This is a genomic window from Altererythrobacter sp. Z27, from assembly GCF_052683155.1.
Window position 1 is genome coordinate 2,571,564 of record NZ_JBQYMC010000001.1, and the last position, 57,671, is coordinate 2,629,234.

Consider the following 57,671-nt stretch of genomic DNA (forward strand, 5'->3'; position numbering starts at 1 on the left):
CTTGTCTGGCAGACAGACGGCGGGTGCTAAGGTCCGTCGTCAAAAGGGAAACAGCCCTAACCTACAGCTAAGGTCCCCAAGTCATCACTAAGTGGGAAAGCATGTGGGAATCCCAAAACAACCAGGAGGTTGGCTTAGAAGCAGCCATCCTTTAAAGAAAGCGTAACAGCTCACTGGTCTAAATAAGGGTTCCTGCGGCGAAGATGTATCGGGGCTAAAGTGATGCACCGAAGCTTAGGGTTCAGTCTTATGACTGAGCGGTAGCGGAGCGTTCCGTAGGTGGTTGAAGCCGAAGGGTAACCGACGGTGGACATATCGGAAGTGCGAATGCTGACATGAGTAGCGACAAAGAGGGTGAGATGCCCTCTCGCCGAAAGACCAAGGGTTCCTGCGCAACGCTAATCGGCGCAGGGTGAGCCGGCCCCTAAGACGAGCCCGAAGGGGGTAGTCGATGGGAACCACGTTAATATTCGTGGGCCTGGAGATGTGTGACGGATCGCGGAAGTTGTGTGTCCTTATTGGATTGGACATGCAGCCAAGTGGTTCCAGGAAATAGCCTCTCCGTATAGACCGTACCCGAAACCGACACAGGTGGTCAGGTAGAGTATACCAAGGCGCTTGAGAGAAGTATCCTGAAGGAACTCGGCAAATTGCCTCCGTACCTTCGGAAGAAGGAGGCCCCATCTTAAGGCAACTTTTGGTGGGGGGCACAGGCCAGGGGGTAGCGACTGTTTAGCAAAAACACAGGACTCTGCTAAGTCGGCTTCAAGACGACGTATAGGGTCTGACGCCTGCCCGGTGCTGGAAGGTTAAGAGGAGGAGTGCAAGCTCCGAATTGAAGCCCCAGTAAACGGCGGCCGTAACTATAACGGTCCTAAGGTAGCGAAATTCCTTGTCGGGTAAGTTCCGACCTGCACGAATGGCGTAACGACTTCCCCACTGTCTCCAGGATATGCTCAGCGAAATTGAATTCTCCGTGAAGATGCGGAGTACCCGCGGTTAGACGGAAAGACCCCGTGCACCTTTACTGCAGCTTCAGAGTGGCATTAGGAAAGAGTTGTGTAGCATAGGTGGGAGGCTTTGAAGCGACGGCGCCAGCTGTCGTGGAGCCATAGGTGAAATACCACCCTGCTGTTTTCTGATGTCTAACCAGCTACCGTTATCCGGTAGTGGGACCCTCTGTGGCGGGTAGTTTGACTGGGGCGGTCGCCTCCTAAAGAGTAACGGAGGCGCGCGATGGTAGGCTCAGGCCGGTTGGAAACCGGCTGTTAGAGTGCAATGGCATAAGCCTGCCTGACTGCGAGACTGACGAGTCGAGCAGAGACGAAAGTCGGTCATAGTGATCCGGTGGTCCCTCGTGGAAGGGCCATCGCTCAACGGATAAAAGGTACGCCGGGGATAACAGGCTGATGATTCCCAAGAGCTCATATCGACGGAATCGTTTGGCACCTCGATGTCGGCTCATCACATCCTGGGGCTGGAGCAGGTCCCAAGGGTTTGGCTGTTCGCCAATTAAAGTGGTACGTGAGCTGGGTTCAGAACGTCGCGAGACAGTTTGGTCCCTATCTGCCGTGGGCGTCGATACTTGAAAGGAGTTGCCCCTAGTACGAGAGGACCGGGGTGAACATGCCTCTGGTGTACCTGTCATCCTGCCAAGGGTGCCGCAGGGTAGCTATGCATGGACGGGATAACCGCTGAAAGCATCTAAGCGGGAAGCCTCCCTTAAGATAAGGTATCTTCGAACCGTCGTAGACCACGACGTTGATAGGCTGGGTGTGGAAGCGCAGTAATGCGTGGAGCTAACCAGTCCTAATAGTTCTGATCGCGCTTGATGAATCCCGCCATCAATGACAGCCCTGCAACGCAGGCTGGCATTGTGAGGAGGAACCTCAAAGCCAGATACGCCCAGAACACCCTTGAAAAAGGGGCATCGATTTAACCCGCATCCGCCTGCTTCATTGCTTGGTGGCCATAGCGCCTGTGACCCACCCGATCCCATCTCGAACTCGGCCGTGAAACCAGGTAGCGCCGATGGTACTAACGCTTAAGCGTTGGAAGAGTAGGTCGTCGCCAGGCATTGTAGCCGGCGGGTGCGCGGAAAGACCCATTCACAAGTCGAAGGGCTGACCCCACAAGGGCGGCCCTTTTGGCGTCTCTACAGACGTTGATCTTAACGGTGCCGCGGGGTGGAGCAGTCCGGTAGCTCGTCAGGCTCATAACCTGAAGGTCGTTGGTTCAAATCCAACCCCCGCAACCAATACGGACATACCAGCGCCGCCTTCCTTCATGGAGGCGGCGTTTGTCGTTTTGGTGCGTCGGGCCGTTGGATGCGTTAGCGCCAAGAGATGGCCTGCGGCGTGCCCGGTTCATCGGATCGGTCTGTACGGTATCATCTCCGTCGATGCGCCAACGGTTTGTGCTCCATGAGACGTCCCAGTCCAGCCCTCTTTCGGGGCTTCCTTAGCTCTCGACCATATTGTGGTGCACCAAACGAGCATTCCTGGTCAGGCTGCTGCTGCGCACAAGCTCTGACCGGTGGCCCACGCAATAGCACGTTCTTGCACCAGCATACGAAAAAGGGGCCGCAATAAATGCGGCCCCTACAAGCTTCCAAAAGCTAGCTGATGGTGTTGGACTGCGTGCCTCGCAGCTCGCTTCAGGATTAAGCCGTGCGGACCTTGGAGAGGAATTCGTGAACCTGCTTGCGCAGGGTCGAAGCCTGTTCCTCGAGGTCGGTAGCCGAGGAGAGGACTTGCGAGGCAGCTGCGCCGGTCGAAAGCGAGAGTTCACGCACATCGTCGATATGGCTCGAGACCGCGTCGGTGGCACGTGCCGCCATGTCGATGCTGCGCGCCAGATCCTGGCCGGCCACAGACTGCTGGTCGACCGCCGATGCGATCGAAACCGCTGTGGCTTCGAGCTGCCCGACCTGGCTCGCAATGTTGCGAAGCGCCTTGACGCTCGCGCCAGTGGTGTCCTGCATCGCTCGGATCTGCTCGGCGACCTGCTCGGTCGCGCGACTGGTCTGCGTTGCCAGTTCCTTGACTTCGGATGCAACCACCGCAAAGCCCCGGCCCGCTTCGCCGCCTCGGGCGGCCTCAATCGAAGCGTTGAGCGCCAGCAGGTTGGTCCGCTGGGCGATCGTTTTGATCAGCTCGACCACTTCACCCACTTCTTCCGCAGATTCCGACAGAGCCGAAATGGTCGCGTCCGCCTCGCTTGCCGATGTGCTCGCTTCGCGTGCCAACTCGGCCGACGAGGCTGCCTGGCGGCTGATTTCGCCGATAGACATGGCGAACTCGTCACTCGCGGCAGCCGCAGCGGTCGCGCCAGCGTTTGCTTCTTCCATCGACTTCGAAACGATTGCGGTCTGCCGCGTCGATTCCTCGGCCGAGTTGGCCATCGCCGAAGCTGTCGTCTGCAGCTGGCTCGAAGCCGCCGCCACGCCGCCCACGACATCGCCCACCGTCCGTTCGAACTGGTCCGCGAACTCGCGCAGGACTTGAGCCTTTTCTTCGCGTGCCGCTTCCTGTTCTTCCAACTCTTCCTTGGCGCGATCGGCGCGTTCCTTTGCCCAGCGCTCCAGCTTGATATTGGCACGTTTGAACAGCGCGATGGCGCGTAGCATTTCGCCGATTTCGTCCTTGCGATCGATCCCGACGATTTCGAAATGGCGGTTGCCGCCCGCAAGCATGGTCATGCCGCCGGTGATTTCTGCGACCTTCGATGCGAAATCGCGCGAAAGATAGCGCAGGCCGGCCACCATTACTGCGGCGCCGAGAGCAATAACCAGCGCGACGATCGCCATCATGCGGTAGAAATAGCTCAATCCGGCATCTTCTATCGCACGCGAGGCCACAGTCATGTCCGTTTCGAAGGCGGCTGCCTGATCGAAAAGGGCATCGCCCTGCGCCGAAAGTTCATAAGCCAGCTTCACCGAAGCCGGGCTTTGGCCTTCGCGGACCAGATTGGCGCGCAGTTCTTCGAACTTGGCGTCATAGGCAGTGAAGCCGGTTCCGATCGCATCGACTTTGGCAGTGAAAGAGGGCAGGTGCTCGTCGATCACGCCGCGCACTTCGGTGAGCCGCTGCTGCGCGCTGGCGTAGCTCTGGCGTTGACGTTCTAGCGCTGCGTCCTCGCGACCAAAGATGAAACGCACCGCATTGTAGCGGAATTCACCTGTGGTGCTGCGCATGTCGGCCGATGCCAGCACCGCATTCTGCACCTCCGAATGCGTTTTGTAGCGACCATAGAGGTCGGCAATGCCGAGGCCCAGCACAAGCGACATGACGATGATTGCGCCAAGGAAGGAACGGAAGAGGACCTGGATCTTCCCGGCCAGCGGCAAGTCGTGGAACCATGCCTTCAGGCGGAACCGCGAAGCGGGCGCTCCGTCTGCCACGGGGCCAAAGTCCTGTTCAACCTCTGCCCGCAACTGTTTGGCAACGTCATCGATAGCGCTCATGCGACACCCTTATGCGAAAAAATTGCGCCCGAACTGCGATCGGCGCGGACGCGGTCTAGTAGCTGGCTGATTTGATCCGACGGCATGGCCTTGTAGAAAAGCCAGCCCTGGATCTGGTCGCAGCCTGCGGTGCGAACCATGTCGGCTTGTTCCTTGGTTTCGACGCCTTCTGCGGTGACGCCCATCTTGAGCGCACGCGCAACGGTGATGCTGGATAGCATCATCGCGCGCGAGCCTTCGTCGGTTCCGGCATCGACCACCAGCGAGCGGTCGAGCTTGAGCTTTTCGAAGCGGAACTGGCGCAGGAACCCGATCGAGGCATAGCCCGTACCGAAATCGTCGAGCGAAACGTTGACGCCGAAACCGCGAATGACCGCAAGGTTGCGCTCGGCCACCACCGGATCCATCACCAGGCAGGTCTCGGTGATTTCGAGCTCGAGCCGTTCGGCGGGAAAGCCGGTTTCCTCGAGGATATGGCCCAACTGTACCGGGAACTCGGGGTTGCGCAATTGCGCCGCCGAGATGTTCACCGACAGCATGATATCGTCCCATGCCCGCGCATCGGTGCAGGCGCGACGCAGTACCCACAACCCGATCGCATTGATGAAGCCGGACTCTTCCGCGACGGGGATGAAGATGTGCGGGCCGACTTGCTGGCCGTCCGGCCGATTCCAGCGGATCAGCGCCTCGACTGCCACGATCTCGTGGGTCTCAGAATCTACCAGAGGTTGGTAATGCAGCGCGAATTCTTCGTTGGTTAGGGCGTGGCGCAGTTCAGTGTCCATCTCACGCTGGGCCTCGCGGTTTCGGTCGAGGTCTTGCGTGAACCAGGTACAGCGCATCTTCCCCGCGCGCTTGGATGCATACATCGCCACGTCGCAGCGGCGCAGCAGTTCAGATGAACTCAGCCCGTCCTTGCCAGTCGAACGCGTCAGTCCGATGCTGGCGCCAACTACGACTTCACGACCATTGACCGAGATCGGCTTGCCGAGTTCGGTGATGATCTTTCGGCAGATTCCCTCAAGAATATTGCCGGCGACGGGGCCTGCCATGGTGATTGCGAATTCGTCACCACCCAGCCGATAGCACCGCGCTTCCTCGCCGCAGGTTTCGCGAATGATCGCGGCACACGTGCGGATCAGCTGATCGCCCACGAAATGGCCGTAATGTTCATTAACCTGCTTAAAGCTGTCGAGATCGATCAGGGCCATGGCGACTTCTTCGCCGCTGATCTGGTCGTGTTCGACATCGCCATGTAGCGCGCGACGATTGGGAAGCTGGCTCAGATTATCCGTATCGTCGTCATGACCGATCGTGCCCGGCTGTACGGAGGCGATCTTGCCGAGATAGTAGATTGCGGCCGCGTAGAGCAGCACACCAGCGACCAGCAGCGATGCAGTGGTGGCGGAGGAAGCCTTGCTGCCCGCGCCGGTAGTGGACATGGCCATGCCCACCAGCAACGCCAGGGGTACCAGCGGCGCCGCCAGCAAAGGCAACCGTGTGGCTGCAATCCGGTGCATGTCCAGCTTCAATTCGGCCCCCTTCCGGCGCGATTATTGCGAGTCACCGCATAGCCTTAGCCATGATTTCGCTAAGGAAGCGTAAACCGCGCATTTACCTTGATTTGCGCTCGCCAGCGTCGCAGCTTTCCCTGGCTTCAATCCGCCATCGCATGCGCCATCGGCGCATTGGCGTGGACCGGCGAATAAATGCTGGCAAGGCCGCTGGCCGGAGTGAAAATATCCGTCTGCCCGACCACGGTTTCGCCCGCACCCAGCATCAGGAAGCCGTCCGGGGCAAGCGCCTGGCGCAGCCGTTCAAAGGCGGCGCCGCGCGTTTCCGGGTCGAAATAGAGCAATACGTTCCGGCACAGGATCAGGTCGAAGGGTTGGCGACTTGGCGGCGGGCCGAGCACGTTGTGGCGCTCGAAGCGCACTACCGAACGCTTGTCGGCATGCATCTGCCAACCAGATGCGGTCTCGTCGAAATGCGACAGCATTTGCTGCACGCTGAGGCCGCGCTGCACTTCGAACTGGCTGTAATGTCCGGTCCTGGCGGTCTGGATGACTTGCGCAGAGATATCGGTGCCGAGGATGTCGATCGACCAGCCTTCCCATCGCCGCGCCTGCTCGGCAAACTGGATGGCGAGCGAATGCACTTCCTGCCCGGTCGAGCATCCCGCGCACCAGATCTGCAGCCTGCGTCGATCGACGCGGCGTTCCGCAAGCATCGGGAAGATGCGCGAAGGAAGCTGGTCGAACGTGGGCTTGTCGCGGAAGAAATAGGTTTCGTTGTTGAGCAGGGCCTCGATCACGTCCTGCACCAGCCCGGGATCGGGCGGGCCGGCAAGAAGACAAGCGAGTTGGTCGACATTGGAAATGCCGCGCTCGCGGAAAACTCGCGAAAGCGCCGTGGCAACCCGCCAGCGGCGGCATTCCGTGAGCTGCTGGCCGGTATGCTCGGCCAGCAAGTCGGAAATCACCTGGAGCGAGGCGCTGCTTACTTCCATGCCGCCACCCCTGCGCAATCGAGAATTTCCTTCAGCAAGGCTTCGGGCGGGAGCGCCACTGTCGCGATCCCCTGGCTGACGACAGCGCCGGGCATGCCCCACACGGCCGAGCTTGCCTGGTCCTGCGCCAGCACCCGGCCACCGGCGGCGACAAGTTCTGCAGCGCCTTCCACTCCGTCGCGGCCCATCCCCGAAAGGATCACTGCGAGCGCATGGCCTGCCGTTGTTTCAGCAAGGCTGGCCAGCATCGGATCGACCGAGGGAAGGCAGCCGCTGCGCGCTGGAACAGCCGAAATGCGGGCCACCAGCCGGTCGCGTTCGCGCTTCACGACCATGTGGCCGTGACCGGTTGCGATGGCGATCTCGCCGCGCCGGATTTCGGTGCCGTCTTCGGCGATCCGGGTCGGCCGCGCCGCGACCATTTCCACCTGGCGCGCAAACACCGGAATGAAATTGGCGGGCAGGTGCTGGGTAATCAGGATCGGGAGGTCGAAACTGCGCGGCAGGTCGCGCAGCAGGATGTTGAGCGCATGGATCGCCCCAGTCGATCCGCCGATCGCGATCACCTCGGGCTGTTTGTGGCGTTGCCGTGCCACAGCCGCTGTCTCACGAAGATCTGCCGAGCGGGTTTGCGACCGGGCCTGCGCCTCTTCACGGTCGAGCCCGCCAAGCGCGTGGATCTTGTCCAGCAGCGTGGCGCGATAGGCATTGTCGAAGCCGCCCGGGCGCGGCTTGAGCATTGTGTCGGCTGCGCCCATCGACAGGGCGGCCACAGTGTGTTCGGCGCCGTCTTCAGTCAGCGAAGAAACGACCAATACCTGTGCGCCGTCGGCGGTCTCCAGGATCTTGGGCAAAGCCTCGAGCCCGCCCATTCCGGGCATTTCGAGATCGAGCAAGATCACGTCGACCGGCTTTTCGCGGAGGATCGCGATCGCGCGCTCGGCATTGCTGGCGGTCGTGGCGAGCTGCAGCGCAGGATCGTTTTCGATCATGCGCGAGAATACCGTGCGCACCGTCAGCGAATCGTCGACCACCATCACTCGCACTGGCGAACGACCGGCGGCGCGTTGCGGAGCGTTACGCAGGGGTTTTGGGGAAGGGAGCGGCTCCACCGAACCTGCCCTCAGTTGAAGCCGACCAGTTGGAGTTTTATCTGCAGCGTCTCGTGGTCGAACGGCTTCATCACATATTCGTCCGCTCCCGCGCTGATCGCCTCGCGGATATGCGCGACGTCGTTCTCGGTAGTGCAGAACACAACTTTCGGTTTGTCGCCGCCCGGGCGCTTGCGCAGCTGGACGATGAACTCGATCCCGCTCATCACGGGCATGTTCCAATCGAGCAGGACAACGTCGGGCATGGATTCGGAGCAGCGGTCGAGACCTTCGAGGCCGTTCTCAGCTTCGCTGACGGTAAAGCCGAGAGTTTCGAGGATATGCCTCGAAACCCGGCGGATTACCCGCGAATCATCGACGATCAGACACGTTTTCATGCGAACCCCTATTCCCTGTTTCGCGTTTTCTTAAGCGTGAGCCGTAACTATTACCTTAAGCCGCCGCCCGGGCCTCTGGAGGCCCTGCGATCAGCTCTGCGACGTTAAGCAGCAAGGCCGGCCCGCGATCGGTTTCGACCATGCCATAGCCAACCCGGTTCCAGCCTGCGCCGAACCCGCCGGGTACAGCGCCCGGTTCGCTCAATGCCGAAGCGATATCGTCGACCATATCGACCCTGAGCGCGTAGGAATGCCCGTCGACGCGGACCACTGCCGCGCGGCTGTCGGTGGCGAGACCTGCATTGTCCTGGCCGATGGCGCGACGGCAATCGATCACGGTCAGCACCTGGCTACGCAGCGCGGCGAGGCCCACTACGAAATCCGGCGACCGGGGCACCGGGGTAACTTCGCCAATGTCGATCACCGATTGCACGTCGGCGGCACGAAAGGCGCAGCTGCGCCCGGCCACTTCGGCCAATACCAGCAGTTCGCTCATGCGGCTGCTCCCTTGCCTGCCGCGCGCAGTGCCTTGAGCACAGCTTCGCGGTCGTAACGATAGATCGAGCTGCCGATTTCCTCGGGCGATGCCTGGTTGTCCGGCAGGCTGCGCAGGCGGATGACTTCGCCGCTCCCGGTCGAGGTAATCTGCTCGTCGAGCAGGATCGAAATGTCTGCCTTGTCCGCGCGTTTGGCCAGTTCGTATCCGGCGGCCTTGACCAGCGGCGCAAGGATGGTGCGCGCCCAGTCGCTGTCTGGCAGGTGGCACGCCAGCCCGGCGATGCGTTGCGGCACGGCGCCATGGCGCGCAAACAATGCGTGGCCATCGATCAGCGCAACGGTTTCGCCGCCGATCAGGGTCACAGCTTCGAGCAGCGGATCCTCTTCTGCCGGCACGAGTTCGCTGTCGAGCGCGACCGCATCCTCGATCGCCGCGATCGCGTGGAGCAATTCGCAGCTGCCGTCGGAAAGGCGGAGCATGCGCAGCTGGGCCGGCACTTCCTGGCCCGGCGTAATTCCCACCAGCGGCAGGATTTCGCCATCAACGACTGCGCGCACTGTACTGCTGCTGCGGTCGACCGCTTCGCCGGGAACGGTTTCGATCCGCTGGACCAGCTCAAGCCGCACCGCGCGCCGCGAACCGTCAAAGCCCCGGAACAGCATGGCCTGCGCCAATACTTCGCTTGCGGCCTTCTGTTCGAAATCGAGGTCGGAGCGGGCGAAACGCTCGCTCGCATCGGCCATTAGCTCATGTTGCGCAGCGATATTGGGAATGTCGAGCATCAGGATGGGGCGGCCGTCGTCGAGCAAGGTCGAGCCCGCGAAAATGCGGCTCCCCATGATCGCCGGGGCGAGCGGCTTGACCACCAAATCGCCGTGATTGTGGATCGCGTCGACCGCCAGCGCGAACAGATTGCCGCGCGCAAGCTTGAGCAGAACCATCACCTTGCGCGCCGGTGCATCATCCCGATCGATGCCAAGCACTTCCGAAAGCGCGAGGCACGGTGTGCGTTGGCCACGGAAAGTGACCAGTGCGGTTTCGCCGATCTGCGCAGGTTCGAGCTCGGCGGTGGCGCCGTGTACGATTTCCTCGACGAAGCCCTGCGGGATCGCAAAATGCTGCCCACTGGCCTCGACCGTGATCCCGGCAATAATGCTGAGCGTGAGCGGGATCTGCAGCGTGAATATTGTGCCGTGGCCGGGAGTGCTGGAAACCTGGATGGTCCCGCCGACCTTTTCGAGATTGGCGCGGACAACGTCCAGTCCGACACCGCGGCCCGAAACCGAGCTGACCTGTTCTGCGGTCGAAAGCCCGGGTGCAAAGACCAGCTGGACGATCTCGTTACGCGACATCTGTTTGAGCTCAGCTGCGCTGACGATGCCATTGGCTACGGCCTTGGCGGCGATGCGAGCCTCATCGAGACCCTTGCCGTCATCGCTGACGACGATCGAGATCGTGTTGCCGGACTGGCGCGCGGCGATCGACAACAGGCCGATTTCGCGCTTGCCCGCCTTCAGGCGATCGGCCGGGCTTTCGAAGCCATGGTCAATCGCATTGCGCAGGATATGCGTCATCGGATCGCGGATCATTTCGATCATCTCGCGGTCGAGTTCTACATCGCCCCCATCGAGGTCGATCATCACCTGCTTGCCAAGTTCGTTTGACAGGTCACGCACCAACCGCGGGAAAGCGCCGAAGAGATGGTCGATCCGCTGCATGCGCATACGGGTAACCGCGTCGCGCACGTCTGCGAGAATGGTGGTGAGGCGCTCGAACGGCCCGTCGATGGTCGGCTGGGTGCCTGCCTCGCGCAAGCGGTGCGCCAGGTCGTTGCGTGCCAGCACCATGTCCGAGACGCCGCTCATGACGCGGTCGAGCAGTTCGACCGGCAAGCGAATGGAGCGTTGCGTTGCGATGCCGCCAGAGCTGGCGGGTGCGGTCGTCGCATCTGACTGTTCGTTCTGCTGTCCGCCAGTGGCGGCAACGGGAAAGCTGTCGCAGAAATCCTCGTCGAGCGCGGCGATCAGGCCCTCGTCGCCTCCCTCAGCGAATTCCTCGCCCGCTTCGAGCGCGTCGACCATTTCCGCGATGCGATCGATGATCGCGAGCACTGCCGTGACCAGCGCGGCATCGGGTTCGCGGCGACCGTTGCGAACATCGGAGAGTGCATCTTCGGCCGCGTGGCTCAGCTGTTCGAGCCGGGGCAGGTCGAAGAAACCGCAATTGCCTTTGACGGTGTGGACGAAGCGGAAAATGGTATCGAGCCGCGCCCGGTCACCCGGATCGGCTTCCCAGGCGATTATTTCGCCTTCGCTCGCTTCGAGCAATTCGCGGGTTTCTTCAATGAAATCCGCCAGCAAGTCGTCCATCACTTCAGCCCTCGGCTCCGGCCCAATCTCCGAACTCTATGAGGGAAGATGGTTAACGAAGCGTCACCGGGCCAATTGCGATGTCGGGTGACGATGCCGGTCCGCGTCGGCAGCGCGGCTTGTGCGGCGCCGTGCCGCATGCGATAGGCGCCGCTCAGACAATGTGCGCAAAGGAGCCCGCACGTTCATGCCGCGCATGACCGTCAACGATCGTCCGCTCGAATTCGACATGGATCCGCAGACCCCGCTGCTTTGGGCACTGCGCGATGCGGCCAATCTCACCGGCACCAAATATGGCTGCGGCAATGGCGATTGCGGCGCTTGCATGGTGCTGGTCGATGGCGCGGCGCTGCGTTCCTGCCTTGTGACGATTGCCGAGGCCGAGGGGCGCTTCGTCACCACGATCGAAGGCTTGTCGCGCGACCGTTCGCATCCGGTCCAGCAGGCACTGGTGGCGGAACAGGCGATCCAGTGCGGCTTCTGCACCCCCGGTATCGCCATCGCCGCAGCGGCCCTGCTTCGTAGCAACGCCAATCCCAGCGAAGCGGAGATCAAGGCCGCGATCCCCAATCTCTGCCGATGCGGGGTCTATCCGCGGCTGGTGCGGGCGATCCAGCGCGCCGGGCGCGTGGCGCGGCGGCTGGAAACGATAAGTGCTGCACCGCCTCCAGGGATCAGCACCGAGGATGCGGCGCGCGAAGTGCCGGCTCTGCGTCCGGCACAAGTGCCCGAGGGCGAGTAATCCCCTAGAGCTTCACCCGCACGCCCAGCCTGCCGCTCAGCGGTTTGCCCGGCTGGATGTTGTTGTCGCCATGCGCGCTGGGGAAATAGCTCGCATCGAACAGGTTCTCGACGTTGAGTTGCAGCGAAAGCCGCTCACTCACAGTGTAATAGGCCGCGGCATCGACGCGGACATAGTCAGGCAAAGTCACGGCATTGCTGAAGCTGGCGAATTGCTCGTCCTGGTAGATCACGCCAAGGCCAAGCCCGAACTGCTCCGAGAAATCGTAGCGCGTCCAGGCGCTGAACTGGTGCTTTGGCAGTTGCTGCAGCCGCAAGCCTTCCGCACCGAAACTGCTGGTGCTGGTGATCTCGCCGTCGAGATAAGTATAGCCGATATTGGCTTGCCATGCCGGAGTGATTTCGCCGACGAGGTTGAACTCGAGCCCACGGGTGCGGCTTTCGCCGACCAGCGCGACAAGCGTTGGGTCCTGCGGATCGGGGCCCTTGGTGTTGGTCCGTTCGAGCTGGAACAGGGCTGCGGTCACGAACAGCTTGTCGCTGGGCGCCCATTTCGCGCCGATTTCGTAATTGGTGAACTTCTCGGGCGCGAAGGCTGTATCGCCCGGTGAGAGCAGGAAGAACTGATCGCCCGCCTGCGGCAGGAAGCTCGTGGCATAGCTGGCGTAAAGCGAAAGCTGGCCGCTGGGCTTGTAGATCAGGCCAACGCGCGGAGTGACTTTCTCATCCACACGGTCGCCGCGAACGCTGGTCAGCAGTTCGATCGTCCTGAGGTCGAAACGGTCCCAGCGCAGCCCGGCGATCAGCTGGAAATGATCGCCGATGTCGATCTGGTCTTGGACATAGCCCGAAAGGACTTCGAGCTCGCTGTGCCGGTCGCGCAGCGGGGCGGTGAGCGTGATCGCGGGGAAGGTGAAAATGTCAGCCAACGGCGTGGTGAAGCGGCTGGTCGTGCCGCCCGCGCCGTCATCGAATAATGCGTTTGCGCGGCCGTTGTTCGAATCCTGCCAGCTCGCTTCGAACCCGGCGAGGATCATGTGGTCGAGTGCGCCAGTAGAGACTTCCCAAACCAGGTTTGCTTGCGCGATCCAGTTCTGCCGGGCCTGCGTGTCGCGATAGCCGGAGAATTCCACATCGGCCCCGCCATTGCGCAGCCCGCTGGGCACCACGTTCTGGTAAGCCTTGTCATAATCGGCGAATTGCAGTGTGGCATTGGCCGAGAGATTGCTCGAGAATTCGTGATCGAGCCGTGCGCGGGCGATGTGGACCTGCGAATGGGTGTGGTTGAAATCACCATCGCCGAACAGCGTGTCGCGATAGCCCCGTTGAGGCCCGGAACCATCGGAAGGGTTGCCGCGATCCACAATCCGTTCGTCTTCCTCATAGGAATAGGAAGCGGTCAGCTTGGTAGCCGCGCCCAGTTCCACCGTAACCGTGGGCGAGACGCCGATGAAATGGCCAGTGTAGAAATCGCGGTTGCTGTCGAATTCCTCATAGGTGGCGTTGATGCGCATCGCCGAAGCTTCGGACAGCGTCGAGTTGACGTCACCCGCCAGCGCGAATGCGCCGAATGTGTCGGCCGACGCATCGAATTGAGCCTCGAAGCCATTGATCCGCGCAGCCTTGCTCACGCGGTTGACCACCCCGCCGCCGCCGCCGCGCCCGAAGATCAGGGCATTGGCGCCCTTCAGCACTTCGATCCGTTCGACATTGTAGAGCGAGCGGTAATATTGCGCGTCGTCGCGCAGCCCATCGAGGTAGAAGTCGGCAGTGGACTTCTGGCCGCGGATGAAGATCTCGTCGCGGTGGCCTTCGCCAGTCTCGATGCTGACGCCGGGCACATAACGCAGTGCATCGCCCAACTGGCGGATCGACTGGTCCTCAAGCTGGTCCTCGGTAATGAAAGTGATCGTTTGCGGCACGTCGATCACAGGGGTGGGCGTCTTGGTCCCGCTCGAGCCGTCATCTTCAGCATAGCCTTCGCGCTGGCCGGTCACGATGATGCCATCGGGCAAATATTGCCGGTCCTGCTCGGCCGCATCTGCGCCTGCTGCGGCGAATGCGGGGCTTGCCTGGGCCACGAAAAATGCGGCGCCGGCGAGCAGCCAGCCCTTGCTGATGGATGTCATCCCTGGTCCTATCTTTCGACTCAATTGCTGTTGGAGCGATCGCTATTGCGAATTATTCGCAAAAGCAACAGGCAAAGTGAACTTGCCGCAATTTTCTTGAATCGCTAGGGCGCGCAGGCATGAAATCGCCCGCTCGAAGAAGCCGGGCCGAACACGAGGATCTGCGCATGAAGGCAACAATCTGGCACAATCCCAATTGCGGCACGTCGCGCAAGACGCTGGCGATCCTCGAGGAAGCCGGAGTTGACCTGAGCGTGGTCGAATACCTCAAGAAGCCGCCCACGGCTGGCAAACTGGCGCAGCTCTATCGCGATGCCGGGATTACCCCGCAGCAGGGCTTGCGTCTTCGTGGAACCGATGCCGCCGAGCGCGGATTGCCCGACGCCGACGATGAAACCGTGCTGGCGGCGATGGCGGCCGAGCCGATCCTGATCGAACGCCCGCTGGTCGAAACGGAGAAGGGCGTACGCCTGTGCCGCCCGCAAGACGTGGTCGGCGAAATCCTCTGACGCGGAACTTAGTGCCGGTCGATGATCAGGTCGGCATCGCTGGTTAGCTTGCGCCAACCAAGCACATAGACCGCAGCGCAAAGCGTGCAGATCGCGGCAAAGCCGATCACGGGGTGGTGGCCATAGAGCCAGACCCCGATCGCCGGGGCGAAAATATATGCAGCGCCGTTCACCGAGGCGACCATGCCACTAACCTGGCCTTGTTCGCGCCGGGTCACGGCCAGCGATGCGCCAGAAGTGAAGCCCGGGCGATAGAGCCCGAAGCCGAGTGAGGCGATGGCAAAGCCCAAGGCGATCGAGTGAAGATCGCTGGAGACGGCGAAAGTGACGGTGCCGAGCGCGGCCAGCGCCATGCCCCACATGGTCGATCCGCGTGGCCCGAGCTTCAGCATCGGGATGAGGCCCCATTGCGCTAGCAAGGTTGCAATCGCGCCGGACATCAAGACCAGCCCGATCGGCCCGGCACCTGCGCCTGGGTCGCCGCGCAGGCCCAGCCGGTCGAGGATGAAGAAGCCGATGATACCCAGGGTCGCGGCCTGCGCATGGCCGCCCAAGAGCCCCGCAATCAGCCAGGGGCGCAGCCTTTCATCCTTCCACTTCAGGTGCGGAATATCGTCAGGCTCCGGCAGCGCGGCGCCACCTGCATCGGCTGGTGTGTCGTCGCTTTCGTCCTCTCCGGTCAGCGAGGAATTGGAACTGGCGCTGAAGGGGGCAGCCACCACCACGCCGCGCGCGGCATAGCTTGGCGCATCATTGGGAAGGCGCAGGCGGACCGCTACCAACACAAGCGCGGCGATCATGGCAAAGGCGAAGAATGGGCCGATAAGCCCGGTCCTCGGGAAAATAAGCAGCGGCGCGAGCGCCGGGCCGATCACTGTCCCAAGCCCGAAGCTGGACGCGATCAGAGCAAGCGCCTGTGTGCGCTCGGCGCGCGGCGTGCGGCTAGCGACATAGGCCTGCACTGCGGGCGGTGCGGCCGAGCCGAAGCCGCCATAGAGGCTTCGCGCAGCGGCGAAGAAGATCAGCGTAGCGCTCGCCGAGATGAAGCCCGCAAGGCCGAACCACAGCACCATGCCGCACAGCGCCATCGAGGAGATGAAGCCGAGCAGGCCCACCGCCATCATCGACTTGCGACCGCGCCGGTCGGACCGGCGTGCCCAAAGCGGTGCGCAGATAACCCACAGCAGTGCGGACCATGTATAGGCCAGGCTGATCCACACATCCGCCACGCCCAGCGCGGTGCCGATCGACGGCATGACCGACTGCATCGCGGTGTTGCCCGCTGCCGTCACCAGCATCACCGAGAACAGCAGCACCATCCGCTCGCGCGAAATGCGCGCCGGGGCCTTGGCCGGCGATGCAGTGGTGGTGGCAGCAGGTTCGAAGTCAGCCATGATCCGACAAGCGCTACGCCAGCGGCGTCAAGCTTGCAATGCGCGGCCGCATCTGCGAGGTCGCGCCTTAGACGGCTGCGAGCGAGAGTGCGGAAGCTATATGAATTCCAAAGGAGTTGTGATCGACCTGCGGCAGCGGCTGCGAGACCGGCTGGCGCTTTATGCAGGGCAATGGGCCGTTTTCTTCCGGGGATTTGTCGAACATCCGCGCATGGTCGGTTCGATCATCCCGTCTTCGCGCTTCACCGTGCAACAAATGCTCGAACCGGTCGACTGGCGCAATTGCCGCCTGTTCGTGGAATATGGCCCGGGCATCGGAACTTTCTGCCGCCCGGTGCTTGAGCGGTTGAGCGGGGATGCCACGCTGATCGTGATCGACACCAATCCGCTCTATATCGAATATTTGCAGCGAACGATCCGCGACAAGCGCTTCCACGCGGTGCTGGGTTCGGCAGCCGACGTCGAACAGATCATCCGTGAGCGTGGTTTCGAGCAGGCAGATTACATCCTGTCGGGCCTGCCGTTCTCGACCTTGCCGGCAGGCGTCGCCTCGGCGATCGGGGCCGCCACCCATCGCGCCTTGCGGCCGGGCGGCGGTTTCCTGGTTTACCAGTTCACTGCTGCATGCCTTGACTACATGCGCCCGCATTTTCCGCGCATCGACAGCGGTTTCGAATGGCTCAACATCCTGCCCTGCAAGCTGTTCTGGGCATGGAAGGCCGACGCGGGCGAGGATTGACCTGGACAGCACCCGCGCCGAGCGCGGTGGCTACTCGATAATTTCGGCCGGTTGCTCTGGGCGGTCACCGGCAAGCTGGCGATGCACGCCTGCAAGCACGGCGAAGAAAATCACCACGAACCCGGCGCTGATCGCGCTGCTGACCACGGCATTGCCGATCTTCTCGATCTCGCCGCCCATGGCTGCGAAAACGACCCCGAACACCATTGAGACCAGCGCGAAGATGACCACGGTCGCAATGAAAAGGAGCATGTAGAAAGCGAAGAGCCGCAGGCTGTTGCCCTTGGTCAGCCGCCAGGAACGTGACAGGACGCCCAGCGGATTAAGGATGCCGTCGATTGCGATCGCAGGCATGATCAGCGAGAACTTGATCGCCAGATAGATCGCGATGGGCGCGACGAGGAAAATGGCCAGCGGACTGGCTACCAGGGCGAGCGCAACCGGGATCGCAATTGCGAATACCACCAGCAAGTTGGTCACGAAGTAAGACGGGAAGGAAAGTACCCCGCGCTTGATTGCTTCACCCACAGTTGGCCTTGCGCGATCGGTCAACAGCGTCAACAGCGCCAGCGTGCCGATTGCTTGCGCGACGCCAGAAAGGAGGATTGCCCACCAGTAGTCGGCGTAGAGGCTCATCATGAAAGACATCATCGCTTCGGTATCGCCCGATTCAGCTATCGGCATTGCGGCGGCCTCCGGCATGATCAGCGAGATTGCCAGCGAGGGAAGGAAGAAGAAGACCCCGGCCACTACCAGCACGACATCGCGGTTGCGCCCGATAAGCGAAGTGGCAGTGTTCCACGCCGCGCCCATATCCAGCTTCATGACTGCTTCTCCCCGGTCGATACGCGAAAATTGCGCTCCCCCCTTGATAAGCGAGGCGAATGTCCCCACGCAATCGGCGATGGATCCGCAAACCACAGAAGCGATCGAGTGGCGCCGCGAAACGGGGCAAGTCCCCTATCGCGATGCGCTGGCCGAAATGGAGCTTCGCAATGCCGCGATCGCCGTGGGCGAGGCGCGCGAGCTGGTTTGGCTGCTTGAGCATCCCCCGGTCTATACTGCGGGGACAAGCGCAGCCGCCGACGAGCTGCTCGATCCGCGCTTCGAAGTGGTCGAGGCAGGGCGTGGCGGACGCTACACCTATCACGGGCCGGGCCAGCGGGTGGGCTATGTGTTGCTCGACCTGACGAAGCGCGGCAAGGATGTGCGCTGCTTCGTCCACGGGCTCGAACAATGGGTCATAGCGACGCTTGCCATCTTCGGGGTCGAAGGCTGGGCGGTCGATGGTAGGGTCGGCATCTGGACCAATGACATCGACGGGCGCGAAGCCAAGATCGGTGCAATCGGCGTGCGCGTGCGCCGCTGGGTCACCATGCATGGCTTCTCGGTCAATCTCGATCCGGACCTGTCGCATTTCACCGGCATCGTACCGTGCGGGATCGAAGAGTTCGGCGTCACCAGCCTCAAGCGGTTGGGGCTCGACATTTCGCCACAGGAATGGGACGAGGCGCTGATTGCCAAGGCGCCCGGTTTCCTCGAAGATCTGGCCAGTGCAAGCGGGAGACATTCATGCGAGGCCTGACAATTGCAATCCTGCCAGCCATGTTCGCACTGGCCGCCTGCAGTGGGCAGACACCCGAACGTGGCGACGACGCGCGCGAAGCCGAAGGCGAAGTGCTCGGCGGTTCGATCAGCGACGAAATGCTGCCGCTAGACCAGCTGCAATCGCAATCGCCTGTGTTGCGCGCAGCAAGCGCCGAACAGGAAGGCGAAGCCGGGGAAGAAGGCGAAACTACAGGCGAAGACGGCGAGGTTGCAGCCGAACCGGTCCCGGCAGGCGAAGAGACGCCCGCCGGATAGCCGGCCCTGCCCTTCAACCAATCAGGCTACGGCCTGTTCTTCTGCCAGTGTCGGGTAATCGACGTAACCCGCTTCCCCGGGGAAGTACCAGCTCTTGGGCACATCCTTATTGGGGTTCCAATGCGCGCCCACACGAATGCGTTCGGCGAGGTCAGGATTGGAGATATAGGGCCGCCCGAAGCTCACCGCATCGCACTTGCCGGAACTTACGCCCGCATCGGCCTCCGCGGCGGTGTAATCGCTATTGAGCACCAGCGAGCCCGAATAGATCTCGCGGATCAGCGGGCTTTGCTTGGGGACGTCGGTCTGCCCAAACGTGCCCTCCGGGCCGGGTTCGCGCAGTTCCACGAAGGCGAGGCCCAGATCCTCGCACACCTTGGCAGCGGCAGCGAATGTCGCGGGAGGATTGCTGTCGTCGCAGCCTTGAGATTCGCCATTGGGTGACAGGCGAATACCGACGCGGTCAGCGCCCCACACGTCGACCAGCGCTTCGAGCACCTCGCGCATGAAGCGGGTGCGGTTTTCGGGCGAACCGCCATATTCGTCGTCGCGGAAATTGGTCCCGTCGCGCAGGAATTGGTCGACCAGATAGCCGTTCGCGCCGTGAAGTTGGACCCCGTCGAACCCGGCAAGTTTGGCATTTTCGGCGGCACGGCGATAGTCGCCGATGGTACGCTTGATGTCATCGAGCGTCATGGCGCGGGCGGGCTGGTAATCCTGCCGCCCCACCGGTGTATGCGCATGGCCCGGCGCGCAGGTGGCGCTGGCCGAGAAAGGTGGTTCGCCGTCGAGGAAATAGGGATGGACAATGCGGCCCATGTGCCACAGCTGCATCACGATCAGCCCACCTTCTTCATGCACAGCCTTCGTCGAAGCCTTCCATGCTTCGGCCTGCTCGTCGCTCCAGATGCCCGGCGCTGAGGGCCATCCCAGCCCTTCGCGGCTGATCCCGGTCGCTTCGCTGATGATCAGCCCCGCTCCGGCTCGCTGGCGGTAATATGTCGCCATCACTTCATTGGGGACGAACATCGGCTCGGCCGCGCGGCCGCGTGTGAGCGGCGCCATGAAGATCCGGTTCTTCGCTTCGAGTGCGCCCATTTTGAGCGGCTGGAAGAGAGCGTCGTGCAAGGGGATTGTCCTTTCCTGTCCGAACTATTCGGCTTCGCACTTGGGGATTTCAGGGCTACGGCGCAACCATGGAAAAAGAGGGGGGCGTGGAAGAATCTCTTGCCCGGCCGCGCGGCTGGCTGCTGCTGCTCGCCCTTCTTGCAGGCAATGTGGCGCTGGCGCTTGGCCCGTGGTTCGTGCGGTTGGCGGACACCGGCCCGGTTTCCGCGGGATTCTGGCGGCTGTTCCTCGCGCTACCTTTCCTCGCGTTGGTTGCCCGAGCCAGCGGGCAGGCACTGACCGGCATACCGCGGCGCACTTTGGCGCTGGTGGCGCTGGGTGCAGTCACCTTCGGTCTCGATCTGGCCAGCTGGCATGTGGGGATCGAACTGACCCGGCTCGGCAATGCCACGCTGTTCGGCAATGCCGGCAGCATCGTGATGCTGTTTTGGGGATTCATCATAGCGCGCCATTTGCCGCGCGGTATGGAATGGCTCGCGATCCTCTTCGCGCTTGGAGGTGCCGCCATCCTGATGGGGCGCAGCGCGGAAATCTCCACCACCACAATGGTGGGCGACCTGTTCTGCCTCGCCGCAGGGCTGCTTTACGCTGTCTATCTTATCACCTTGCAGGGAGCGCGCCGGACGATCGGCAGTTGGAGCCTGCTGGTGTGGGTGAGCATCTTCGCTTGCCCCTTGCTGCTCGCCTTGGCGCTGGCGCTGGGCGAGCCGGTTTGGCCGAGTGACTGGGGTCCCGTGGTGGGCCTTTTTGTCGTCAGCCAGCTAGTGGGGCAGGGGCTGTTGGTCTATGCGATGGGCCACTTCCCTCCGCTGGTGATAGGGCTTGCGCTGTTGACCCAGCCGGCGGTCGCGGCGCTTTATGGCTATGGCGTGTTCGGCGAAGTGCTGCTGCCGCTCGATATTTTTGGCATGGTGCTATTGGGCAGTGCGCTGGTGGTGGCCCGTGGGAGCAGGCCTGCAACCAGCTAGCAACGATCAGACCTTGCCGAGGTCGCCTTTGCCAACGGTGCCGCTCGCCATTTCCAGCATCCGGTCGAGGCTTTTCTTGGCAGCCAGGCGTAGATCCTCCTCGATTTCGATCCGCGGCTCGAGGTCGCGCAGTGCGACATAGAGCTTTTCCATCGTGTTGAGCGCCATATAGGGGCAGATGTTGCAGCTGCAGTTGCCGTCCGCCCCCGGTGCGCCGATGAAGTTCTTCTCGGGCAGCGCCTTTTCCATCTGGTGGATGATGTGCGGTTCGGTCGCCACGATAAGCGTGTCGCCTTCGAACTCCTTGGCGAATTTCAATATGCCGCTGGTCGAGCCGACATAGTCGGCATGGTCGACGATCGAAGGCGGGCATTCGGGGTGCGCTGCCACCGGCGCGCCGGGATGCTGTTCCTTGAGCTTGAGCAGCTCGGTCTCACTGAATGCCTCGTGCACGATGCACACGCCAGGCCACAGCAGCATCTCGCGCCCGAACTTGCGGCTGAGATAGCCTCCCAGGTGCCGGTCGGGGCCGAAGATGATCTTCTGCTCGGGCGGGATCTGCGCAAGGATCGTCTCCGCGCTGGAGCTGGTGACGATGACATCGCTCAGCGCCTTAACTTCGGTCGAACAGTTGATGTAGGTCAGCGCGATGTGATCGGGATGCGCTTCGCGGAAGGCCTTGAACTTCTCGGGCGGGCAACTGTCTTCAAGGCTGCAGCCGGCGTCCATGTCGGGCAGGATCACGATTTTTTCGGGGCTGAGGATCTTGGCGGTTTCCGCCATGAACTTGACCCCGCAGAAGGCGATCACGTCAGCGTCGGTATCAGCCGCCTTGCGGCTGAGTTCGAGCGAATCCCCCACAAAGTCGGCGATGTCCTGGATATCGGCCGTCTGGTAGTAATGCGCCAGGATCACTGCGTTGCGCTCTTTGCGCAAGCGATCGATCTCGGCCAGCAGGTCCTTGCCGGTGGGGACTTTGGTCTCGACGCTCATCAATCAATCCAGTCAGTTGCCGCTGGCATCCATATAGGGCGCCAGCGGCAATTTGCGAGCGCGTTTCGGCCGATATTACATCGTGAAACCGGGAGGCATGAAGGCCTCCATCGGCCGCTCGGCGCCGGGAGTGCCTGCCACGACCTGTTCGGTCAGCGAAACGCCCAGCGGGCTATAGGCGATGAGATCAGCCACAACCTGCGCACCCAGTACGATTGCGATCCCCCACAGCCATGCCGGATGCACTTTACCGCTGCGGCGCCAGTCGGCGATCGCCCCGACCAGCGGGAAGATCATCGTGACCACGATCATGATCCGCCATGCATGCGGCATCATCAGCGGCATCGGGAGCAGGCGCCCAAGGCCCGGGCCGGTCAGGATCGCCATCGCACAGACCATAAGGCGACGGTGCCAGCCGGTGTGGCGCCGCGCCTTCAACGCGCCGAAAGCAAGCCCGGCGAACACGAGCAACTGCAGAATGTTGCTGATCAGGAATTCGTTCTGGTCGAAGAAGAACGGGCCGCCATTGCGCCGCATTACGGCGATCATGATGACGAAGCCCATTACGACCATGAGCGGAATCCAGAGATAGGCGAGTTGCCCCAGCCGCTTGTGCAAGGCGACATTGCCGCCTGCGATGAAATTCGCCTGAGCCAGGAAAATCACCACCCAGCCGAAGAAGACCAGGCCGTGCACGTGATATTGCCAAGGCACGTCGAAGGTCGAACGGCCCATTGCAAGGTTGGTTGCGAAGCCGGCCACGATGATGAGCGACATCACCCAGGCCATGATCTGGAAAAAGCGCCGTTCGGGATCGGCGTGGATCTTGAAAGTAGTTGCCATTGTTTGAAACCCTCCTCGTCCCCGCCCGCATCCTATATCGGAGCGGCAAAGCAGGGAAGACGGGCGCCAGATGGCGAATTTGCCGCGATCCGCTAGGGACGGTCGACCAAAAGCGTCCAGACATCGTCGAAAGAACTAACCATTCCGCGCTTTTGCAGGTCGAGCATGTGTGCCGTGACGCTCATCTGCGCGGCCTTGACTAGCCTTTCGTCGAGGCCCTTGTACATTTCGGGTATGAATTCCGGGATCGTGCGTGCGCGGTCACCCAGCAGGCGCAGGATCTGGTTTTCGCGCTGGCGGCGATGGCCCATCATCCCCCGCACCAGCTGGCGCGGCTTTTCGATCGGTTCGCCATGGGCCGAATAATAGACGCGGTCATCGCGCGCCTGCAGCTTGTCGAGGCTCTTCATGTAATCGCCCATGTCCCCGTCGGGCGGGATCACCACGCTGGTCGACCAACCCATCACATGGTCGCCAGTGAACAGCGCGCCGCTTTCCTCAAGCGCAAAGCACAGATGGTTCGACGTGTGCCCCGGCGTGTGCAGCGCGCGCAGGGTCCAGCCGGTTCCCGTCATCGCTTCGCCATCTTCCAGCACGCGATCGGGGGCATAAGTGGTGTCGAAGGCTTCGTCGCTGCGCGGCAGGTCGCTTTCAATCACCAGCGGCGCGCAGCCTACCACAGGCGCGCCGGTGCGTTCTGAAAGTGGCGCGGCAGCCGGTGAATGGTCGCGGTGTGTATGCGTGCACATGATCGCGACGAGATTAGCATCTCCGATCGCTGCCAGAATGGCCTCGATATGCGCTTCGTCCGCCGGACCGGGATCGATCACCGCCACATCGCCGGCATTGCCGACGATATAGGTCTGCGTGCCGGTGTATGTATAGGGCGAGGGATTGGGCGCGAGCACGCGCCGCACGAGCGGTTCGCATAGTTCGGCCATACCGGTGGGCCAGGGCTTTGGAGGTAACGCCATGGCTTGCATATGGCGATGAGCCTGCCACATGTCACGCCTGAGAGAATTGGGAGGCCGCGCGTGAGTGAATTTATCCTGGTGCTCGACGAGGGGACGACATCGACCCGTGCGATGCTGTTCGATCGCGGCGGCGCGCTCAAAGGCGTCGCGCAGCAGGAACTCACCCAACATTACCCTACGCCCGGCTGGGTAGAGCACGACGCCGCCGAGATCTGGAACAAGACGCTCGCCTGCGCGCGCGAAGTGACTGAAAAGGCTGGCGGTGCTGATCATATCGCCTGCATCGGCATCACGAACCAGCGCGAAACGGTGGTGGCGTGGGATCGCACGACCGGCGAGCCGCTCGCCCGCGCCATCGTATGGCAGGACCGGCGGACCGCTGATTTCTGTGCGAACCTGCGCGAGGCCGGGCATGAAGCCGAAGTGCAGCGCCGCACCGGGCTGCTGCTCGATCCCTATTTCTCTGGCACGAAGATGCGCTGGTTGCTCGATAATGACGCGGCGGTGCGCGGTGCATCGGAAGCGGGCAGGCTGGCGCTGGGCACAGTCGAAAGCTGGCTTGTCTACAAGCTCACTGGCGGTGCGCATGTCTCCGATGCCAGCAACGCCAGCCGCACTTTGCTGATGGAACTGGGCGGGGCGGGCTTCGACGAGGGGCTGTGCGAATTGTTCGGCGTGCCGCATGGCGCCTTGCCACAAGTGGTAGACAATGCGGGCGAGTTGGGCGTGGCACGGGCCGAATGGCTCGGGCGCGAAATCCCGATCACCGGGCTCGCGGGCGACCAGCAGGCCGCCACCATCGGGCAGGCTTGCCTAACTCCCGGAGAAACCAAAGCGACATTTGGCACTGGCGCTTTCGTGCTGACCCACAAGGGCGGCGAAATTCCCGCCTCGGCCAATCGCTTGCTCGGTACGGTGCTCTACCAATTGGGTGGGCAACGCATCTATGCGCTCGAAGGCTCGGTCTTCGTCGCGGGCAGCCTGGTGCAATGGCTGCGCGATTCACTCGGCATCGTCGATGTCGCTGCGCAGACCGAAGCGCTCGCCCGCTCGATCCCCGACAGCGGCGGGGTAACGATCGTGCCCGCGCTCACCGGCCTGGGAGCACCGCATTGGCGGGCCGACGCGCGCGGAGTGATAACCGGTCTCAGTTTCGCCAGCGGCAAGGCCGAACTGGCACGCGCTGCACTGGAAGCCATGGCGCACCAGACGCATGATCTTGCCGAAGCATTCGCAGCCGATGACGCACGCTGGGCCACACTGCGGATCGACGGCGGGATGAGCGCCAACAACTGGATGGCTCAGGACCTCGCCAACATGCTTGGACTGCCGGTAGAACGGCCCGATTTCGTCGAAACGACCGCGCTGGGCACTGCGATGCTGGCTGCAACGGGAGCCGGGATTCATCCGGACCTGCCAACTGCGGCCTCTGCCATGCGCGGCGATTTGAGCAGCTTTGCGCCGGAAATGGTGGCGGAGGTCCGGAACGAGCGGCTGGCGCGTTGGCACGCCGCGCTGGCGGCGGCCTGAATTGCGACGTCTGCTTAAGGTCAGCGCTGGTTGAGCGCGCGGCCGAGGCGTTCGTGCATGTGATGCACCATCGGCTGCGCGTCGAACCGTTCGCCCCATGCCTGGTCGAGCCGGGCAATGCGGCGGTGCAGCCGGATCGTATCGTCGATCAGGTCGCGCGTGCCATGTTCGAGAAGATCGAGGTCTTCGGCGCGCGAAGGGCGATCTTCCGGCAAGCGCCCATGGCGCCGCAACTGTGCTTCGTTGAGTTCGCCCGCGAAATAGGCGCGCTGGTTGAGTAGCCACGCAAGGATATGCATCATGCGTGTCGTGGCCCGCAGCCCTTCGCTCGACAGCGCCAGGCGTAGCTGGTCGCTGGTGTCGGCCGCGGGCTCGCCCATGCCCAGCGCGAACACCGAACGCACTTCATCGGCGAGCAGCAAGGCTTCGCTGTAGAGCGATTCAATGATCGGACGTGAAAGGCTGGTGGTACGAACCATGGCGACACCGCTAATCCCGAGATCGGGCCAAGGTCCAGAGCGGCAACCATATTCTCCGCCACTTCTCGGGCCATTGTCCCAAACCGGTACGGATCGGCAGGCGGCATTAACCAAGAAGACGCCAAAAAACTCGGTATTTCCGTATGTTCGATGCAGGCAGCGCATCCATCTGACGACGGGCGGTTTACGATGTGGGGATGCAGCCCGGCTGCACACCCGGCTCCCCTGCGATCAGGCAATGATATCGGGCAGCAGCGTGTCTTCGATCAGTGCGATCTGGTCTTTCAGCCTGAGCTTTCGCTTCTTCAGGCGAGCGATTTGCAGCTGGTCTTGCGATCCGGCTTCGGTCAGCGCGGTGATTGCGGCATCGAGATCGCGATGCTCGGTACGCAGCAGTTCCAGCCGCTTGCGAAACTCCTGCTCGGTCAATCAAGTGCCTCCCGAAAATGTCTTTGGCTCGCGCGGCGGACGTTACGTGCCGAATAGGGGGTCGGCCGGTCTTTTCAAGATAGGGATATTATGATTTGATGACAATTCGCGGCTCGTTCGCGCCTGGACGAGTCGCTCCTGTGATTAACCCACAGAGGAGAACCTTGATGGAATCGTCGCACGTCCAAGCGCTGCAATCCAAACATGCCGGTCTCGAAGCCCGTCTTCGCGAGGAAATGAACCGGCCCGCGCCCGATCTTGCGATGGTCCAGCAACTCAAGAAGCACAAGTTGCGCATCAAGGAAGAACTCTCTGCCACCTGATCGGCTGCGGCTGATTCACCTCTGAACTGCGATCGCGCCTGGCCTGTGCAGGCGATGCATTGTGGCGTTTTGCATTGCGCCCAAGCTGCTATAGGTACGGCCGATGTCTGCCACTGCTTCAGCCCGCTTGATCCTCACCCGCCTGCACGAGGTGATGGCTTCCCGCCTCCATGCGCAGGGCAAGCTTGATCAGGTCGCCGAAATCATCGGCCAGAGCCTCGATAGCGAAGTCTGCTCGGTCTACCTCCTGCGCGAAGGCATGCTGGAACTGTTCGCGACCCGCGGCCTCAACAAGAGCGCGGTCCACGTCACCCGCATGGCGATCGGCGAAGGCCTGACCGGCACGATCGCTGCCAATATCGAAACGCTGAACCTGGCCGAGGCAAAGGCGCATCCGGACTTCCAGTATCGCCCTGAAACGGGCGAAGAGAAGTATCACAGCTTCGCGGGCGTCCCGATCGTCTATCGCGAGCGCGCGGTGGGCGTGCTGTGCGTGCAGCATGTCGATCCCCGGCGCTACGAGGACATCGAGATCGAGGCGCTGCAGACCACTGCAATGGTCCTGTCCGAGCTGATCGCCAATGCCGGGTTGATCGATGAGGAAGAGGCGCTTGGCCTGACCGAGGGGCAGACCGGCACCCAGACGGTGACCGGGCTGACGCTGGTGAAGGGGCTCGCCGCCGGGCAGGCGGTGTACCACCAGCCGCGCGTCACCATCGACCAGGTGATGGCCGACGATATCGAGGCGGAGCGCCAGCGGGTCTATCGCGCCTTCGACAAGATGCGCGAGCAGATCGACAACATGGCCAGCCAGGCCGAATTCGGCGGCGCGGGCGAGCATGAAGAGGTCCTCGAGACCTACAAGATGTTCGCCTATGACGAAGGCTGGAGCCGCCGCATCAATGAAGCGATCGACAGCGGGCTCACTGCCGAAGCGGCGATCGAGCGCGTGCAGCAGCGCACCCGCATGAGGATGCGCGAAATCGACGATCCGCTGCTGGCCGACCGGATGCACGATCTTGAGGATCTGGCGAACCGGCTGCTGCGGATCGTCTCAGGTCAGCTGGGTACCGCGGCGCAGCAGGGCCTGCCCCGAGATTCGATCCTGATCGCGCGCAATCTCGGCCCGGCCGAACTGCTCGAATATGACCGGCGTCGGCTCAAAGGCGTGATCCTCGAGGAAGGCTCGCTCACCGCGCATGTGGTGATCGTGGCGCGCGCCATGGGTATTCCGGTGCTCGGTCGCGCTCGGGGTATCCGCGGGATTATCCGCGATGGCGACGAAATCCTGCTCGACGCCGACAATTCAACCGCGACGATCCGCCCTTCGCCGCAGGTGACGGCCGCGTTCGATGCGCGCTTCGCCAAGACGCGCGAGAAGCAGGCCGCCTATGCCAAGCTGCGCGACGTCGAACCCTTCACGCGTTGCGGCACGAGAGTGCAGGTGATGATCAATGCCGGTCTGCGCGACGATATCTCGGCGCTGGCGATGACCGGGGCGGACGGGGTCGGGCTGTTCCGCACCGAATTCCAGTTCCTCGTTTCGGCCACCTTGCCCCAGCGCGAGCGCCAGACGCGGCTCTATCGCGATGTGCTCGATGCGGCGGGCGACAAGCCGGTGATCTTCCGGACGGTCGATATTGGCGGCGACAAGGCCGTGCCCTATCTCCAGTCCGAACACGCCGAGCATGACGAGAATCCTGCCATGGGTTGGCGCGCGCTGCGGCTCGCGCTGGAGCGCGAAGGCCTGCTCAAGGTGCAGGCGCGCGCGCTGCTTGAAGCTTCGGCGGGACGCGATCTCTATGTAATGTTCCCGATGGTGTCGGAGCCGTGGGAATTCGACGCTGCCAAGCAGGTATTCGAAGACCAGCTCAATCATCTGCGTACGAAGAAAAAGCTGTTGCCGGATTCGATCCGCTTCGGCGCAATGCTGGAAGTGCCTGCGCTCGCCGAAGTGCTCGATATCTTGCTGCCGCGGGTCGATTTCCTGTCGGTCGGCACCAACGACCTGACTCAGTTCCTGTTCGCGGCGGATCGCGCGAATCCAAAATTGGCCGAGCGGTACGACTGGCTGAGCCCATCGATCCTGCGCTTCCTCCGCCGTGTTTCGTTGGCGATGGTGGGCCAGCAGGTCGATTTGGGCGTGTGCGGCGAGATGGGTGGGCGCAGGCTCGAGGCCTTGGCGCTGCTCGGCATCGGCTTCCGCCGCCTGTCGATCACGCCCGCCGCTGTCGGCCCGATCAAGGAACTGGTGCGCAAAGTGGACCTTGGCGAAATCACTGCGGCAATGAATGGCTGGCTGTCAGACCCGACGGTGGAACTGCGCAAGGAACTGCAGGCCTGGGCCGACCAGCGCGGCATCGAAACCGACTGAGGCCGGAGTGCGCTGGATTCATTGACCCTATGTGCAGGACGGCTCGTCCCGATCCGGCATCGGGGCGCGTCCGGCGCGCTTGACACCATCGGCAGGACAGCGTTCTTCTGCCACGGGAAATAAGGGTCGCAAAACCATGGATGAGGAAGAGATCGTCTCGCACGACGGAGAATTGCCGCTCGAAGGCGTCGCCCAGAAATTGCGGCGGGCGCGTGAGGAGCAGAAGCTTTCGCTTGCCGACATGGCCGGGCGGACGCGCATTGCGCTGCGCCATATCGAGATCATCGAGAGGGGCGATTTTGCCGAACTGCCTGCGCGGACCTATGCGATCGGTTTCACCCGCACCTATGCCCGCGAACTCGGGCTCGACGAGAATCAGCTGCTCGCCGAGTTGCGCGAGGAGCTGGCGCAGGGAGGGGCGCATCGCCATTCATATGCTCCCGGGTTCGAACCGGGCGATCCGGCAAAGGTCCCACCTCCGGGGATTGTCTGGGCTTCCATCATCGCGGTGTTGCTCTTGGCGATTGGCGTCTATGCCTTTTACTCGCGCTTCTATGCGCCAGGCGCCGATCCCGCGCCAATCGTGGCAGAGGCTGAACCCGCACCCGCGCCCAGGGCCGCCGCCGCGGTTCCGGCTGCGCCTGCCGCTTCGGCCGACGAGGTTGTGTTCACTGCCTTGGAAGACGGCGTGTGGGTGAGCTTCTACGAGGCAGGCGGGCGCAGGCTCGAACAGAAGCTGATGGCCCGTGGTGAGCGCTTTGTCGTGCCGGAAGACGCGCGCGATCCGCGCGTCTGGACCGGCAGGCCCGATGCCTTCGCGATCACGATCGGTGGCCAACCTGCACCAAAGCTGGCCGAGCAGCAGGTGACAGTGCGCGATGTCGCCATCACGGCAAAGGCGCTTCGCGAGCGCCCGGAACCGGCGGCGACGCCGGAGCCTGCCTCGCAAGTCATAACCGGCTGAGGATTTCCCACCATTTTGGCGGGTCAACGGCTCGACTTGAGCGGGCGGTTTGAGGCAGGATTCGCCTGAGGTTCAGGCAAGGCGTGGCAGACCCCCCGGGGCTGTGTGCCAGCCTGCCATTCTGATCGAGGAGTTCGGCAAGTGAAATTGTTCCCCCTTTCGCGTGCGGCTGCCGCCGGGCTTGCCCTGGCAGTGGTGGCGACTTCGCCCGTGCCTGCAATGGCGCAGGAGCAGTCGTCCGAAGCGCGTATCCGCAAGATCGAGTCTGAAATTCGCGCCCTGCAGCGCCAGGTCTTCCCTGGTGGCGATGCGCGCTTCTTCGAACCTGAAATCAGCACCGCCCAGACGCCTGACCGCAATCCGGCCAGTACGACTTCGACCACGGCCGTCACCGATATTCTGGTGCGGCTCGACGCAATCGAGGCCCAGCTGCAGAGCCTGACGGCAGCTGGCGAGGAAAACCGCAATGCGGTCGCCCTGCTGGAGGAACGTGTGGCGGCGCTCGAAGCTAATGGTGCACCTGCCGCCGAGGAAACTTCCGCGCCCGCCGAAGAACCGGCGGCAACCCAGAGCAACCTTGCGGCGATGACAGGCACTACTGCACGCCCGACTGCAGAACTGCCGCCAGCGGCAGCCGCTGCTCCCGCCACTGCCGCATCCGCAACTCCGGCAGCGACCGGCCCCACCGCGACCCGCCTTGCCGGTGTGCAGGCGATCACAAAGCCGCAGACCGAAGACGCCGGGGATGATGAATACACCTATGGCTTCCGCCTGTGGGAGGCCCGCTATTTCCCCGAAGCGCAGCAGCAGCTTTCGCTCTTCGTCGAGAAATATCCCAGCCACTGGCGGACCACCTATGGCCGCAATTTGCTTGGCCGTGCCTATCTCGACGATGGCAAGGCGCGCGAAGCGGCGCCCTGGTTCCTGCGCAATTACCAGGTGGACAAGCAGGCCGCGCGCGCTGGCGATAGCCTGCTGTACCTTGCCGAGACGATGATCGCTCTCGACGATACCAGCCGCGCCTGCATCGCACTGGCCGAATTCGCGGAAACCTATCCGGCGCTCGCGACCGGCCGCCTGCAGAGCCAGTACGATTCCAACCGGCAAAAGGTGAAATGCAATTGATAGGGCGCTCCCTCCCGAACTGATTGCGCGCCTTGCCGCGGAGCTGGCCCGTCTCGGGGCGGGCTCCGCGCAACTGGGTGTGGCGGTTTCGGGCGGGCCGGACAGCCTTGCATTGCTGTTGCTGGCTGCAGCGGCGCGGCCGGGCGCGATTGAAGCTGCCACGGTCGACCACGGGTTGCGACCTGAGAGTGCCGCCGAGGCGGAGATGGTTGCATCCATCTGCGATGAACTGGGCGTACCGCATGCGGTGCTCAAGGTTGAAGTGGCGCCGGGCAATCTGCAGCAGGAAGCGCGGCTGGCGCGTTACCGCGCGCTTGGCGAATGGCAGCAGGCTCGAGGCATCGATATCCTGATGACCGCGCATCATGCGGACGACCAGGCTGAAACGCTGCTGATGCGGCTCAACCGCGGCAGCGGGCTGGGCGGGCTTGCCGGGGTCCGTTCGCGTGGCAGCAATCCCGCCAATGGCGGGATTGTGCTGCGCCCCCTTCTGGGCTGGCGCAAGGACGAGCTTGAACGGATCGTGCGGGATTGCGTCGTGGCTCCTGCACGCGATCCCTCGAACGAGGATGATCGGTTCGACCGTGCACGCATCCGCAAGGCCTTGGCCACGGCTGACTGGCTCGACCCGGCGGCCGTTGCCCAAAGCGCGGCCTGTCTGGCGGATGCAGAGGCGGCGCTGCAGCACTACGCTCGGGCGGAGTGGGATGAGCAGGTCGACTTGGCGGATAGCGAAATCCGCTATCGTCCTGAGTCATCGACTCCGCGCGAGATCCGTTTGCGGGTGCTGGCGCGCGCGCTTGAGCGGCTCGGCGGCCAGCCGCGCCTGTCGCAAGTCGCCGAATTGCTCGATGTGCTCGAACGCGGCGAGGGGGGAAATCTCGCCAGTGTGCTCGCACGGGCGGAGAAGGATGCATGGGTACTGCGCCCTGAACCGCCCCGCCACTAAGGCCTAGCCGTGCGCGCCGAATTCGTTGGCGATCGCGGTCGATAGCCGCAGGCACAGCGCATAGGCGCGCTCGATCGGGTCGATATAGTCGCGCGCGATAGTGGCATAGCCTTCGCCGCTGCTGTCGGGATAATCGCTCGGCGCATTCACGTCGAAATCGGTGATCTGCGGGAAATGCGTCGGATAGGCGCGGCGCAATTGCGCGAGTGCATCGTCGATCCGCAGCGTGAAGACCATCTCCATCACGTCGTCGCGGCTGATGTCATTGGCGCGGCTGAAGGCGGGAATCGAGACCGCGCGCAGGAACATGTGTTGCAGCAGCGCCAGCCGGATCGCTTGCGCCACGCCGATCGTGCGACGGACAGTCTCGCGGTCGTCCAGCGGGTTTTCATTGGGAATCAGCGCCAGCAGGCGGTGCAGCTTGAGCGCATCGACCCTTAGGCGCGAAGCGAGGCGACGGAAAACGCCGGTCCGGTCATCCGTGGTGAGATATTCGGCCAGTGCTTCGCAGGCGTCCGAAAGATGGCTTTCTGTGCCGCGATAGGGGCGGCTCGCCCAATAGGCGCTGTTGAACAGCTCGCCGAATGCCGCCACAGTCTTGATGCTGGCGAGCGCATTGGAACTGCGCACCAGCCTGACCAATTGGCGCCCGCGGGCGCTTTCAGTCAGCAGTGCCGCCAGTTCCTCGTAATTGCCGTCGGCTGCACTGCCGACACCGGCGATCACGTTCACCGGATAGCCCAGTTGTTGCAGGATCGCATTGTGCGGGATGGCGCGGATTTGCCGAAGGTTCATTCCGCGATCGGCGGCGATGTCGCTCTGGCGGCGCGACACGCGGCTGCCTGTGGGATTGAGCAGACCCAACCCGAAGGCAGTGAGCGCGCGCGAATAGGTTTGGCTTTCCAGATGCTTGCGCTGGTGGCTGCGGATCGCACGGTAGAAATCGAGGCTGAGATCGGTCCGGCGATAGAACGGATCGACCGGTGCATCGAGATCGGTCTCCGCCGGGCGCAGCTCTGCAATCCGGGTCAGCGTGGCGCGCGCCAGTTCGGGCGTAGCGAAGAAGAGATAGCCGTCACCGCCCTGGAAGCTGACTTCGGGTTCGAGCGTTATCCCCGCACGCAGGAAGCGCCGCTTCGCCCAGGGGCTGAGCGGCCATGTCAGCCGATCCTCGAAACTGTCGGGATGCGCGCCGCGACCCATGCTTTCGCCATGGGTGTTGAAGATCAGCGCGGCGACATCGGTGAGGCCGTTTGCCACCATTGCTTCGCTCAGCCGCCCTTGCAGCCGTTCGATCGCAAGGCTCGCCGGGATCTGGCCGACAAAGCGGCCGGCATCTGAAAATCCGGTCTGGATCGCCAGCCGCCCTCGCCGGCGGACATAGGCCTGATAGCTTTCCTCTGCGCACAGGGCGTCGAGGAAGCGCCCGCCATGTTCGAGCGCGCTTTCAGTCTCGAACAGCGGCGACACGTCGACCTTGTCATCGATCCCGAACAGCTTGGCGAAATAGAGCGCGGCAAGGATGGTCGAAGGCTGCTCGCACTCGGCAATCAGCATGCGGATCGGCGCATCCGAATCCACATGCGCCAGGATTTGCGCCATCGCCAGGAACTGGCGGATCGCGGTCGAGCTTTCGATCGCGAGCGCGGCGAAATTGCTGCGCAGCGGCTGCACTTGCGCCAGGATTTCACGCAGCGCCGCCATTGCGCCGCGGCTGGCCAGGTCGAGCGTGTTGTCGGGGTCGATCCGGCGGCGGATCGCATTGTGCAACTGGCTCGAATTCACGCGGAAATGGATCCAGCCCATGCCCAATCCGTCCGCACGCATCGCGGCGGCGAGGGTCTTGAGCGCGATAGCGCGCTCGTCCGCTGCCTCACGGGCCTCGGCTTCGAGCGCGTCGATCAGCGGCGTGAGGCTCAGAAGCTTGTGCGGATCGTCGGCGGTCAGGCGATTGGCGGCGCTGGACAGCGCATCGGGCGAAGCCAGGTCTTCCGCGAAATCGGCAGCACGCGCTTCGGAATAGGCAAGCGCGCCGCGCAGATCGTTCAGCAGCGGGTGGTTCGCATCGATCGCAGCCAACGACGCGGCATATCGCGCCAGCCGTTCGGCCTTCTCACCCAGGCGGAAGCCGATCGAATCGTACCATTTGATGTCGGTGCGGCCATCCATGTCGTAGCCGACCCAGCTGGCGAAGCGGAACGGCAAGGGCTCGAGTTCGTGCCACTGCTCCGGCCACTGCGCCGCGGCGTGCTCCAGCATTTCGCTGACGATCGCATCGCGGGCATCCTGCGCATGGGAGATCGCGCGCATCGCTCGCCCATGCTCGTATTTCAGCGTGATGGCAGGGCGCTCTGCGCCGGTCACGCAGGCGTTGAGGCCGATATCGGCACTGCTGCTCGCCGCGTCGGCGACTGCCGCAGACTGATCGGGCGTGAGCAGGAAGGTGGGGTGGGCGGTGAACACGGCGTGGAGCTGCGGGCGTTCCCAGCGGGCGCGGAAGGCCGGGAATTCGCGCTCGGTCAGCGACATCTCCAACTCTCGCCGGTTGTCGACGATTGCGACCGGGGCGACCAGCCGCCGCAGCCGCGATGCCCGGCTCTGCATGCTTTCGCATTCGAGTTCGGCCACCAGCGCTTCGATCGCGGCAAGATCGAGTTCGCCGCCTTCTAGCTGGCGCGAGAGGTCCAGCCCGAGCTGGAAAACGGGATTGAACAGCGGCGTTTCCTGCGTCCGGTTGTGGAGCAGGCCAAGCTGCTCGATCAGGGCGCCGACGCCGTTCATGACCCGAGCTGGCTGGCCTCGCGGGCAAGCGCCTCCACCGCAGACCTGTCGGGCGCGCCGCGCGGGCAAACCCAGCTGCCGCCCACGCAAAGCACGGCCTCGTGCGCCAGCCATTCGGAGGCATTGTCGGGCCCAATCCCGCCCGTGGGGCAGAAACGCACTTGGCCAAAGGGCGCTGCGAGCGCCTTCAGCGCCGGCAGGCCGCCTGCCGCCATCGCCGGGAAGAACTTGAAATGCGTCAGGCCCAAATCGAGCCCGCGCATGATGTCGCTGGCGTTGGCGGTGCCCGGCAGGAACGGCACTTGCGCTGCAATCGCGGCGCGCGCGAGCGGTTCGGTCAGGCCGGGTGAGACGACGAATTCGGCGCCCGCGTTTAACGCGTCATCGAGTTCCTTCGGGTTGGTGACCGTGCCCACGCCCACGACGGCTCCGGGCACCTGCTTCATCGCCCTGATCGCCGCCAATGCCGCAGGTGTGCGCAAGGTCACTTCGAGTGCCCGCAGCCCGCCTGCGACAAGAGCTTCGGCCAGCGGAACCGCGTGATCGACTTCGTCGATCACGATCACCGGGATCACCGGAGCGGTGCGCATGATGGTTTCGATGGGCTTCACTGGGCTGGTTTCCTGTGTTCAGAGGCATAGGCGGCCGCGGCACCGAACAGGCCCGGCTGCGGATGGACGATCAGTTTGACCGGTATCGAAGCCATCAGCTCCTGGAACCGGCCCTTGGCCTTGAATCGCTCGGCAAAGCCGGATTTGAGCAGGGTCTCGCGGATGCGGTATCCAAGGCCTCCGGCGATCACCACGCCGCCGAAGCCGCCCTGCGCCAACGCGATATCGCCCGCCACGCTGCCGAGCGACATACAGAAGCGGTCAACCGCAGCCGCTGCCAGGCTGTCGCTGCCGTCCTGCCCGCGGGTCCAGATGGCAATGTCGTCTTCATCGGCGAGAGGCTTGCCCTCCATTGCCGCGAGCGTCTGGTAAATGTCGGAAATGGCGGGGCCCGCCACTACGCGCTCGACCGAGACGCGGGTGTGGCGCTTGCGCAGCCGGGCAAGGATCGCGTCATCTATCTGGTCGAGCGGGGCAAAATCGATATGTCCGCCTTCTGTGGCAGAGACGCGATAGGTGCCATCAGGTTCGCGGTAGAGATGGGCGACGCCGAGGCCGGTGCCCGGACCCAGCACGCTGAGGCGTCCGGTCGGGGCAAGCGGCTTGTCGGGCCCGGTAAGGTGGATGAACTGATCCTCGCTTGCCCGCGCTACGGCATGCGCAACAGCCTCGAAATCATTGACGATGGAGTAGCTGTCGACATCCAGCTTTTCCTTCACCAGCGATGGGCGGATGATCCACGGGTTGTTGGTGAAGCGGATCACTTCACCGCCAACGGGGCCGGCAATCGCCATGCTGACCGCGCGGGGAAGGGTGCCCCCCCGCCGGTCGCGAAAATCCTCCCACGCCGTCTGGAAGCTCGCGTGATCGACGGTGTGGAGCGTTTCGGGCTCACCCAGCGCGATGCTGCCGTCATCCGCGATCGTCGCGATGGCAAAGCGGGCGTGAGTGCCCCCGATATCTACGGCTACGAGCTGGGTCATAGGCCTGAAGTCGCCAGCATCGCGCTGCCGCCTTTCTCTGCGCCATCGGCCATATTGCGGAACATGGCGAAGATCTCGCGCCCTACGCCCGACGCGGGCGAGGGATAGGATGCCGCCTCGCGCGCGGCAAGGTCGGCCGTGGTCGATAGCTCGCCGGTGGCCGCGCAGAGCCTTACGACATCGCCGTCGCGCAATTTGCTGAGCGGGCCACCGCCCAGTGCCTCGGGCGTTACGTGGATCGCAGCCGGGACCTTGCCCGATGCGCCCGACATGCGGCCATCGGTGACCAGCGCCACGCGATAGCCACGATCCTGCAGCACGCCCAAGGGCGGGGTAAGCTTGTGCAGTTCGGGCATGCCATTGGCGCGCGGACCCTGGAACCGCACCACGACCACGACATCCCTGTCGAGTTCGCCCGCCTTGAATGCCTTGGTCACATCGGCCTGCTCGTCGAAGACGCGGCACGGCGCCTCGATCGTCCAGCGCTCGCGTTCGACTGCAGAACTCTTGAAACAACCGCGGCCGAGATTGCCCTGCACCAGCCGCATTCCGCCATCGGGCTGGAACGGATCGCTTGCCGGGCGCAGCATTTCGGGATCGCCGCTGGCGCCGACTTCGCGCCAGACGAGTTCCTCGCCGTCGAGGCCGGGTTCGTTGGCATAGGCGGAAAGATCGCCGTCCCACACCGTCAGGATATCGCGATGGGCGAGCCCTTCGCTCAGCAACTCGCCGATCACGTAACCCATGCCGCCGGCTTCGTGGAAATGGTTCACGTCGCCCGCGCCATTGGGATAGACCCGCGCCACCAGCGGCACGACGCTGGACAGTTCGCTCAAATCGTCCCAGTCGAACTGCACGCCCGCCGCGCGCGCCATCGCCGGGATATGGATCGCATGGTTGGTCGATCCGCCGGTCGAGAGCAGGCCGATTGCGGCGTTGATGATCGCCTTTTCGTCGACGCATTTCGCCATGGTGCGTTCGCGCGTGCCCGCCAAAGCGGCGAGGCGATGCACCGCGGCACGGTCGAGCGCCTGGCGCAGCTTTGTGCCGGGCTGGACGAAGGCAGAGCCGGGGATGTGCAGCCCCATCATCTCCATCATCATCTGGTTCGAATTGGCGGTGCCATAAAAAGTGCAGGTGCCGGGCGAGTGATAGCTGCCCATCTCGCTCGCCAGCAGCTCGTCGCGCCCAACCTTGCCTTCGGCATAGAGCTGGCGAACGCGCTGCTTTTCCTTGTTGGCGATGCCGCTGGGCATGGGACCGGAAGGCACGAAGATCGCAGGCAAATGGCCGAAGCGCAGCGCGCCAATCATCAGCCCGGGCACGATCTTGTCGCAAATGCCGAGCAAGGCCACGCCATCATACATCGCATGGCTCAGCGCGACCCCGGTCGACAGCGCGATGACGTCGCGGCTGAACAGTGACAGTTCCATCCCGTCTTCGCCCTGCGTCACCCCGTCGCACATCGCTGGCGTCGCACCCGCGACTTGCGCGGTGGCGCCCACTTCGCGGGCATAGACCTTCATCCGTTCGGGATAGCGGCCATAGGGCTGATGCGCGGAAAGCATGTCATTGTACGACGTGACGATGCCGATATTGGGCCCGCGCCCCGCCTTCATCGCGGCCTGGTCTTCGAGTGCCCCGGCAAAGGCATGCGCAAGGTTTGAGCAGGAGACCTGGCTGCGGTCGGGCGCGCGATCGGCCTCACGCTCCATCAAATCGAGATAGGCGCTGCGGGTGCCGCGCGATTTCTCGATCACCCTTTTGGTAACGCGCGCAATGACGGGATTGAGCTCACTCATGCCAGCTCACCCCGTCGCGCTCGGCCAGCGCGATTGCGGCGCTCGGCCCCCAGCTCCCGGCGGTATAGGGCTTGGGCGTTAGCCCTTCGGCGTGCCAGCTTGCACGGATCGCATCGACCCAGTGCCACTGCGCCTCGACCTCATCGCGGCGCACGAACAGCGTCTGGTCGCCTTCGATCAGGTCGAGCAGCAGCCGCTCATAGGCGATGCGGCGGTGCTGGCCGACAAAGGCGTCGGGCATGGCGATATCCAGCGGCACCTGGCGCAGGCGAATGCCCTCGCGGTCCAGCCCGGGCACTTTCGACATCAGCGAGAGGGTGATGTTCTCTTCCGGCTGGATGCCGATGACCAGCCGGTTGGGCTGCATGGTCGCTCCCTTTCCGGCGAAGATCGAATGCGGCACGCAGCGGAACTGCACCATGATCTCGGTCACACGCTGGGGCAGTCGCTTGCCGGTGCGCAGGTAGAAGGGCACGCCCTTCCAGCGCCAATTGTCGACATGGGCCTTGATCGCGACGAAGGTCTCGGTGTCCGAAGCCTTGCCGAGCTCCTCGTCATAGCCGGGGACGGCCTTTCCGCCGATTGCGCCGGCGCGGTATTGCCCGGTCACGGTTTCACCCGTGGCGATCTGGCGCAGCGCGCGCAGCACCTTCACCTTCTCGTCGCGCACGGCAGTGGCGTCGAAGCTACCGGGGGGCTCCATCGCGACCAGCGCCAGCAGCTGCAGCATGTGGTTCTGCACCATATCGCGCAGCGCGCCGGCATCATCATAGAACGCCACGCGGCCTTCCAGCCCGACCGTTTCGGCTACGGTGATCTGGACATGGTCGATATGCGCCGCGTTCCAGATCGGCTCGAACATGAGGTTGGCGAAGCGCAGCGCCAGCAGGTTCTGCACCGTCTCCTTGCCCAGGTAGTGGTCGATCCGGAAGATCCGGTCTTCGGGGAAGGCGGCGGAAACCGCATCGTTGATTTCGCAGCTCGAACCCAGATCGGTGCCGAGCGGCTTTTCGAGGCACATGCGCACATGCGCGCCGTCCAGCCCGGCGTGCTGCAGCCCCTTGATGGTCGGTTCGAACAGGCTTGGTGCAGTCGAAAGGAAGATCGCCAGCCCCTGCTTCGGTTCACCGACCTTTTTCGCCAGCTCGTCATAACCGGCCAGCTGGGTCGCATCGAGCTGCTGGTAGGACAGGCGGTTGAGAAAGCCGGCGAGCCCGCCGCGCCGCTCGGCGGGCAGGTATTTCTCCAGTGCCTCGCGCGCGAAATTACGGAAGTCGTGGTCGGACATTTCGGAGCGCGCCGTGCCGATGATCTTGAGGTCCCGATCGATCAGCTCATCGGCATGCAGCGCGCACAGCGAGGGCAGCAGCATGCGCTGCGACAGGTCGCCGGTGGCGCCGAACAACAGCAACCGGTCAGCCGTAAATCCTGTCCCGGTCATCGAGGGAACCTCCATTTAAACGCTTCTCCCACGCGTGGTATCACTGGTGTCTAGCGCGTCGGGCAAATGTGGGCCATAGCGTCGCATAGCTATTCACGCGTCGTTTCGGGGCAAGGGATGAGGACCATGGACGCGCCGCGCAAACCAGTGCGGGTAACAAGTTTCGACGTCGCCGAGAAAGCGGGCGTCAGCCAGTCGACAGTGTCGCGTGCGCTGTCGGGCTCGTCGATCATTACCGAAGCGACGCGGGTGCGCGTGCTCGAGGCTGCGCGCGAGCTTGGCTATTTCGTCGACGAACGCGCTGCGCGGCTGCGGCGCGGGCATACCGGCACGCTGGCGACAGTGGTGATCTGCAAGCCGGGACATAGCGCGAAAGACGTCAATCCCTTCTCCTATGCGCTGCTGGGCGGGATTTGCACTGCCGCCGCCGCGCGCGGGCTGGAAGTGCTGGTTTCGCTGCAGGCCGAGGAAGACCAGATGTTCGGCCATTATGTCGAACGCGGGCAGGCCGAAGGGCTGATCGTGATCGGCACCACCGCCAACCGCGCCGCCTGGGACTTCTTCCGCGCGATCGGCGAAACCAGCCAGCCGGTCGCCTATTGGGGCTCGCCGATGGGCGATCTCGACTGGGTCAGTTCGGACAATGAGGCAGGGGCAAGGCTGGCTGCGGAGCATCTGGTCGAACGCGGCTGCACAAGGCTGGTGTGCATTGGCTCGCGCGGTTCGGTGCAGCGCCAGTTCGCCGAACGGAGCGACGGTTTCCTTGCGCGCGCCAAGGAATTGGGGGTCGAAGCGAAGCTGTTCGAGATCGAACAGGGCAAGCTTCGCCGTGAACAGGGCCGCCTTGCGGCCGAGGCGCTGCTCAAGAGCGGTGAGCGTTTCGACGGCGTGTTCGCAGTGTGTGATGCGATCGGTTTTGGCGTGCTCGAAGCGTTCACTGCCGCCGGGGTGAGCGTCCCCGGCAAGGTTAAAGTGGTCGGTTTCGACGGGCTTCCCGCAGGCGAAATGAGCAATCCGCCGCTGACCACGGTGGAGCCCGATCTCGACCTCGCCGGTCGGCTGCTGGTGGAAGCGGTCACGACCGATGGCGCCCATCCCAGCGTGCGGCGCGTGCCGGTGCGGCTGCTGGAGCGGGCAAGCGCCTGATCCCTGCGTTCAGTGCGAAATTACCCCGAACAGATCGTGGGCGTCGGCGTCTTCGACCTCGACGTTCACGATATCGCCTTGCTGGAGCGAAGCGGGCACGTTGCGCAGGTAAACCGCGCCGTCGATCTCTGGGGCGTCGGCCTGCGACCGCCCGGTCGCGCCGATGTCGCCTTCCTCGTCGGCTTCGCCCACTTCGTCGATGATGACGGGGATGGTCCTGCCGATCTTCGCCTGCAGCTTGGCGGCGCTGATCCGCTCGGTCACTTCCATGATCCGCGCGTAGCGTTCTTCCTTCACCGCTTCGGGCACGGGATCGGGCAGGGCGTTGGCTGCGGCCCCTTCGACCGGCTCGAAACGGAAGGCGCCGACGCGGTCGAGCTGGGCTTCTTCAAGCCAGTCGAGCAAATAGCGGAAATCGTCCTCGGTCTCGCCGGGGAAGCCGACCACGAAGCTCGAACGCACGGCGATTTCGGGGCAGGTTTCGCGCCAGCTCTTCAGCCGTTCGAGCACCTTGGCTTCATTGGCCGGGCGCTTCATCGCGCGCAGCACCGAAGGCGATGCATGCTGGAAGGGGATGTCGAGATAGGGCGTAAGCAGCCCTTCCGCCATCAGCGGGATCACCGCATCGACATGCGGATAGGGATAGACATAGTGCAGCCGCACCCACGGGGTCATGCCTTCGGGCGTCCTGAGCTGGCCCAGTTCGCGGGTTAGGTCGGTCATATGCGCGCGGACAGGGTGCCCCCTCCACTCGCGCTCTTCATGCCGGATATCCACCCCATAGGCCGAGGTGTCCTGGCTGATGACAAGCAGTTCCTTGGTGCCCGCGGCAACCAGCTTTTCCGCTTCGCGCAGCACCGCGTCGACACGGCGGCTGGCGAGTTTCCCGCGCAGCTGCGGGATAATGCAGAAGGCGCAGGAGTGGTTGCAGCCCTCGGAGATCTTCAAATAGCTGTAGTGACGCGGCGTAAGCTTCACGTATTCGTCTGCGCTACCGCTTCGCTGCTTGAGCGCGCCGGACTGCGGAATCAGGTCGATAAACGGGCCTTGCGAAGGCGGCGCAGCCTCGTGAACCGCCTCGACCACCTGCTCATATTGATGTGCACCGGTCACCGCGAGGACTTGCGGGTATTTCGCGCGGATCACGTCCGCTTCCTCGCCCATGCAGCCGGTCACAATCACGCGGCCGTTTTCCGCGATCGCTTCGCCGATGGCGGCGAGGCTTTCCTCCTTGGCGCTGTCGAGGAAGCCGCAAGTGTTGACCAGAACCACGTCGGCACCGGCATAGTCCGGGCTCATGGCATAGCCGTCGGCACGCAGCCGGGTGAGGATGCGCTCGGAATCGACCAGCGCCTTAGGGCAACCGAGGGAAACCATGCCGACCTTCTTCTGGTCGGGGATCGAGGTGGTTGTGGCAGTCATGATTGCGCGGCCCTCTACACGTCGAAGGGCGTTTGCGCTACCACCAAGCGATGCGGATCGAAATTGCAAGGTATGGAGCGGAGGAGCGGGTTGCCGTGGTGCGCGCCGATGGCAGCACCGCGCGCTTCCGCATCCCGCGCAAGGGCCCGATCTCGCATGACATCGTCCATTTTTGCGTCGAATCCGCGCTGGGCATGAGCAACGGCTACTGGGGCATGGTTGCAAGCGGCGAGGATCCAGCTGCCATCGCCGATCTCGCCAAGGCGGGCGGCCATGCCAGCGCCAAGCGGGCTATTGCACCCGACGTGTCGCTGATCGAGCTGCTGCAGGCCGAACGGCTGGTCGAATGCTTCGAGGCCGAGAGCTGGTCGGGCAGCGAGGACGATGCCGGGCTGCTCGCAATGGCCGAAGCGGGATGGGCCGCTAGCCATGTGCCCGCCCTAGATCTGTCAGGCGAGGCGCTCGCTTCGGTCCGTGCGAAGCTGGCCGAACTTGGCGGCCGCTGGCGTGCGCTGGCCGATGGTGAGCCGCTTGTCCTTGAATGGGGCTGACGACATCTGGCTGGCGAGCGCCAGCCGAACGCCCGCCTATTTCGATCCGTTCTCGGTCGGAAGGATTTCGACGATGACATCCCCCGCCTTGAGCTGCTGGCATTCGGCTTCCCAGAAGCCATAGGCCTCGCCGTCGCGGTAGATCCTGAGGCCGCGCCCACCGCTTTTCAGCGCGTCGACCGCGCATCCGCATTCGTCGGCGGTTACTTCGCGCTCGACCAGTTGGACCCGCCCGCTCACCGAAGCGAGATCGGCGAGATAGTCTGCGATGTGTGCGCCGCGCGCGCTGCCCGCCAGCAGCAGCCCGGTGAAGCGTACCGGGTTGATCACCGTATTGGCGCCGGCCTGCCGCGCCAGCGGTTCGTTGTCATCTGCGCGCACGACCACGCTGATCGGAACATCGGGTGCCAGCGCGCGCACGGTAAGCACGATCAGGATCGAAGTGTCGTCGCGTCCGGCAGAGACCAGCACGCGTTGCGCCTTGCGGATGCGCACTGCCTCGAGCGTGGAATCGCGCGTCGCATCGGCGGCCATCACGTTGCAGCCCAGCCCCTCGGCTTCGGCCAGCCGGTCTTCGCTCGGGTCTACCACCACGATTTCGTTCGGGGCGACACCGCGTTCGAGCAGCTCGTGCACGCTTTCGGATCCCGAAACGCCGAATCCCAGGACAACGATATGCCCGGCGAGGTTTTCCTGGATACGCTCCATGCGCCACTTCTCCCAGCTGCGCTTGATGATGAAATTATAGGCCGTGCCAACAAAGATGAAGAACACGGCAAAGCGGATCGGCGTCACGATGATCGCTTCGATCATCCGGGCCCGGTCGGTCACCGGGGCGATGTCGCCAAATCCGGTGGTCGTGATCGAGATCATCGTGAAATAGACGATGTCCGAAAAGCTGACGTAACCATCGACGCTGTCGCGCAGGCCGCCGCGGTCGAACCAGTGAATCGTAACCACGAAGAAAACCAGCGCCAACGCCAGCCCGATGCGGATAAAGAAATCGCCCCACACGGGCACCTTGACCGCGCGCCGAAGCGGCTTGAAGCGAGGCCCGCGGTAATGGCTCTGCGGCCTGGCGGGTACGATCCGGTCGATCTGCCTGGTCATGCCCGGCCAGTCTATCGGCCCGAAAAGCGTTCGGCCAGCCCTGCCAGCGATGCGTGATGGGTAAGGTCGAGCTGCAGCGGCGTGACCGAAACGAAACCTTCGGCAATCGCTTCCAGATCGGTACCGTGATCGGGCGTGTGTTCGATCGCATCGAGCCCGAACCAGTAATATCGCTGGCCGCGCGGGTCGCGCCCTTCCACCACGCTGCCGCGCGAGTAATCGTGGAAGCCCTGCCGCACCACGCGCATGCCGCGAACTTCCTCGGGCGCAAGGCAGGGGAAATTCACGCTCACCAGCGTACGATCCACGAATGGCGCATCAAGCAGCGGCGCGATCACCCGCGGCCCCCATGTGCGCGCAGCGGCAAAGCGGTCACCCCATTCGGGGCGCTCCTGCTTCATCACCTGGCTCATGGCGATCGAGCGGATTCCGGCCAACGCACCTTCCATCGCAGCCGAGACCGTGCCCGAATAGGTGATGTCATCGCCCAGGTTCGCACCCGCATTGACCCCTGACAGGATCAAATCGGGTTCGTCGCCCATCGCCTGCTTGAGGCCGATCGACACAGCATCGGTGGGCGTGCCGGTGACGGAGAAACGCCGCTCGCCATGCTTGCGCAGCCGCACCGGCATCGAAAGCGTGAGCGAATGGCCCGCGCCGGTCTGGTTGTCGGAGGGGGCGCAAACCCACACATCGTCGGACAGCTCGTGCGCGATCGCTTCGAGCACCTCGATGCCCGGCGCGTGGATACCATCGTCATTGGTGACCAGGATACGCATCAGGCGGCAGGCTCCAGCTTGGTTACACCGCCCATATAAGGCAGCAGCACATCGGGCACCGCCACGCTGCCATCGGCTTGCTGGTAATTCTCGATCACCGCAACCAGCGTGCGCCCGACCGCCAGGCCCGACCCGTTGAGCGTGTGGACGAAGGCGGTCTTCTTTTCACCTTCGGGGCGATATCGTGCGTTCATGCGGCGTGCCTGGAACTCGCCGCACCAGCTGACCGAGCTGATTTCGCGATAGGCACCCTGGCCGGGCAGCCAGACTTCGAGGTCATAGGTCCTGCGTGCGCCGAAGCCCATGTCGCCGGTGCAGAGCAGGACCTTGCGATAGGGCAAGCCCAGCGCTTCGAGCACGCCTTCGGCGCTTTTCACCATGTGTTCGTGCTCGTTCGCTGCATCTTCCTCGCGGCAGATGCTGACCAACTCGACCTTTTCGAACTGGTGCTGGCGGATGAAGCCGCGCGTGTCCTTACCCGCTGCGCCTGCTTCGCTGCGAAAGCAGGGGGTAAGCGCGGTCATGCGGATCGGCTGCGACAAATCGTCGATGATTTGTTCGCGCACGGCATTGGTCAGGCTGACCTCCGCAGTCGGGATCAGCCAGCGATCGTCGGTCGTGCGGAAATTATCCTCGGCGAATTTGGGCAACTGGCCGGTGCCGTAAAGCGATTCCCCGCGCACCAGCAGCGGCGGGTTGCATTCGAGATAGCCATTCTCGCTCGTTTGCCGGTCGAGCATGAATTGCGCCAGTGCGCGGTGAAGCCGGGCCATCCCGCCGCGCAGGAAAGTGAAGCGTGCGCCGCTGATCATAGCACCGGTTTCGAAATCCATGCCCAAAGCGGGGGCGATATCGGCATGTTCGCGCGGGGTGAAATCGAACTGCGGCTGCGCGCCCCAGCGGCTCACTTCCACATTGTCGTTCTCGTCCGCGCCTTCAGGCACATCGTCGGCGGGCAAATTGGGGATCGCCGCGAGCAGATCCTCAAGCTGGCGGTCCGCCGCACGGCCGGTTTCTTCCAGTGCGGGCAACACGTCCTTGAGATCGGAGACTTCGGCCTTGAGCGCCTCCGCCGTTTCCTTGTCGCCCTTGGCCATGGCCTGGCCGACCAGCTTGGAGGCTTCGTTGCGGCGGTTCTGCGCTTCCTGCAGTCGCGTGGCGGCAGCACGGCGCACCTCGTCGGCGGCGAGCAGTTCGGCGGCCAGCGGCTCCAGCCCGCGCTTTGCCAGCGCGGCGTCAAAGGCCTGGGGGTTCTCACGGATCAAACGGATGTCATGCATGGCCAGCGCCTATGCACGTTCGGCCATCCCATTTCCAGTGGGGCATTTTCTCGGTTCCAAAACGAATTCAGCGGCCCGAACCCTTTTATGGGCGCGGACCGCTGAAGCGCTGGCGCGGGAGAGGAGCGCCTAGAAGTTGAGCGTGCCGGTTACGAAGACCTGGCGCGGGTTGCCGTAGAAGGCGGTCAGCACGCCTTCATTGCCAAGGCCCGAGATCATGTTGCCGCTCGAATTGTAGAGGATCTCGCCGGTTACCGGATTGATGTTCATGTATGTGTAGCCCGACGTCTTGTAGTGCTTGTTGGTCAGGTTCTTGCCGTGGATGCCGATGCTCCAGCGGTTGTCCGGTGCGGTATAGACGAGGCTGGCGTCGAGCAGTGCATAGCCATCCTGGTCGATAAAGGGGTTCGGGATTTCGAACTGGTAGGTCTTGCTGCGATACGACAGCGTCGTGCCGAAATTGACCATCCCGTCGCCCGCCGGGGTCGAATAGTTCAGCGAGCCGCTGGCCGTCACCTTCGGCGTGTTCTGCACCTTGCGATATTCGGAAACGTCGACCGTGCCCGAACCTGCAACGAAGGTTTCGTACTTCTTGTACTCGGCATCGATGTAACCGAACGAGCCCGACAGGCTCAGGCGGTCGCCCGCGGTCGCAAGGTCGCGCGCCAGCTTGGCATTGGCTTCAAGCTCGAAGCCCTGGATCCGCGCCTTGCCCGCGTTCGACACGACGCCACAGAACGACGGCACGCCGCCGAGCGTACAGGCGACCGAGCCCGGGATCTGGACATCGCTATAGTCCATCCGGAACAGCGCGGTGGCGACATAGAGGTCGCCGCCCATGAGGTTGCCCTTGTAGCCGATTTCATAGCTGTCGACAGATTCCGGCGCAAAGCTGAGATATGCGGCGATTTCGTCGTCGCTCAGGCTGCCGTTGTTGTCGAGGTCGTTGGCGTTCTTGCCAGCGCCGCGCGGGTCGAAGCCGCCGCCCTTGAAGCCCTGCGAATAGCTGGCGTAGATATTGTGGTCCGAATTCGGCTTGAAGCTGATCGAAGCGCGCGGAGTGAACTTCTTGAACTTCGCGTTCCCGTCGAAATCGGTGTCGGTCGAGAAGACCAGGCCGGCATCGCCGAAATTCCCGCTACCGCCCAGGAAGGCGCTCTGCTTGAGGATGCGCGCCGAGCGTTCGTCCCAGGTGTAACGGCCGCCGACCGACAGGCTGAGCATGTCCGAGATGTCATAGGTGAAGTCGGCGAACACCGCATAGGTTTCGGTGTCGACATTAGCTTCGGTGATCCCCGTCAGCATGGGATAGAGGTTGGCGAAGGTCGTCCACAGGCGCACGTCGAACAGCGTATCTGCCTTGGCGTCGAGATAATAGAAGCCCATCAGGCCCTGCAGCGGACCGGCATCGAGCAGCAGCTGGAATTCCTGGCTCAGCTGCTCGTTGTAATAGGCGCCGGGGACGTCGACATCGACTGCGGGCAGCGAGTCGAAGTCGATCGCCGCTTCGCTGTCATCCTTGCGCCAGCTGCTGATCGAGCGGAGCGTCAGCATGTCGGTGAGCTCAGCCGTCAGGTTCATGCTAAGGCCATAGGCTTCGACATCTGCAATCGGATCTTCAATGCCGCCCAGCGTGTCGAACACGTCCTTGGGCGGCTGGATGCCCGAGATCATCCCGGGGATCAGGCGATGGCCGCCGCGCGGATTGCTCTTGTCGCGGGTATAGTCGCCCGAAATGCGCACCAGCACCGGCTCGCCCTTGCCGCCCAGTTCGAGCGAGGCGCGCGCGGCCCACACGTCCTTGTTGTAGTTTTCGAGGCCGGTGGTCGGGTTGTCGCCGAAGCCCCCGCGCGAAAGCCGCGCAACCGATCCGCCCAGCCGCACCAGGTCGCTGATCGGGCCCGAGACGGTGACGATGCCGTCGGCCTGGTCATAGGTGCCCAGCGTGCCCTTGAGCTTCATCGAGAAGTCGTCGGGCAGCTGCTTGGTCACATATTTGACCGCGCCGCCGATCGTGTTGCGGCCATAGAGCGTGCCCTGCGGGCCGCGCAGCACTTCGATCCGTTCGACGTCATAGACGTCGAGCACGGCAGCCTGCGGACGATTGAGGTAGACGTCGTCGAGATAGATGCCGACGCCCTGTTCGAAGCCCGAAACCGGGTCCTGCTGGCCCACGCCGCGGATGAAGGCGGTAAGGGTGGAGTTGGTGGCGCGCGAATTCTCAAGCGTGACGTTCGGCGTGACGAGGCCGATGTCGGTCAGGTCGATCGCGCCGCTTCGTTCAAGCTGCTCGCCGCTCAGCGAGGTTACCGCGATCGGCACGTCGATCAAGCTTTCCTCGCGGCGGCGGGCCGTAACGATGATGACATTGCTCTCTTCGCCATTGGCGGCTTCGGCGGCGGAGTTACCCGCATCTTGTGCCGCGGCAGGCGCGACCGCGAATGCGGCTGCGGCGCAGCCGGCAAGGAACGTGGCGCGGCGAATCGAAATAGCAGGTTTCATGGATGCTCTCCTCCCGAAATTTTCTCTCGCTGGCCCAATATTGAAAGTTGAACCACCTTTCAAGTTCTGTTTTTGGCTGCTATGCGCCATAGTCAGGGAATGACGGGGGAGAGTGATCCGAATGTCACAGGCTGAAACCGACAAGACCCCGCGAACCGAGCGTGGGCGGCGCACTTTGCGCAAGCTGCTCGATGCCGCAGCGGTCGAGTTCGGCGAGAAGGGTTTCCACGAAGCGTCGATCAGTTCGATCACCCGCCGTGCAGGTGTGGCGCTGGGCAGTTTCTACACCTATTTCGATAGCAAGGACGCGCTGTTCCGCGCACTCGTCGCCGACATGAGCCAAGCGGTAAGGGTGAGTGCGCGCAGCGCGATCGATCCGACCATGTCGCCGCTCGAAGTCGAGCGCGTGGCGCTCGCCGCCTTCCTGCGCTTCGCGCGCGAGCACAAGGAAATCTACCGGATCATAGACGAATCGGAATTCGTCGATCCGGCGAGCTACCACATGCACTATGAAACGATCGCGGGCCTGATCGAGCAGCGGCTCAAGGCCGGCGGTGAAAGCGGGGCATTCCGAACGGGGCTGGGCGATGTCCACGCCTGGGCGCTGATGGGGATGAACGTGTTCGTCGGCTTGCGGTTCGCCGTGTGGAACGAGGGCGCCCGCGATCCGGATGAAGTCGCTGCGCTGGTCAACGACCTGCTGGCTCACGGGATCGTGCCGCACGCGGGCTGACGCTGCCGAATTCTATCCGATTTGTGACGGAGAATTGAATCGTCTGACTCGGTGAGCGGCTTGACCCATAACGCGAGGCTCAATCGAGCGAGTCGCGATATGCCTCTTTTCCATTACAGCATTGATCCCAAGCGCGTGCGGGAAGCATCCATGTGCCTCGACCTCGACAATGCGGACATGGCCAGGCGAACGGCGAAGTTTGTGCTGCGAGAGCTGGCCGCACGCGAAATCATGGGCGGAACCTTCAGCCTCTCCGGCTCGCTCAGGATTGAAGACGCGGAACGCAGACTGGTCGACCTGGTGGCGATCAACTCATTGGTGGAAGTCACCTGACCGGGGTCATCGCGTAACGATCGGAATGGTGCCGCAGAGACTGATCTGCCTGGTGGGCGCGGCAAGGATTGAACTTGCGACCCCACCCGTGTGAAGGGTAGTGTCACAGGTCCTTGGAGGACTCATCCGTTATTGCTGTTCCGAGAACTCCGCCATTTCTCTAACGCACGGTGTTTCTGGGGTTTTAACTGTTTTCCGTGTTTCTAGCCGTTCCGAGTGGGGATGGAGTGGGGCGCATATCTAGTCGCAATTCTCTGTCAATTGACCTATACCCCACTGTATTCCCCACTGGCTTCTAGCAATCAAGCCTGGCCGGCTGGGTGGGAGTGCAGACTTATGGAGCCAGCTAGAGCTAATTCCGCGCGATCAAAGCCAGTGGGCCGACCAAGGCGCTACGCGAGATTTGAAGAGTTTGAAGCTGGACTACCCAAGACAACTGGGAAGCGGCCAGCATATTGCGACGGTATCGGCATTTTTCGAGGGGCAAGGGATACAACCGTATGGGTCAAAGTCCGCTTGCCGCGAGGGGGTTCTTACAAAGGGCGCTCAATTCCCCCTGGAGGCTCGATAGAGCGCAAGCTGGGGAGAAGAGCCTCATGGGATTGGGAAGGCCTTGTTCGCGAACGTGACCGACTTCAAGGGCTTGCAGATCGTGGCGAGCCGTTGGAGGCAGATGAGGTTCCAACATTCGCTCAATACGCTCAGCAATGGTTGGATCGAAAGGAGGCTTCGCTGCGCAGCTTTGGGGTCACTCAAGGCAATGTGAGGTCTGCGCTGAATCCGGCATTCGGTAAGCGAGCGATCAATGCAATCACCCCAAGCCATGTGAACAACTGGATTGCTCAGCAGTTGAGGCAGCTCAAACCCTCTTCGGTCCAGCGACAGCTAAACACCTTCAAGGCCGTATTGAATGATGCGATCCGCAACGGTTTGATCGACCGCAACCCAGCCGACAATGCGGACAAGATCAAAGGAATCGAGGCGAGAGGGAGGTTTGTCACTGCCGACGAGTGGAAGGTAATTCTCGATACGATTGATGTCATCGAGGCGAAGCAGGAAGGGAAAAAGGAGTCGAGGCCTCACCAGATTCGAGGTTGGCTCAAGCTGTTCGTCAAATGGGCCTATGAATCGGGAATGCGGCGAGCCGAGATTCTTGATCTGACATGGCACAATATCCGCAAAGTTGACGAGCTAACGGTGGTCGAGGTTGTGAACACAAAGACGGACAAGCCCCGCTATGTGACTTGCACCGAGGAAATGGAGGCTATCCTGAAGAGGCTCAAAGAGCTTGAGCGCGATGATGGTGATGAACGATTGTTTCCTGTCTCAATGACTACCCTGAAACGGTCGCTGGCGCAGCTATGGAAGGAAACGGGTCTGAAAGACGTGAGGTTGCATGACCTTCGTCGAACTCACGCAACTATCCTCATCCAAAATAACATCGACCCCAGGACAGTGGCGGGGCGGCTGGGGCATTCCGGCACATCGATGCTGGCAAGGCACTATGCTGTCAATCGTGGGGACGTAGAGGCTGCGAAAGCATTCGGTAGGTCGAAGACTGCAAAGAGCTAAGCGGAAAGTTCGGGCGACGGACCCCATTTACAAGGGCTTTCGATTCATAAAACTATCATTCGATGAGAAATTTAATCTATTAGGATAGCATGCCCTTTTCAGACGTTATTTGATTGGAAGCTATTCGATGTTTCAAGTTGATCGTAGCGCAAACCAATTGAAGCAACTTAACAAGACCACATTTGCTGATGCCGGACTGCGCGAGAGAGATCACCTGCAAGAGTGGCTTGCAAAATCACCTGATGCGCTCGGTCAGGCAATCGGCGAAGAACTCCTTGTCATTCAGAAGGAGTTTGACGGTTTCGATGGAACGCGGGAACGGCTCGATTTGTTGGCCTTGGACAAGAGTGGGCAGCTCGTCGTTATCGAGAACAAGTTGGATGATTCGGGCCGCGATGTTGTCTGGCAAGCACTGAAATATGCGGCTTACTGCTCTAGCCTAAAGAAGGCGGAGATCATTACCATTTTCCAGCAATACCTCGACAGCGGAACCGGGGGTGATGCTGCTTCAACAATATGCGAATTCCTTGAAGAGGATGCACTCGACGAGCTGGTCTTGAATGAGGGCAATGACCAACGGATCGTGTTTATCGCGGCGAATTTTCGGCGGGAGGTCACCTCTACAGTTCTTTGGCTGCGTGAGCACCAGATTGACGTTCGTTGCGTGAAGGTGTCTCCATTCCTCTTTGGTGATCAATTGTTTATCGATCTGCAGCAGGTGATCCCGACGCCAGAAGCGGCGGACTATATGATCCGAATGGCTCAGAAGGATACTGAGGAGAAATCTGCCAAGGGTGCCCAGCGCTGGAGTCACCAAATGAGGCAAGCGTTCTGGGCGGAATTGCTTGATGCCTTCCGAAGCGCTGGGCTGGAGCGCTGGCAGAACATTTCACCATCTCGTGATCACTGGCTCACTTCCAGCATCGGCGTCGCTGGGTGCAGCCTCACACTGATATTCTTGCGGCAGGAAGTTCGCGTTGAACTCAGTCTGGCTCGCACCGATCAATCCGACAACAAATGGATATTCGATCAGCTTGCAGATCAACGGTCTGAGATTGAGAACGAGTTGGAACTAGAATTGGAGTGGCGACGCCTGGATGACAAGAAGGTCAGCATAATCCAGTGCAAGAAGGCCGTGCAGGGCTACAGCAAAGAGAACTGGCCCGACATGATCGCATGGCTTGAGGCAAGCTATCGAGCGATGGAAAAGACCTTCACGCACCGCGTTCTCAAGCTAGCCGAACAGATGAAGGCTGGCAGCTAATGTCGGTCTTGGATGAAATTCGGCCTTCGAAGAAGCTTCTCGTCTTCGACCTCGTCGAAGAAGCTGGTCTCGATATGTCCGACTGGATTGCCAGCTCGAACAATCCCAGCGGGGTCAAGGCGAACCCAAAGTACTGTTACGAGTGGTCTTTCGTTGAGCCCGGGCAGGTGGTGATCCTCAACCTTTGGCACGAGTCCATGATCGAAGAGAACGGGACCATTATCGAACGGGGAAATTTTCGCGCGGACGCTGAGAGGCATCGTGGACCTCAAGGTAAGGCGCAGTGGTTTCAGCGAGGGAAGAAATTGGACCAGGCGCTGCAAACAGCGTTGCGGGATAACCTGCCGATCCGCGTAATCATAAACTCAGGTGAGCGTCGCAAACCATCCGGTACAAAGGCATCAAGAGTTTTGGCCAGGCAGCTCGATCCAAAGCCTTGGACAATCTTGGAATATGATTGGTCAAACGGAGCGCATGTCCTCCAGCGCGGGATTGTGGACCGCCAGTACGTCGATCAATTCGATATCGAGCAAGAGCAAAAATCCAGCCCTGAAAAAAGGGAGCAATCCGGCTCGGTCTTTGTTCGCGACCCCAAGGTCAGAGATGCGGTAAAGCGCAGGTCTGGGGGAAATTGCGAATATTGCGGTGACGCTGGCTTCGTCATGGAGAGCGGTGCTCTCTATCTTGAAACCCACCACATCGACCCTCTTGGTGAGGGCGGAACTGACAGCGTCGGAAACGTCATTGCGCTTTGTCCCAAAGATCACCGCATGGCGCATTTCAGCCGGGACGCAGCGACAATGAGGTCAAGAATGAAAGCGATTGTGGGGCTCAAGGCGGCGTCTGATTGATCCTACATTGCGTAGCCGGTCGCTTGCAGTCCTGTCAGAACATAGATTTGGAGCAAGGTCGGCCATCTTGGCCCGACACACGTGTCGTCTCAGTCGTTTTCAGGACCATAACTTTCAAGCCGAATGCCCGCTTCTGCGCTCGTAAACTCGTAAATCACCTCTCCATTGGGAGCAGCTGCAAAATGGCGTCTCGCGAATCTAATCCGCATGGCTTCGTCCCAATCTAAGTCAGCCAGGTTCGTAGTAGCCTTGGTTTCTTGAACCAGATAGAGGCGCTCGGCATCCCCGTTATCGTAGACTATTGCCCAGTCGGGAGAATATTCGCCGACGGGTGTTCGGACTTTGAACCGGCGAGGTAGCTTCGTGAAAAACCTCACGTGGTCGCTATCGTTTTCCAACTGAGTGGCAAAGCTTCTCTCTACATGGCTGTCGTAAGCGAGATGGTCGAAAAGATTTGATCCACCTGAAGGTGATTCCATTATCCCGTTTGATGGATCTGTTCCTGCACGGACGGGTTGGGGGTGCAATCCCTCGGCGCGAATAAATACTAACTCTGCGTTCCACCAGTCGCTCTCATCGTCGGGCACATAGTCAATGTGCTTCACCATCTGTTCGATGGTCACCGAGCGAATTGCCTGGGCGACTATCCTTGCCCAACCTTCGGGATCATCAATTGCTCTATCTTGGAGCTTTGGAGGAACGGCAGCTGCAATCGAGGCGATGGTCTTTCTCGTAAGAAGTAGCGGAAACTTTGCCGACTGAAGCTGATCCTCGATCAATCTAACGATGTTTGGAAGCTTTCCGCCTTTGATCGACAAAGACGTCCCAGCGCTCTCTGCAATATCTGTGTCGGAGGTAATGACCTTCCCATCATCGTCATAAACGAGCTCACCCGAATGAATGATGTTTGTGCGCTTGGCCAAAAACTTGAGGTCTTCGAGGTGCTCTGACTCGCTCACAATCTCGGGCAATATTGATGCATCTATATTTACACGATAGCTCGCCTTGAAACGTATGCGGTTCCAGAGCTCTTTGAACTCAGGACTCAGAAACTGGTCTTCGCGGCGCTTGACAATGACCGTTCGGTCGACATCATCTGGGTCGGGGCCAGGCGTCGATCCGGACGCTGCATATTCCTTGTTGAGGCCATCACGGAACTCGCTGAACGACTCATCTACGATCAGGGTAAGGCGGCAGACTGCGGGATCGGTAACACGAACTCCATTCTCGTCGACTGGAAGCCTTAGGCCTCTGCCAATCTGCTGTCTTCTCTCAACTTCTGAGCCACTATGCCGCAGAAAGCAGACTTGAAAAACATTAGGGTTGTCCCACCCCTCTTTGAGCGCAGAGTGCGAAAAAATGAATGCGCGGGGGTTGTCCTTTGTGAGGATCAACTCCTTGTTCGCAATGATCTCTTGATAGGCACGGGCCTGCTGTTCTTGAGCGTCCTTGGAAGCGCCGGTGGCATCCTTGAATATGCCCGTTTTCGTGGAAGGAAAGTAGTGAACACGCAGCTCCGAAGGATCAGGACAGCCTTCAGCCTCATTCCCCGCCCGCACCCATTCTTCGCGGTACATTTTGTCGAAAAGGTCAGGCAGGATTGGTTTGGCGTCTGTGTCTGTGGGCCAGTAGTCAGCAACTCTTTCGACAAAGAAGAGGGTGAGTACCTTAACCTCGTAACCTAGGTGATCGATCTCGACTTGCCGCTGTAGATGGGCACGGATCGAATGGCGGATTTGATCCTGCCACATGGATTCTCGGTCGACGCCGATCTCCTCGCCAATCTGAATTTCCAAACCGTTCTCGAAAATCACCCTATCCGGTTGGCGTTCAAACCGGTCGACGACCATACCTCGGTATTGGTCTAGCCCACCTGAAATCTCGAAGAGATCGTCGCCGTTCTGAAGGACGGCATCGGTTCGCTCTGCTCCCTTGCCCGTGGCTTCATCGATCATGACCTCGGCAAATAGTCGTTTCGTCTTGGAACGAAGTTTGTTCACCCGCAGGTACGGCTTGCCCGACGCTCCAGCCGCAACGCCCTTAACTGCTACCCGCTTAACTAATCCAAGTTCTGTCGCCGCTTTGGGGCCAAGGCGATGTACCAAATTGAATTTTTCAGCGTGAGTGGCGCTGTATCTCAGGACCACCAAAGGGTTTAGAGTCGCAATTGCTTTCTTACGCAGCGGAGTTTTGAAATTCTGAGGCTCGTCAACGATTACAACGGGACGTAGCTTCGCGATCGACGCCATTCCACTTTCGGCCGCGCCCCACAATTGAGGCTGTTCCGCCTCTTGGTAGACTACGGCGGTGTCGGGCTTGTCGATGGCCTGCACGCTCGCCACAAGGAATTGGACCGTGCTGCTGGGCTCAACAAAATCGTCTAGGGCTGGGCCCTCGCCAAGAACCCCCCAGCTGTAGTGCAGCGATGGAAACTTGGCTCGGAAGTGCTCCTTCGTTTGCTCGAAAGTCTTGATGACACCGGCCCGGATTGCGACTGAATGAGCCAAGATGACAAATTTCCGCAAACCGTGGCTTTGAGCGAGCTGGAGTGCGGTCGCGATGTACACATATGTCTTGCCAGTCCCCGTCTCCATCTCAACCGAGAAATTCGGAGATGAGTGGGCTTGCCCAAGTAGGTCTTCGTCGATCTCTAGGAGCTCGAGTTTCGATTGCTTCTCAACACCCGATTCACGCTCGGTAACCTTTGCGAGGCGCTCCGACAAAACATCGTAGTCGATCGAATACCGCTCATGGCCGTCGGCACCTGCGGCCTGACCGATTGGCCCTACAGCCGGTGGGTGCAAGGCACCTTCAAAAAGATCGGTAACCGCATGAACTGCAGCAGCTTGGTGTGCTTGATCTTCAAAGCGAAACTTCACGCTGCACCCGCTCTAACAATATGAGGTTTTTCTGCATCCTGGGCGCCAGTGTTAGTGTTGTGGCATCCTCCAATTTGTCGCCACGCAAGATCAACATGTCATCGGACGTAACGCCCAGACTTTCAGCAGTTTCTACCGTGAATGCCCCGAGTGATACGAACAACCTCGACGTATCGCCGTTCTCGACTGGTCGAAATTCGAACGTCTTCACGCCCTCAGTTTCGTGCACTGTCACAGGTGAGTTCAGCTTTGCTCCTGCGGCCTTAAGAACAAGTTCCCAGGCTACCGCCTCATCTTCAGAGCCCTCAACGACCGGTGAGCCCTGTGCCATGTCAGTCAGTTGTTTTAAGTATGTTTGACCCGTAGTTTCTTCGTCTGCGATGATTGGTTTATCGATCACGAGCTGCGATGGGCGTGCGCGGAAAACGCGAAAGCCTAGATTATCTTTACCTAGTTCCTTTGCAGCACGACGAAGTCTTTCCGCCGTGATCTCGAAAATGGTCTCATAGCCATTGTCTAGAGCAGTCTGGCCCGATTCTTCGGACGGGTCTGGTTCTTCTGGAGCTTGGACCAGGAGCCACTGTCGAACTTTGTGATCGGCCGCGTTTTGCTCCCAAACCGCGTGCCCAGTTGATCCTGACCCAGCAAAAAAGTCGACAATGAGATCTCCATCACTGGTTAGCGATTGAAATAGTCGTGCTAGGACTGCCGTACTCTTGGGATCATCGAAAACCTTCGCTCCCATGAGGGTGTCTAAGGCCGATGATGCTCCACTTCTATCCTGATAGAATGTGGATGGAGGTGCCCACATTTCTTGCTCGCGTAGATACTTCTTGATGCGGATGCGTTTGGCTTTTCCAGTCGGATAGATGAGCCTTCCTTCGGCATCCAGCTGCTCCATTCTAGGAAGCTCGTAGCGCCAGCCGTTGTCAGGTGGAGCGTAACCTTTAAAATCGTAGACTAGGTTCTCCCTGTAGTTGGGGCTCGAGCTGTTATCCGAGGTCCAAACCCCACCATTGTCGATGAAGTTATAATGTGAGTGGGCCTTGGACGGATTTCCATCGGGCAGAGAGTCATACCAATCACGCAGCTCAGCCTTCGCCGACTCTAGGTCCCCACCGTGCTTCGCAAGCAATTCCTTCTCTTTTGCATAAACCGGTTCCAGACCTGTTTTTCGCTCTCGCCAGACCGTGTCCAGTTCTTTGAGATGATTTCGGTCTCGGGCGTAAACAAGAAGATAATCCTGCCCACCAGCTGTCAACTTGGCGTCGCCTTTTCGACCTCCTTGCCACGTCATCATGTCCACGAAATTGTCAGCACCGAAGACGGCGTCCAAGAGCAAGCGGAGGTGATGGACCTCATTGTTGTCGATTGATGCCAGAAAGACGCCATCACGCCGCAGCAAATGCCTTGCGACGACTAAGCGTGGAAACATCATCGTGAGCCAAGGGCCGTGTTTCTTGCCACTTGTCTCAATCTTGCTTGTTGTAGCGCCTCCCTGACTATCGACCTGACCGCTTTCCTGGAGGTATTGTGCCTCAGGGATTGAGAACTTGTCGTTGTATGTGAACGTGTTTCCAGTGTTGTAGGGAGGATCGATGTAGACCAGCTTCGCTGCCCCTCGATAGCTCGCTTTGAGAATCTTCAGTACTTGGAGGTTGTCCCCCTCTATCAGGACATCTCTTGCCGTATGCCAGTTCAGGGAGGCGTCCTGATCCGGCACGAGGGTCGCCGTTGTGGCGGCACGAGCATCGGCTCTTGCGACCTCGATTCCGGGCCAAGTGAATGCGAAAGGAGTCCTTTCTCCTCTCTCTGAAACTCCCAGAGCAGTGAGCAGTTGCGAAAC

At 61.8% G+C, this 57,671-nt stretch carries 47 protein-coding genes, 1 tRNA gene and 2 rRNA genes (2 of these 50 cut by a window edge); 22 read left to right on the top strand and 28 right to left on the bottom strand.

Annotated features, from left to right (window positions below):
• From ACUJ47_RS12460 to ACUJ47_RS12470, 3 genes are all read left to right on the top strand, one after another.
• Positions 1-1,833: ribosomal RNA gene (locus tag ACUJ47_RS12460) — 23S ribosomal RNA — on the top strand; it begins 957 nt to the left of the window's first position.
• 128 nt (positions 1,834-1,961) lie between these two features.
• Positions 1,962-2,076: ribosomal RNA gene (rrf, locus tag ACUJ47_RS12465) — 5S ribosomal RNA — on the top strand.
• A 104-nt stretch (positions 2,077-2,180) separates the two neighbouring features.
• A tRNA-Met gene (locus ACUJ47_RS12470) sits at positions 2,181-2,257 on the top strand.
• Positions 2,258-2,662: 405 nt separating this feature from the next.
• On the opposite strand, the gene ACUJ47_RS12475 is transcribed toward ACUJ47_RS12470, so the two are convergent.
• The 7 genes from ACUJ47_RS12475 to ACUJ47_RS12505 form a co-directional block, all read right to left on the bottom strand.
• Positions 2,663-4,465, bottom strand: coding sequence for a methyl-accepting chemotaxis protein (locus ACUJ47_RS12475; RefSeq protein ID WP_445538707.1), 1,803 nt, complete (start codon positions 4,463-4,465; stop codon positions 2,663-2,665).
• Positions 4,462-5,985: a putative bifunctional diguanylate cyclase/phosphodiesterase gene (locus tag ACUJ47_RS12480; RefSeq protein WP_445538708.1), complete on the bottom strand. Its 1,524-nt coding sequence runs from the start codon at positions 5,983-5,985 to the stop codon at positions 4,462-4,464. Before ACUJ47_RS12480 ends, ACUJ47_RS12475 begins: the two co-directional genes overlap by 4 nt.
• Before the next feature lie 137 nt (positions 5,986-6,122).
• Positions 6,123-6,974, bottom strand: coding sequence for a CheR family methyltransferase (locus ACUJ47_RS12485; protein WP_445538709.1), 852 nt, complete (start codon positions 6,972-6,974; stop codon positions 6,123-6,125).
• The gene (gene cheB, locus ACUJ47_RS12490; RefSeq protein ID WP_445538901.1) at positions 6,965-8,011 is read right to left on the bottom strand and encodes a chemotaxis-specific protein-glutamate methyltransferase CheB; all 1,047 of its coding nucleotides are present in this window, start codon (positions 8,009-8,011) and stop codon (positions 6,965-6,967) included. The genes ACUJ47_RS12485 and cheB overlap by 10 nt, the downstream gene beginning before the upstream one ends.
• 86 nt (positions 8,012-8,097) lie before the next feature.
• Positions 8,098-8,463, bottom strand: a complete 366-nt coding sequence (locus ACUJ47_RS12495; RefSeq protein WP_445538710.1) for a response regulator — start codon at positions 8,461-8,463, stop codon at positions 8,098-8,100.
• 55 nt (positions 8,464-8,518) lie between these two features.
• A complete protein-coding gene (locus tag ACUJ47_RS12500) occupies positions 8,519-8,959 on the bottom strand; it encodes a chemotaxis protein CheW (protein WP_445538711.1) in 441 nt (146 codons plus the stop codon).
• The gene (locus tag ACUJ47_RS12505) at positions 8,956-11,331 is read right to left on the bottom strand and encodes a chemotaxis protein CheA (RefSeq protein WP_445538712.1); all 2,376 of its coding nucleotides are present in this window, start codon (positions 11,329-11,331) and stop codon (positions 8,956-8,958) included. The genes ACUJ47_RS12500 and ACUJ47_RS12505 overlap by 4 nt, the downstream gene beginning before the upstream one ends.
• 187 nt (positions 11,332-11,518) lie before the next feature.
• On the opposite strand from ACUJ47_RS12505, the gene ACUJ47_RS12510 reads away from it, so the two are divergent.
• Positions 11,519-12,073, top strand: a complete 555-nt coding sequence (locus ACUJ47_RS12510) for a (2Fe-2S)-binding protein (protein ID WP_445538713.1) — start codon at positions 11,519-11,521, stop codon at positions 12,071-12,073.
• A 4-nt stretch (positions 12,074-12,077) separates the two neighbouring features.
• Here ACUJ47_RS12510 and ACUJ47_RS12515 read toward each other — a convergent pair whose 3' ends face one another.
• Complete coding sequence (locus tag ACUJ47_RS12515; protein WP_445538714.1) at positions 12,078-14,201, bottom strand: TonB-dependent receptor; 2,124 nt, start codon at positions 14,199-14,201, stop codon at positions 12,078-12,080.
• 167 nt (positions 14,202-14,368) lie between these two features.
• Here ACUJ47_RS12515 and arsC point away from each other — a divergent pair, with 167 nt between their 5' ends.
• A complete protein-coding gene (arsC, locus tag ACUJ47_RS12520; RefSeq protein ID WP_445538715.1) occupies positions 14,369-14,710 on the top strand; it encodes an arsenate reductase (glutaredoxin) in 342 nt (113 codons plus the stop codon).
• A gap of 8 nt (positions 14,711-14,718) precedes the next feature.
• Here the strand turns inward: arsC and ACUJ47_RS12525 are convergent, their stop codons facing one another.
• Positions 14,719-16,104 (bottom strand): MFS transporter, encoded by a 1,386-nt coding sequence (locus ACUJ47_RS12525; protein ID WP_445538716.1) that lies wholly within the window; start codon positions 16,102-16,104, stop codon positions 14,719-14,721.
• A gap of 100 nt (positions 16,105-16,204) precedes the next feature.
• On the opposite strand from ACUJ47_RS12525, the gene ACUJ47_RS12530 reads away from it, so the two are divergent.
• Entirely contained in the window at positions 16,205-16,843 is a 639-nt protein-coding gene (locus tag ACUJ47_RS12530) for a class I SAM-dependent methyltransferase (RefSeq protein WP_445538717.1), read from the top strand.
• A 30-nt stretch (positions 16,844-16,873) separates the two neighbouring features.
• Here the strand turns inward: ACUJ47_RS12530 and ACUJ47_RS12535 are convergent, their stop codons facing one another.
• Positions 16,874-17,668 (bottom strand): glycerophosphoryl diester phosphodiesterase membrane domain-containing protein, encoded by a 795-nt coding sequence (locus ACUJ47_RS12535; protein WP_445538718.1) that lies wholly within the window; start codon positions 17,666-17,668, stop codon positions 16,874-16,876.
• A gap of 79 nt (positions 17,669-17,747) precedes the next feature.
• Here ACUJ47_RS12535 and lipB point away from each other — a divergent pair, with 79 nt between their 5' ends.
• Positions 17,748-18,428 carry a lipoyl(octanoyl) transferase LipB gene (lipB, locus tag ACUJ47_RS12540; RefSeq protein ID WP_445538719.1) on the top strand — a complete coding sequence of 227 codons (681 nt, stop codon included), beginning with the start codon at positions 17,748-17,750 and terminating at the stop codon, positions 18,426-18,428.
• Complete coding sequence (locus ACUJ47_RS12545; protein ID WP_445538720.1) at positions 18,416-18,706, top strand: hypothetical protein; 291 nt, start codon at positions 18,416-18,418, stop codon at positions 18,704-18,706. The genes lipB and ACUJ47_RS12545 overlap by 13 nt, the downstream gene beginning before the upstream one ends.
• 21 nt (positions 18,707-18,727) lie before the next feature.
• On the opposite strand, the gene ACUJ47_RS12550 is transcribed toward ACUJ47_RS12545, so the two are convergent.
• Complete coding sequence (locus ACUJ47_RS12550) at positions 18,728-19,834, bottom strand: alkene reductase (RefSeq protein ID WP_445538721.1); 1,107 nt, start codon at positions 19,832-19,834, stop codon at positions 18,728-18,730.
• Positions 19,835-19,902: 68 nt separating this feature from the next.
• Between ACUJ47_RS12550 and ACUJ47_RS12555 the strand changes: the two genes are divergently transcribed.
• On the top strand, positions 19,903-20,802 hold the full coding sequence (locus ACUJ47_RS12555; protein ID WP_445538722.1) for a DMT family transporter: 900 nt from the start codon (positions 19,903-19,905) through the stop codon (positions 20,800-20,802).
• A gap of 6 nt (positions 20,803-20,808) precedes the next feature.
• On the opposite strand, the gene nadA is transcribed toward ACUJ47_RS12555, so the two are convergent.
• From nadA to ACUJ47_RS12570, 3 genes are all read right to left on the bottom strand, one after another.
• Complete coding sequence (nadA, locus tag ACUJ47_RS12560) at positions 20,809-21,795, bottom strand: quinolinate synthase NadA (RefSeq protein ID WP_445538723.1); 987 nt, start codon at positions 21,793-21,795, stop codon at positions 20,809-20,811.
• Positions 21,796-21,870: 75 nt separating this feature from the next.
• On the bottom strand, positions 21,871-22,638 hold the full coding sequence (locus ACUJ47_RS12565; protein WP_445538724.1) for a hypothetical protein: 768 nt from the start codon (positions 22,636-22,638) through the stop codon (positions 21,871-21,873).
• Positions 22,639-22,730: 92 nt separating this feature from the next.
• On the bottom strand, positions 22,731-23,612 hold the full coding sequence (locus ACUJ47_RS12570) for an MBL fold metallo-hydrolase (protein WP_445538725.1): 882 nt from the start codon (positions 23,610-23,612) through the stop codon (positions 22,731-22,733).
• A 60-nt stretch (positions 23,613-23,672) separates the two neighbouring features.
• Between ACUJ47_RS12570 and glpK the strand changes: the two genes are divergently transcribed.
• Entirely contained in the window at positions 23,673-25,142 is a 1,470-nt protein-coding gene (gene glpK, locus ACUJ47_RS12575) for a glycerol kinase GlpK (protein WP_445538726.1), read from the top strand.
• A gap of 20 nt (positions 25,143-25,162) precedes the next feature.
• Here the strand turns inward: glpK and ACUJ47_RS12580 are convergent, their stop codons facing one another.
• Both ACUJ47_RS12580 and ACUJ47_RS12585 read right to left on the bottom strand, forming a co-directional pair.
• Positions 25,163-25,621 carry a DUF1465 family protein gene (locus ACUJ47_RS12580; RefSeq protein WP_445538727.1) on the bottom strand — a complete coding sequence of 153 codons (459 nt, stop codon included), beginning with the start codon at positions 25,619-25,621 and terminating at the stop codon, positions 25,163-25,165.
• 231 nt (positions 25,622-25,852) lie between these two features.
• Positions 25,853-26,050: a YdcH family protein gene (locus ACUJ47_RS12585; protein ID WP_445538728.1), complete on the bottom strand. Its 198-nt coding sequence runs from the start codon at positions 26,048-26,050 to the stop codon at positions 25,853-25,855.
• Between the two features lie 167 nt (positions 26,051-26,217).
• On the opposite strand from ACUJ47_RS12585, the gene ACUJ47_RS12590 reads away from it, so the two are divergent.
• The 5 genes from ACUJ47_RS12590 to tilS all read left to right on the top strand — a co-directional run bounded on the left by ACUJ47_RS12590 (position 26,218) and on the right by tilS (position 31,785).
• A complete protein-coding gene (locus ACUJ47_RS12590) occupies positions 26,218-26,373 on the top strand; it encodes a YdcH family protein (protein WP_445538729.1) in 156 nt (51 codons plus the stop codon).
• A gap of 103 nt (positions 26,374-26,476) precedes the next feature.
• The gene (gene ptsP, locus ACUJ47_RS12595; RefSeq protein ID WP_445538730.1) at positions 26,477-28,747 is read left to right on the top strand and encodes a phosphoenolpyruvate--protein phosphotransferase; all 2,271 of its coding nucleotides are present in this window, start codon (positions 26,477-26,479) and stop codon (positions 28,745-28,747) included.
• A 136-nt stretch (positions 28,748-28,883) separates the two neighbouring features.
• A complete protein-coding gene (locus ACUJ47_RS12600; protein WP_445538731.1) occupies positions 28,884-29,711 on the top strand; it encodes a helix-turn-helix domain-containing protein in 828 nt (275 codons plus the stop codon).
• 141 nt (positions 29,712-29,852) lie between these two features.
• Positions 29,853-30,836, top strand: a complete 984-nt coding sequence (locus ACUJ47_RS12605) for a tetratricopeptide repeat protein (RefSeq protein WP_445538732.1) — start codon at positions 29,853-29,855, stop codon at positions 30,834-30,836.
• A 43-nt stretch (positions 30,837-30,879) separates the two neighbouring features.
• On the top strand, positions 30,880-31,785 hold the full coding sequence (gene tilS, locus ACUJ47_RS12610) for a tRNA lysidine(34) synthetase TilS (protein WP_445538902.1): 906 nt from the start codon (positions 30,880-30,882) through the stop codon (positions 31,783-31,785).
• 3 nt (positions 31,786-31,788) lie between these two features.
• On the opposite strand, the gene ACUJ47_RS12615 is transcribed toward tilS, so the two are convergent.
• Genes ACUJ47_RS12615 through zwf form a run of 5 tightly spaced genes read right to left on the bottom strand, consistent with a single transcriptional unit; the run spans position 31,789 to position 39,403 of the window.
• A complete protein-coding gene (locus ACUJ47_RS12615; protein WP_445538733.1) occupies positions 31,789-34,566 on the bottom strand; it encodes a phosphoenolpyruvate carboxylase in 2,778 nt (925 codons plus the stop codon).
• Positions 34,563-35,177, bottom strand: a complete 615-nt coding sequence (gene eda, locus ACUJ47_RS12620) for a bifunctional 4-hydroxy-2-oxoglutarate aldolase/2-dehydro-3-deoxy-phosphogluconate aldolase (protein ID WP_445538734.1) — start codon at positions 35,175-35,177, stop codon at positions 34,563-34,565. The genes ACUJ47_RS12615 and eda overlap by 4 nt, the downstream gene beginning before the upstream one ends.
• The gene (gene glk, locus ACUJ47_RS12625; protein ID WP_445538735.1) at positions 35,174-36,160 is read right to left on the bottom strand and encodes a glucokinase; all 987 of its coding nucleotides are present in this window, start codon (positions 36,158-36,160) and stop codon (positions 35,174-35,176) included. Before glk ends, eda begins: the two co-directional genes overlap by 4 nt.
• Entirely contained in the window at positions 36,157-37,962 is a 1,806-nt protein-coding gene (gene edd, locus ACUJ47_RS12630; RefSeq protein WP_445538736.1) for a phosphogluconate dehydratase, read from the bottom strand. Before edd ends, glk begins: the two co-directional genes overlap by 4 nt.
• On the bottom strand, positions 37,955-39,403 hold the full coding sequence (gene zwf, locus ACUJ47_RS12635) for a glucose-6-phosphate dehydrogenase (RefSeq protein ID WP_445538737.1): 1,449 nt from the start codon (positions 39,401-39,403) through the stop codon (positions 37,955-37,957). The genes edd and zwf overlap by 8 nt, the downstream gene beginning before the upstream one ends.
• 126 nt (positions 39,404-39,529) lie before the next feature.
• On the opposite strand from zwf, the gene ACUJ47_RS12640 reads away from it, so the two are divergent.
• Positions 39,530-40,549, top strand: a complete 1,020-nt coding sequence (locus tag ACUJ47_RS12640; protein WP_445538738.1) for a LacI family DNA-binding transcriptional regulator — start codon at positions 39,530-39,532, stop codon at positions 40,547-40,549.
• A 9-nt stretch (positions 40,550-40,558) separates the two neighbouring features.
• Here the strand turns inward: ACUJ47_RS12640 and rimO are convergent, their stop codons facing one another.
• A complete protein-coding gene (gene rimO, locus ACUJ47_RS12645) occupies positions 40,559-41,971 on the bottom strand; it encodes a 30S ribosomal protein S12 methylthiotransferase RimO (RefSeq protein ID WP_445538739.1) in 1,413 nt (470 codons plus the stop codon).
• 50 nt (positions 41,972-42,021) lie between these two features.
• Here rimO and ACUJ47_RS12650 point away from each other — a divergent pair, with 50 nt between their 5' ends.
• Complete coding sequence (locus ACUJ47_RS12650) at positions 42,022-42,522, top strand: hypothetical protein (RefSeq protein WP_445538740.1); 501 nt, start codon at positions 42,022-42,024, stop codon at positions 42,520-42,522.
• Positions 42,523-42,558: 36 nt separating this feature from the next.
• Here ACUJ47_RS12650 and ACUJ47_RS12655 read toward each other — a convergent pair whose 3' ends face one another.
• From ACUJ47_RS12655 to ACUJ47_RS12670, 4 genes are all read right to left on the bottom strand, one after another.
• Positions 42,559-43,632, bottom strand: coding sequence for a potassium channel family protein (locus ACUJ47_RS12655; protein ID WP_445538741.1), 1,074 nt, complete (start codon positions 43,630-43,632; stop codon positions 42,559-42,561).
• An 11-nt stretch (positions 43,633-43,643) separates the two neighbouring features.
• Positions 43,644-44,411, bottom strand: coding sequence for a 5'/3'-nucleotidase SurE (gene surE / locus ACUJ47_RS12660; protein ID WP_445538742.1), 768 nt, complete (start codon positions 44,409-44,411; stop codon positions 43,644-43,646).
• Entirely contained in the window at positions 44,411-45,691 is a 1,281-nt protein-coding gene (gene serS, locus ACUJ47_RS12665; RefSeq protein WP_445538743.1) for a serine--tRNA ligase, read from the bottom strand. The genes surE and serS overlap by 1 nt, the downstream gene beginning before the upstream one ends.
• A 129-nt stretch (positions 45,692-45,820) precedes the next feature.
• Complete coding sequence (locus tag ACUJ47_RS12670) at positions 45,821-48,193, bottom strand: TonB-dependent receptor (protein WP_445538744.1); 2,373 nt, start codon at positions 48,191-48,193, stop codon at positions 45,821-45,823.
• 121 nt (positions 48,194-48,314) lie between these two features.
• Here ACUJ47_RS12670 and ACUJ47_RS12675 point away from each other — a divergent pair, with 121 nt between their 5' ends.
• From ACUJ47_RS12675 to ACUJ47_RS12695, 5 genes are all read left to right on the top strand, one after another.
• Entirely contained in the window at positions 48,315-48,926 is a 612-nt protein-coding gene (locus tag ACUJ47_RS12675; protein ID WP_445538745.1) for a TetR/AcrR family transcriptional regulator, read from the top strand.
• A 51-nt stretch (positions 48,927-48,977) separates the two neighbouring features.
• Complete coding sequence (locus tag ACUJ47_RS12680) at positions 48,978-49,259, top strand: hypothetical protein (protein ID WP_445538746.1); 282 nt, start codon at positions 48,978-48,980, stop codon at positions 49,257-49,259.
• Between the two features lie 663 nt (positions 49,260-49,922).
• Positions 49,923-50,831 (top strand): tyrosine-type recombinase/integrase, encoded by a 909-nt coding sequence (locus tag ACUJ47_RS12685; RefSeq protein WP_445538747.1) that lies wholly within the window; start codon positions 49,923-49,925, stop codon positions 50,829-50,831.
• 127 nt (positions 50,832-50,958) lie between these two features.
• A complete protein-coding gene (locus tag ACUJ47_RS12690; protein ID WP_445538748.1) occupies positions 50,959-52,095 on the top strand; it encodes a DUF4268 domain-containing protein in 1,137 nt (378 codons plus the stop codon).
• Positions 52,095-52,946, top strand: a complete 852-nt coding sequence (locus ACUJ47_RS12695; RefSeq protein WP_445538749.1) for an HNH endonuclease — start codon at positions 52,095-52,097, stop codon at positions 52,944-52,946. The genes ACUJ47_RS12690 and ACUJ47_RS12695 overlap by 1 nt, the downstream gene beginning before the upstream one ends.
• An 89-nt stretch (positions 52,947-53,035) precedes the next feature.
• On the opposite strand, the gene ACUJ47_RS12700 is transcribed toward ACUJ47_RS12695, so the two are convergent.
• On the bottom strand, positions 53,036-55,825 hold the full coding sequence (locus tag ACUJ47_RS12700; RefSeq protein ID WP_445538750.1) for a restriction endonuclease: 2,790 nt from the start codon (positions 55,823-55,825) through the stop codon (positions 53,036-53,038).
• Positions 55,809-57,671, bottom strand: partial view of a site-specific DNA-methyltransferase gene (locus ACUJ47_RS12705; RefSeq protein ID WP_445538751.1) — the 3' portion only. It continues 111 nt past the right edge of the window; the window shows 1,863 of its 1,974 coding nt (coding positions 112-1,974); its start codon lies off the right edge, out of view — the gene reads right to left on this strand; its stop codon occupies positions 55,809-55,811. Before ACUJ47_RS12705 ends, ACUJ47_RS12700 begins: the two co-directional genes overlap by 17 nt.

Excerpts from the sequence above, each read along its gene's own strand:
- ACUJ47_RS12475 (WP_445538707.1), bottom strand. The coding sequence starts at position 4,465 with ATGAGCGCTATCGATGACGTTGCCAAACAGTTGCGGGCAGAGGTTGAA.
- serS (WP_445538743.1), bottom strand. The coding sequence starts at position 45,691 with ATGCATGACATCCGTTTGATCCGTGAGAACCCCCAGGCCTTTGACGCC.
- ACUJ47_RS12600 (WP_445538731.1), top strand. The coding sequence starts at position 28,884 with ATGGATGAGGAAGAGATCGTCTCGCACGACGGAGAATTGCCGCTCGAA.
- ACUJ47_RS12515 (WP_445538714.1), bottom strand. The coding sequence starts at position 14,201 with ATGACATCCATCAGCAAGGGCTGGCTGCTCGCCGGCGCCGCATTTTTC.
- ACUJ47_RS12565 (WP_445538724.1), bottom strand. The coding sequence starts at position 22,638 with ATGGCAACTACTTTCAAGATCCACGCCGATCCCGAACGGCGCTTTTTC.
- nadA (WP_445538723.1), bottom strand. The coding sequence starts at position 21,795 with ATGAGCGTCGAGACCAAAGTCCCCACCGGCAAGGACCTGCTGGCCGAG.
- ACUJ47_RS12695 (WP_445538749.1), top strand. The coding sequence starts at position 52,095 with ATGTCGGTCTTGGATGAAATTCGGCCTTCGAAGAAGCTTCTCGTCTTC.
- ACUJ47_RS12570 (WP_445538725.1), bottom strand. The coding sequence starts at position 23,612 with ATGGCGTTACCTCCAAAGCCCTGGCCCACCGGTATGGCCGAACTATGC.
- ACUJ47_RS12505 (WP_445538712.1), bottom strand. The coding sequence starts at position 11,331 with ATGGACGACTTGCTGGCGGATTTCATTGAAGAAACCCGCGAATTGCTC.
- ACUJ47_RS12500 (WP_445538711.1), bottom strand. The coding sequence starts at position 8,959 with ATGAGCGAACTGCTGGTATTGGCCGAAGTGGCCGGGCGCAGCTGCGCC.
- ACUJ47_RS12545 (WP_445538720.1), top strand. The coding sequence starts at position 18,416 with ATGCGAGGCCTGACAATTGCAATCCTGCCAGCCATGTTCGCACTGGCC.
- ACUJ47_RS12690 (WP_445538748.1), top strand. The coding sequence starts at position 50,959 with ATGTTTCAAGTTGATCGTAGCGCAAACCAATTGAAGCAACTTAACAAG.
- cheB (WP_445538901.1), bottom strand. The coding sequence starts at position 8,011 with ATGGTGGTCGACGATTCGCTGACGGTGCGCACGGTATTCTCGCGCATG.
- lipB (WP_445538719.1), top strand. The coding sequence starts at position 17,748 with ATGGATCCGCAAACCACAGAAGCGATCGAGTGGCGCCGCGAAACGGGG.
- arsC (WP_445538715.1), top strand. The coding sequence starts at position 14,369 with ATGAAGGCAACAATCTGGCACAATCCCAATTGCGGCACGTCGCGCAAG.
- ACUJ47_RS12590 (WP_445538729.1), top strand. The coding sequence starts at position 26,218 with ATGGAATCGTCGCACGTCCAAGCGCTGCAATCCAAACATGCCGGTCTC.
- zwf (WP_445538737.1), bottom strand. The coding sequence starts at position 39,403 with ATGACCGGGACAGGATTTACGGCTGACCGGTTGCTGTTGTTCGGCGCC.
- ACUJ47_RS12675 (WP_445538745.1), top strand. The coding sequence starts at position 48,315 with ATGTCACAGGCTGAAACCGACAAGACCCCGCGAACCGAGCGTGGGCGG.
- ACUJ47_RS12655 (WP_445538741.1), bottom strand. The coding sequence starts at position 43,632 with ATGACCAGGCAGATCGACCGGATCGTACCCGCCAGGCCGCAGAGCCAT.
- ptsP (WP_445538730.1), top strand. The coding sequence starts at position 26,477 with ATGTCTGCCACTGCTTCAGCCCGCTTGATCCTCACCCGCCTGCACGAG.
- ACUJ47_RS12555 (WP_445538722.1), top strand. The coding sequence starts at position 19,903 with ATGGAAAAAGAGGGGGGCGTGGAAGAATCTCTTGCCCGGCCGCGCGGC.
- glk (WP_445538735.1), bottom strand. The coding sequence starts at position 36,160 with ATGACCCAGCTCGTAGCCGTAGATATCGGGGGCACTCACGCCCGCTTT.
- ACUJ47_RS12640 (WP_445538738.1), top strand. The coding sequence starts at position 39,530 with ATGGACGCGCCGCGCAAACCAGTGCGGGTAACAAGTTTCGACGTCGCC.
- ACUJ47_RS12670 (WP_445538744.1), bottom strand. The coding sequence starts at position 48,193 with ATGAAACCTGCTATTTCGATTCGCCGCGCCACGTTCCTTGCCGGCTGC.
- ACUJ47_RS12650 (WP_445538740.1), top strand. The coding sequence starts at position 42,022 with ATGCGGATCGAAATTGCAAGGTATGGAGCGGAGGAGCGGGTTGCCGTG.
- ACUJ47_RS12535 (WP_445538718.1), bottom strand. The coding sequence starts at position 17,668 with ATGAAGCTGGATATGGGCGCGGCGTGGAACACTGCCACTTCGCTTATC.
- ACUJ47_RS12485 (WP_445538709.1), bottom strand. The coding sequence starts at position 6,974 with ATGGAAGTAAGCAGCGCCTCGCTCCAGGTGATTTCCGACTTGCTGGCC.
- ACUJ47_RS12495 (WP_445538710.1), bottom strand. The coding sequence starts at position 8,463 with ATGAAAACGTGTCTGATCGTCGATGATTCGCGGGTAATCCGCCGGGTT.
- ACUJ47_RS12525 (WP_445538716.1), bottom strand. The coding sequence starts at position 16,104 with ATGGCTGACTTCGAACCTGCTGCCACCACCACTGCATCGCCGGCCAAG.
- ACUJ47_RS12615 (WP_445538733.1), bottom strand. The coding sequence starts at position 34,566 with ATGAACGGCGTCGGCGCCCTGATCGAGCAGCTTGGCCTGCTCCACAAC.
- rimO (WP_445538739.1), bottom strand. The coding sequence starts at position 41,971 with ATGACTGCCACAACCACCTCGATCCCCGACCAGAAGAAGGTCGGCATG.
- surE (WP_445538742.1), bottom strand. The coding sequence starts at position 44,411 with ATGCGTATCCTGGTCACCAATGACGATGGTATCCACGCGCCGGGCATC.
- ACUJ47_RS12480 (WP_445538708.1), bottom strand. The coding sequence starts at position 5,985 with ATGCACCGGATTGCAGCCACACGGTTGCCTTTGCTGGCGGCGCCGCTG.
- ACUJ47_RS12510 (WP_445538713.1), top strand. The coding sequence starts at position 11,519 with ATGCCGCGCATGACCGTCAACGATCGTCCGCTCGAATTCGACATGGAT.
- ACUJ47_RS12530 (WP_445538717.1), top strand. The coding sequence starts at position 16,205 with ATGAATTCCAAAGGAGTTGTGATCGACCTGCGGCAGCGGCTGCGAGAC.
- edd (WP_445538736.1), bottom strand. The coding sequence starts at position 37,962 with ATGAGTGAGCTCAATCCCGTCATTGCGCGCGTTACCAAAAGGGTGATC.
- ACUJ47_RS12580 (WP_445538727.1), bottom strand. The coding sequence starts at position 25,621 with ATGGTTCGTACCACCAGCCTTTCACGTCCGATCATTGAATCGCTCTAC.